Source organism: Shewanella gaetbuli, from assembly GCF_023284065.1.
In the GTDB taxonomy this organism is placed as follows: Bacteria; Pseudomonadota; Gammaproteobacteria; order Enterobacterales; family Shewanellaceae; genus Shewanella; species Shewanella gaetbuli.
Map to the genome: position 1 here is coordinate 346030 of NZ_JAKIKP010000001.1, position 57671 is coordinate 403700.

Genomic DNA, 57671 nt, shown 5'->3' on the forward strand with positions numbered 1-57671 from the left:
AAGTACAAATTAAGGTTGCGGTAATAATTGAAATAAACCCAATCGATTTAGCCACTTTTTTAGCTATTGAATGGCTAGCTAATTTAGCCATGGCATCAGCTGGGTTGGTTTTTCCATGACGGCCAACCATCAATTCGGCAAGTAGCATTGGATAGCCAAGTAGCACAATAAGCACAGCATACATCAATAAAAATGCACCGCCGCCGTGGCTTGCCGCTTGAGTAGGAAACCCCCAAATATTACCTACACCAACAGCTGAGCCTGCTGCTGCCATAATAAAGCCGATTCTTGAACTAAATTGCCCATTTAATTGTGTTGCCATGAACTGCCGTTTTCCTGAATGAATAAATGTTTTAGGCGGCGGATTGTAGTGTTCAATATAAAATTCGCAACGAGATTTTATTGTCTTTATATGGTTATTTTGGGGTTATCTCTAGCGTTAAATGAGTTGTTTTTGATGTTAACTTTTAGGTGTCGATGTATTTATGGTGATTTGTTGTTTTGGGGCTGGGGTTTGTTGTATTAAACGCAATTTTATGGCGTTAAGTCGATTTTCAAAAAGGTGATCTTTGTCACGAAAGGGCGTTCTAAAGTCGTGTGCAGTTGTATTAAGTTTGTAATTATCATGGGTAGGCGATGTAACGATAGATCAAAGCTGCAACGACAAAACCGCCAAGTTAGAGGGCGGGGACTTAACCTGTCGATTACTCGGGTAAAGGAATGATTGATTTTTGCTTCACATGTTTAAGGACAAAACTAGAGTGGACTCCTCTGATATGCGGGTTAGAGGTGAGCTTTTCTAATAAAAATGTTTTGTAGTGAGCCATATCTTTTACCAACACTTTTAGTTGGTAGTCAGCGTCGCTACCGGTCAGTAGGCAACATTCTTGCACTTCATCATAAGCGGTTACGGTTGTTTCAAACTGTTCCAGTACTTCTTGGTTATGTTTTTCTAAACGTACTTGGATAAAAGCCGTTAAAGCTAAATCAAAATGAGTAGCACTTAATAAAGTGGCGTAACCGGCAATATAACCGGCATCTTCTAAAGCTTTAACTCTTCTAGAACACGGAGAAGCCGATAAGCCAACTTTAGTGGCTAATTCTTGGTTAGACAGCTTGCCTGACGTTTGCAGCAATTTAAGTATTTTTAAGTCAGTTTGATCTAGTTGCATTGGAGGCATGAGTTTTAATGTTCGCAAGAGTGGATAGTGACTAGTCTAACGAATTTGCTAGCATTGCTCTAGGTTGTAGAAACAAATATGCCGCTTATTATAAGCGGCATATTATGATTATCTGTCAGTGTGTTTTATCTGCTGCATGCGCAGTATTACTGACGGAGCCAATTAGTGACGGAACATTGCAGAGATAGACTCTTCATTGCTTACGCGACGAATGGCTTCAGCTAGTACAGCTGACATAGTAAGTTGTGATACTTTACCCACTTTAAGCATTTCAGGGCTTAAAGGTACGGTATCAGTCACAATCACTTCATCAATCACTGAGTTAGCAATATTTTGTGCAGCATTGCCAGAGAATACTGGGTGAGTCGCGTAAGCGAATACGCGATTTGCACCATGTTCTTTTAGGGCTTCTGCAGCTTTACATAGTGTGCCACCGGTATCGATCATGTCATCTACGATAATACAGTCACGACCTTGAACATCACCAATAATATGCATAACTTGAGCTACGTTCGCTTGTGGGCGACGTTTGTCAATAATCGCTAGGTCAGAGTCGTCTAATAGCTTAGCGACAGCACGAGCACGTACAACGCCACCAATGTCTGGTGAAACAACAACAGGGTTGTCTAACTTCTTAGCTAACATATCTTCAAGTAGCACAGGGCTACCAAATACGTTATCTACTGGCACATCAAAGAAACCTTGAATTTGCTCAGCGTGTAAGTCACAAGTTAATACGCGGTCAACACCTACACTTGATAAAAAGTCAGCAACAACTTTTGCAGTAATAGGTACACGGGCACTACGTACGCGGCGGTCTTGACGTGCATAACCAAAGTAAGGAATTACTGCGGTGATACGGCCAGCAGAAGCACGACGTAAAGCATCAACCATAACGATTAATTCCATTAAATTATCGTTAGTTGGTGCACAAGTAGATTGGATGATAAACACATCCGCACCACGTACGTTTTCGTTAATTTGAACACTGATTTCACCGTCGCTGAAACGGCCTACAACTGCGTCGCCAAGTTTGCAAAATAAACGTTCGGCAATCTTATTGGCTAGATTTGGGGTAGCGTTACCAGCAAAGAGCTTGATGTCGGGCACTTTATGAACCTCAGGTGTTTGCTTAAAGTTAGTGGCTAAACCCATCAATGCGGCTGCAATTTAAATGGGTTTAGAATAATTTAGTCGAGCTTATCTAGTCGATCCAATAATGGAGACTTATTTAGCCCTTTTGCGACAAAACCTTTCATGTTAGCTGGTAATAAAGCTAAAACATCAAGTGCTTGTTGCGAATGCTCGAACTCGCCAAACACGCATGCGCCTGTTCCGGTCATTCTCGACGGCGCATATTCTACCAGCCAGCTTAAGGCATTGGCAACTTGAGGGTGTTGTTTGATCACTAAGTTTTGACAATCATTTGTCCAACTATTGGACAGTAAAGTGTCCATACTCAGTTTGGGAGTGTCACGTTTTAACTCAGGATGTTGAAATATACTGCGAGTACAAACATGCACATCAGGGATGATAACTAGGTACCATTTTTCAGGCGGTGATACCGTTTTTAATTGTTCTCCCACACCTTCGGCAAAAGCCGCTAAACCATTAATAAACACTGGCACATCAGCGCCTAGCGTTAATCCAATTTTAGCTAATTCATGTACAGGTAAGTGGGTTTTCCACAATGCATTTAAGGCTACTAAAGTGGTTGCTGCATCTGAAGACCCCCCACCTAAACCGCCTCCCATTGGCAATAATTTGTCTAACCAAATGTCTGCACCACCATAATAATGGGTAGCTTCTTTTAAAGATTTTGCAGCTTTTAGAATTAAGTTATCGCTGTCAGGGACAGCCTCTGACATATTTGAATGAAGTCTAAGCTCTGGCGTTTCAGTGATGTGGAAATCAAGATAATCACAATGGTCAATAAATTGAAATAAGGTTTGCAGTTCATGGTATCCATCGGCGCGCTGCCCGGTAACATGTAAAAATAAATTTAGCTTTGCCGGAGCCGGCCAGCTTTTAGATTTTCGGTTGTTATGTTTCAACGTAATATCCTTGCTAATTGGATTTTGTTGTTAACGCTTGCCAAATATTAGACTGAATACGTATTTGTACGTCTTGTCGTTCTATTTTTAAGAGTCTGGGCACTTCAACACCACTTTGTTGCTGCCAACTGATAAAGCTTACTTGCCAATCGGCTTGAGGATCTGGACTGGTAAAGCTTAATATTTTACCGTCTTTATTATAGCTGATAACGTTATCATTGCTGCTAACTCTACCTGTTAACCAAAGTGGAATGTCGTCAAAGGGAATGGTGATACCACTGACAGAGCTTAACAAGGCTTGCGGGTTAGTATCTTGGTAATTTTTACCATCAACATTTAGCTCGGCTATACCCTGATCATCTTTTAATGTTAATACATTGGTGCCTAAAGGGGTGGTCAAACGTAATTCATTACCTTTAGTATGGTGAAACCAATATAAGTTAGTGCTAAATTTATCCGTTGATGATTTAACCGCTATTTTACCCTGCAATTCCCAGTGGCTGGCATCTGACACACTGGTGACATTAGTGGGTTGATATTCTTGTGTGGGTAAACTAGTACAAGCACTTAGCAACAACAGTAATGTAAAAGCAATTGCACTTTTTATTTGATTGAAACGCGGCAAAGTAAGCTCGTTTATAAATAAATGGTTAGTCTATGATACTGGGCAAAGTGGAAGTTGTAAAAATGCTTTTCGTTAAGCGCTTTAAGATTTTGTTACCATAAAGAAAAAATTAGACATATATTCGGTTTTGTTAACCCTAGTGTATTTTTAATCTGGTTGATTCAGTAGAATAGCCTAATTAATGATACCGAGAAGAACTTAGAACGAGTCACATGAGCCTAGTAGCAATCGGGATAAACCATAAAACCGCCACGGTAGATTTACGTGAAAAAGTGGCTTTTTCACCAGACAAAATACACGATGCGATGAAAAGTCTGGCTAGCAGAACGGCTAGCGGTGAAGCTGTGATCGTGTCTACCTGTAATCGCACTGAGTTATATTGCAACAATGCCAGTGAAGCCGACATTATTGAATGGTTACAAGATTATCATGGCTTGACCCATGAAGAATTGATGCCATGTATTTATGCTTATCAAGATCACACCGCCGTTAAGCACTTAATGCGCGTTTCTTCTGGATTAGACTCTTTAGTGTTGGGCGAGCCGCAAATTTTAGGGCAAGTAAAGCAGGCTTTTGTAAAAGCAAAAGAAGCTGGCACGACGGCTGTAACAATTGACAGGTTATTTCAAAATACCTTTTCAGTGGCGAAAAAAGTTCGTACAGAAACTGAAATAGGTGCCGCAGCGGTATCTGTTGCCTTTGCTGCTGTGAGTATGGCCAAACATATTTTCTCCAGCCTTAAAAGTACCAAAGTCTTGTTAATTGGTGCCGGTGAAACCATTGAATTAGTCGCAAAACATCTTAAAGATAATGAAGTAGATTCAATGATTGTGGCCAACAGAACCATAGAACGCGCACAAACAATGTGTGAAGAGTTCAATGCTACTGCCATCACTTTGCAACAAATACCTGATTTTCTTGCTAGTGCCGATATCGTGATATCATCCACTGCCAGCCCTTTACCTATATTAGGTAAAGGCATGGTGGAAAAAGCATTGAAACAACGTCGTCATCAACCGATGTTATTAGTGGATATTGCGGTTCCAAGAGATATAGAAGCAGAAGTCGGTGAGTTAGACGACGCTTTCCTTTATACTGTGGACGATTTACATAGTATCATTGAACAGAACATGGCTTCCCGTAAGGAAGCTGCCGAGCAAGCAGAATTAATAACTGAAGAGCAAGCGCACCTATTTATGGAGTGGGTTCGTTCTTTAGAGTCTGTTGACAGTATTCGAGAGTATCGCAGCCAGAGTGTGGCAATTAAAGACGAGTTAGTTGAACGAGCCTTGAACAAGTTAGCCCAAGGCGGCGATGGCGAACAAGTATTATTAGAGTTAGCAAATAGATTAACTAACCGTCTAATTCATGCTCCCACTCAGGCTTTAACGGCGGCGAGCCGTCAAGGTGATTTGAATACGTTAGGACAATTAAGAGTCGCGCTCGGATTAGATAAACACTAAGGTTAGCGAGCTAAATGAAAGAATCCGTTATCCGCAAGCTTGAAGGCTTGCTTGAGCGTAATGAAGAAGTATTGGCGTTATTATCTGATGCAGGGGTAATTGCTGATCAAGAGCGTTTTCGTGCTCTGTCAAAAGAATATTCACAACTTGAAGATGTGGTAAAAGGCTTCAAAGATTTTCAACAAGCCCAAGCTGATCTTGAATCAGCCAAAGAAATGCTTGAAGAAGATGACGCTGAAATGCGTGAAATGGCCCAAGAAGAAATTAAAGCCGCTAAACAAGAGCTTGAGCGTTTAGAAGGCGAGCTACAAATTTTACTTCTGCCCAAAGATCCCAACGACGATAGCAATGCGTTTATGGAAATTCGTGCTGGAGCAGGTGGTGACGAAGCGGCTATTTTTGCCGGTGACTTATACCGTATGTACAGCAAATATGTTGAAGCCAATCGCTGGCAAATGGAAGTCATGAACCTTAACGAAGGTGAACATGGCGGCTTTAAAGAAATTATTGTTAAAGTCAGCGGTGAAGGGGTTTACGGCAAGTTAAAATATGAGTCAGGCGGGCACCGTGTTCAACGTGTACCAGAAACTGAATCTCAAGGCCGTGTTCATACCTCTGCTTGTACTGTTGTTGTTATGCACGAAGTGCCTGAAGCGGAAGCGATTTCAATTAACCCTGCTGACTTAAAAGTGGATACTTTTAGAGCTTCAGGTGCGGGTGGACAGCACGTTAACAAAACTGACTCTGCGATTCGTATTACCCATATTCCAACGGGGATTATTGTCGAGTGTCAGGATCAGCGTTCGCAGCATAAAAATCGTGCACAAGCCATGAGCGTACTAGCTGCACGTATTCAAGCGGTTGAAGATGAAAAGCGTCGTAGTGAAGAAGAGTCAACCCGTCGCAGCCTTGTTGCCAGTGGTGATCGTTCTGAACGTATTCGTACTTATAACTACCCACAAGGGCGTGTAAGTGACCACCGTATTAACCTAACACTGTATCGTTTAGGTGAAGTTATGGAAGGCGACTTAGATGCATTGCTTGATCCTATCATGCAAGAACATCAAGCCGATTTACTTGCCGCATTATCTGGCGACTAAGGATTCTTTTTGTCTCAGTCTTCTTACTCAACCATCGCAGAAGCCCAGCAATGGGCTTTTTCGCAATTAGCTTCCACTTCAGAGTCGGCACATGTTGATGCTGAAGCTTTGTTACTTTATTGCCTAAATAAACCCCGTAGTTTTATTTATACTTGGCCTGAACGTGCGTTAACGGTTGAGCAGTTTAAACACTTTCAACAGATGATTAAAAAGCGTCAACAAGGTAAACCTGTGGCGCATATTATTGGTGAGCGTGAGTTTTGGTCGTTGCCGTTTATTGTTAATGAATCAACTCTGATCCCACGTCCTGATACTGAAATTCTGGTTGAAACCGCGCTTAATTTAGCGATGCGATTTAATGCCAGAGTGTTAGATTTAGGCACTGGCACTGGGGCTATTGCGTTATCATTAGCTCATGAAAAGCCCAAGTGGCGTATTACCGCAATTGATAAAGTCGCTGAAGCGGTGGAACTCGCTAAAGCCAATAGAGCAAATCTAAAGTTAGATCATGTAGAAGTACTACAGTCTGATTGGTTTCAAGCCGTAAAAGACCGCGACTTTGACTTAATTGTCTCTAACCCGCCTTATATTGATGAGCAAGATGAGCATTTAAATATGGGCGATGTGAGGTTTGAGCCACAAAGTGCGCTTACTGCTGCAGATGAAGGTTATGCCGATATCTTTCATATTGCAGATAAAGCTCGCGAGCATCTGCTACCTGGCGGCTACTTATTACTGGAACATGGTTATCAGCAAGCGTTAAAAGTACGCCAAAAGTTGGTTGATTTAGGTTATCAAAATGTCGCAACGGTGAGAGATTTCGGCAGCAATGACCGTTGTACTATCGGAACTTGGGTAAGTTAGCGTCTTACCTTTACTACGCGATATTGGAATGCGGTTAGTTTATCAAGTAAACTAGCCGCTATTTTTATTCTTGTCTAAATGAGAAAAACAATAATGGAAACATTTTACAGTTTATACCCAGCGGTTAAGCATTCACATATGTTGCTGGTAGCCCTGAGTGTGTCATTTTTTGTACTCCGTTTTGGATTACATTTACGTCAGTCTCCATTAATGGAGAAGAAGTTTCTTAAAGTTGCCCCTCACGTCATTGATACTTTCCTACTGGTGTCTGGTTTTACACTTTGCTTTATGATCAAACAGTATCCGTTTGTTGACCCTTGGATGACCGAAAAAATCATCTGTGTCATTGCTTATATTGCATTGGGGATCATGGCGCTGAAGTCTAACCGAAATAAACTGTTCAAGTTTTTTGCCTTCATCGGTGCTATCGGTTGGTTAGTGCTAGCGGCAAAGCTGGCTCATTTTAAACAAGTCGTATTAATGGGTTAATTGATTTTTAATGGCAAAACTTCAACTTGATAATGCAGTTTCTATACCTGAAACTGCATTTGAGCTATCTGAACATTTAGGTTTTTCACGTGCTCAGCCCGCATTGTGGGCATGGTATGAAATAGCAGGCTCGGTTCTTAGCCACTACGTGGTGGATCAACATGCTCGCTTAGAAAGACTTCTTAACTGGTTTTATCATGATTTAGGCTTTCAGCCTCGTGAAGATTACTTCAGTGTCGAAGCCGCTGATTTATGTTATTGCGTGCTTAAAAGACAAGGAAATAGCACGACATTGGCGACCTTATTAGTGCTATTAGCTAAACAATTAGATTTACCTCTTGAAGCGGTGTTATTGCCGGGCCAAACGGTGTTGCGAATTAAATTGAATGATCAGATTAGCTATTATGATCCCCTCACGGGCAACGCGTTAACACGTAATCAATTACACAATCTAGTGCGTGGCGAATTAGGTAATGCGGCAAAGTTAAAACCTAGCCATATTAAGCCAGCAAGCATCAAGCGTTTAGTTACTAGAATGCTGCATGAACTAAAAGCGGGTTGTATTGTTAGTCAAAAATACGAGCAGGCGATGGAGTGCTGTAATTTACTGCTTCAGTGGCACCCAGATGATGTGACTTTAAATCGAGAAAGAGCGTTTATTGCGCAGCAGTTAGGCTGTATTAAAGTGGCTATTTCTGATTTACAGCACTTTATCGATAACAGCCCCCACGATCCTGTGATTGAATTAGTTAAGATGCAATTAAAAGAACTGAGTCAACATTCACAAACTTATCATTAGGCGTTAACTGTTTTTTTAAGCTAATTTTTTAGGCTTTTATCGCTTGATATAAGGCAAGGTTGGGGATGTTTAACCGCCATCGGCATGACGCCAATAAATAATAAATGGCTGAGCCATAGCGCTTAGCAAGTGCATTTGTAAGGGAGAATACAGTATGACATCGTCGGCAATGGTTACAAATGATGCCACAGCACTGGGCTTATTAGCTGCTATTTTAGGGTTTGTTTTCTATACCAGTGCTTCGTCGCACCCGTTTTGGACCAAGTTCTATAAATTCATCCCAGCGTTATTGTTATGCTATTTTTTACCCTCGTTATTGAACACTTTTGGGATTGTCGATGGTGAAGCGTCTAACCTTTATTATGTCGCCTCTCGTTATTTATTACCTGCATGCTTAGTGTTACTCATTTTAAGTGTCGATTTAAAAGCCATATTAGGCTTAGGCCCCAAAGCGGTCATCATGTTTCTAACAGGCACATTAGGGATTGTTATTGGTGGGCCGATAGCCTTGTTATTGGTGTCATTTATTGACCCGTCATTGATTGGTAATAATGGCCCAGATGCGGTTTGGCGTGGCATGACCACGTTAGCTGGTAGCTGGATTGGTGGTGGTGCTAACCAAGCAGCAATGAAAGAAATTTATGGAGTGGGCGGGGAAATCTTTTCTGTCATGATAACGGTTGACGTTATCGTGGCCAATATTTGGATGGCCGTATTGTTATTTATGGCCTCAAGAGCAAAAGAAATAGATGCTAAAACAGGGGCTGATACTTCAGCAATTGATGTTTTAAAAGCTAAAGTTGAAAAGTACCATGCGGAGCATGCCAGAATTCCAACTCAAAAAGACTTAATGATGATTGTGGCTGTGGGTTTTACGGTTACCGGAATCGCCCATTTTGCGGCTGACTTTTTAGGGCCATTTTTTGAAACCCATTACCCATGGACGGCTGATTATAGCTTAACCTCTAAGTTTTTCTGGTTAGTGATATTAGTGACCAGTATTGGCTTAGCGTTGTCTTTTAGTCCGGTCAGGCACCTTGAGGCCGCTGGAGCATCAAAAGTGGCAACGGCATTTTTATATATTTTAGTAGCAACCATTGGCTTACATATGGACGTGACTAAAATTTTAGATACACCGATATATTTTCTCGTTGGCATAGTGTGGATGTTAGTTCATTCAGGATTTATGCTATTGGTAGCGAAATTGATTAAAGCGCCATTATTTTATATGGCAGTAGGTAGTCAAGCGAACGTAGGTGGTGCGGCTTCTGCGCCAGTAGTTGCGGCTGCATTTCATCCTGCATTAGCGCCAGTGGGTGTGTTGCTAGCTGTTCTTGGCTATGCTTTAGGCACATACATGGCTTGGCTATGTGGTCAGTTTTTACAAGTTATTGGCGGATAACGCTAAGAAGGTCAAATGAATCAAAAAACCATTGAAATAGCAAACAGCATTCAAGTTGCAAATGATAAACCCTTTGTATTATTTGGTGGCATGAATGTACTTGAGTCTCGCGACTTAGCCATGTCTATCGCTGAGCATTATGTTGAAGTGACTCAAAAGCTGGGTATTCCTTACGTATTCAAAGCGTCTTTTGATAAAGCTAATCGTTCGTCTGTTCACTCATACCGTGGGCCAGGAATGGAACAAGGGCTGAAGATTTTTGAAGAAATTAAAAGCACCTTTAACGTGCCGATTATTACTGATGTTCACGAGACATACCAGTGTAAGCCTGTTGCTGAAGTAGTTGATGTTATCCAGCTACCAGCATTTTTAGCCCGTCAAACAGATTTAGTGGTGGCTATGGCTGAAACTGGCGCCATTATTAACGTTAAAAAACCGCAGTTTTTAGCGCCACATGAAATGCGCCATATTGTTAAAAAGTTTAATGAGGCAGGCAACGATAATATCTTGCTTTGCGAACGCGGCAGCTGCTTCGGTTATAACAATTTAGTGGTTGATATGTTGGGTATGGACGAGATGAAACAATCCGGATATCCGGTTATTTTTGATGCGACCCATGCATTACAACGTCCTGGTGGACGAAGTGATTCTGCCGGTGGTCGTCGCGCCCAAGCTACTGAGTTAGCGCGAAGTGGTATGGCGCTAGGTATCGGCGGGTTATTTATTGAGGCTCATCCTGATCCGGATAATGCAAAATGTGATGGTCCATGTGCGTTGCCGCTACATCAGTTAGAAAACTATCTTACCCAGATGAAAGCCGTAGATGACTTAGTGAAGTCATTTGACTATATCGATACCAGTAAGTAATGCTGAACTGCTATTAATCTTCATTAAGCCCTGATAACTCAGGGCTTTTTTGTCAGTAATTGCTAACTATACCAATCTTGATAAATAATTTCTCACCCTAGCTTGTTAAAATACTCGATAACAGCGTTAGATTTTTTGATTGTAGAATAACTACTTATCGAAAAAATCTGCCTTGTTCTCATGTATTTTTCCTACGCTAATTATGATCACTTACTTATCGTGATTGGTATTATTAAATATTGGATGCTTAAAATAAGGAAGCTGTAGCAAATGTGGATTGCATTTACGGTATTAGCGGCCTTTATGCAGGCTTGGCGAAATGCGTTTCAAAGCCAACTGAGTAAAGACGTTAACGTTGCTGGTGTTACCCTAGCTCGATTTATTTGGGCTGGGCCTATTGCGTTAGTTTATCTTATTGGTCTTTATTGTTGGCAGCCAGTCAGTGCGCCCCAATTTAACGGCAACTTGTTAATGTTTGTGGTTGGCGCATCATTAATGCAAATTCTGGCAACAGGTTTAATGGTTAAGCTTTTTAAAATGAAAAACTTTGCCGTGGGCGCTGGGTTAGCTAAAAGCGAAGCGCTTGTTGCCGCCATATTGGGTATGTTGTTTTTTGGCACACAATTAGACTTAATTGGATGGATTGGGGTCGTGATTGGCGGTGTTGCTATTATGCTGTTAAGCACTGTTCAAGGAATTAAGCAGTTATCCCTAAAAACAGTATTGCTAGGGTTGGCTTGTGGTGGGGCGTTTGCATTAACGTCCTTGTGGGTCAGGGAAGCAAGCTTACAATTAACCTTGCCCTATACGCATAGTGCCGCATGGGTGTTATTTGCCGTGATTAGCTTACAAACATTGATACTCACAACGTACTTATGGTTTTACGATAAGTTGACCTTACAAGCATTATTTCAGCGGCCTAAACTGACGCTATTAATTAGTGTTTGCAGCTGTATTGGTTCTATAGGTTGGTTTACAGCAATGTCTCTGCAGGCAGTGCCTTATGTGAAGACATTGGGGCAAATAGAAGTGTTTTTTATGCTGCTTATTTCGCATTTTTGGTTAAAGCAGCAAGTAAAAATTAACGATATGCTTGGGCTCATTTTGATCGCCATCGCCGCCGTTTTAGTGATGTGGAATTAATGTTCTAGGGCTTGTATTCGCTGTAAACAGGTTAGGTTAGCAGGTGTTTGAATACCGTGATATTGGGCTCGCGCAACCACATAACCACTAATATAAGCAATTTCAGTGGGCCGTTGGTGATTGATATCTTGCAGCATGGAGGAGGTGTTATTGGCAGTAAAGTGAATCACTTCATCGACCATGGTAACCATGTCGACATTGGTTAAATCAATGCCATCAAGTTTGGCTACGGTGATGCACTCTTCAATAATCGTTAATATCTCGGTTTGATAACACGCTTCAGCCAGTTGACCATTTTTGCATTGGTAAAATGCTGTTAGCGGATTAATGGCACAATTAATCACCAGTTTCTGCCATAACGCGGTGGTGATATTTGCGTGCCATGTGGCATTAGGTATTTGCTCAAGTAAAAATGATTTGAAATGTTCAGCTAAGGGTTGGCCACAATAATGGCCTATTAAGGTTTTTCCATTGCCCGTATGAGATACGTTCCAAGGTGCATTTTTTAACGCCCCTTGCGAGGTGGTGGCTAAGCTTAATCCCATATCAGGATAGTGTTGTAATAATTCGGCGACATTACGGTGCGGCCCCATACCGTTATGCAATAACATTATTTGGCAGTTCGGTTTAAGCCTATCGATAACAGGTGTAATCGTTTCAACGACTTGATAGGCTTTGACACACACAATAAGTAAATCTAATTGTGCAATTTCAGCAGCATCTTGGCCTAGTATTTCCACTGAACCATGTTGAGTGTTGTTATCTAAACCCGTAAAGCTCATTGGTTGAATAAACGATTGCGGGCTGCGGGAAATTAAATGAATTTTATGCGCGTTTGATGTCCCTGTATTTAATTGGGCAAACAATAATTGGCCTATAGCCCCTGCACCAATAATACCTATACTCATTTAGTCGGTTCTCATTGAATTAATCATCAGCATATCTTACGCAGCAATGGGAAGATTACCCGCGCTTTTGGGCTAATTTTTGATATTTTGCCATACAAAACTGCACTAAAAAGAACAGTAATATGCCCACTAAATCAGCAATGATATCGCCTAGTGAAGCGCTTCTATAGGGAAGTCTTGATTGAACAAGCTCAATAAAAATGGCATACACTGTCAATTGTCCGAACAAGTAGTACCATCTTGGTTTGAAGGCATAATGAGCCAGAAAGGCTAAGCAGAAAAAGCTGCCCACATGACCCACTTTGTCCATATGTTCAAATGTTTGAGGGTAATTTGGCTTGGAAAACACTAAATAGCTGATGACGACGATGGCTATTAATAACGCCAGTTTAAATGCATTTCGAAAATTAATCACAAGCGTTATATCAATCTTTAGCAGAGTAAAACAGGTTTTAATCATATGAAAATGCAGCTAGAAAGTCATCCTTATTCAATCTGGTTATGCTAAAAAACACTATTTAGGTTAATATATTGGCAATTTTAAAGTACTAATTTTGGTGAATGCTATGCCCTCTATGGATATTGTTTCAGAAGTCGATAAAGTTGAACTACGTAATGCGGTTGATAATGCGCGTCGTGAACTCGATAAGCGTTTTGACTTTCGCGGTAAAAATCCGGCCATCGAGTTAAAAGATTTTTCAGTGACCTTATCTGCTGATGATGATTTTACCTGTAATCAAATGGTTGATTTATTTCGAATGCAATTAAGTAAACGTAATGTTGACCCCGCTTCTATGGAAGTAGACGATAAACCACTGCATACAGGTAAAACATTTTCGTTAAACGTAAAGTTTAAAGAAGGCATTGAAACCTTAATCGCTAAAAAACTGGTTAAGGTGATTAAAGACAGCAAGCTGAAAGTACAAGCCAGTATTCAAGGTGACTCTGTACGAGTAACGGGCAAAAAACGTGACGATTTACAAGCAGTAATGCGTTTAGCTAAAGAGTCAGAGCTTGGTCAACCTTTTCAGTTTAATAACTTCCGCGATTAAAGACTTACCCGCATTAAAAAAGGCGCTTAATGCGCCTTTTTAGTTCAACTTTTAGATTAGCGTTAGCTGTTTTCGGTTTGTTCATCAGAGCGCGTTTGCTGTTTATTGTTAGCTTTATTCAATAGCGTGATTAATATTAATACTGGAAAGCCGATTAAGCTCGCCGCAATGAAAAAGTTAACATAGCCGAATGCATTGACATAAGTTCCAGAAAATCCAGCAATAAATTTAGGGAACAACAACATAATTGACGACAACAACGCGTACTGAGTGGCACTATAACCACTGCTGGTTAAGCTTGATAAATAGGCAATAAATGCAGCAGTAGCAATACCTGCACTAAAGTTGTCGACCGAAATGGCGAAAGTTAAAAATGAAATGTCGTAACCAATATAGGCTTGCCACGCAAACAGCAAGTTGGTGAATGCGACCAAAAAAGCGCCTAAAAATAAAATTTTCATGGTACCGTAGCGCATAATCAATACTCCACCCGCACCCGCACCAATCAGTGTCATGATCAATCCATAGACTTTACTTAAAAAGGCAATTTCTTCTTTACTAAAGCCCATGTCGACATAAAACACATTAGCCATAATACCCATAACAATATCGGATATGCGGTAACAGGATATAAGCAACAATATTAATATTGCGGATTTGCCATAACGTTTAAAGAAGTCTACAAAAGGCAACACGCTGGCGCTGTATAACCAGGCTAATATTTTGGCCACTTTTTTGGGGTAGCGAGAGGCAAACTCTTGTTGTAAAGCTTGTTCTTGTTGGTCGGCGTCACGAGTATCCACTTGCGGTTCTTTAGCACAAAGCGTGGTAATTAATCCTACACACATTAGTAGTGCCATCACAAAATAAGCGGTTTGCCATGATGCTAGGTTATAGTCTTGGCTGTCTGGCGATACCCATGCGGCAATGGTTAATGCTCCCGCAGTGGCGACTATCATTGCTGAGCGGTAACCTACCTGATATGCCGCGGCTAATGCAGCCTGCATTTTTTCGGGGGCGGATTCTATTCGAAAAGCATCAATAACAATATCTTGAGTTGCTGAAGCAAATGCTAATAACAGCGCAAAAAGAGCAAGTCGCTCTAAATCTTCAATTGGGTCACATAAAGACATACCAATAATAGCGGCCACCAGACACAGCTGGGCAAAGATCATCCAGCCCCGTCGTCGGCCAAAAAACGCGGTAAATACAGGTAATGACATTCTATCGACCAGCGGTGACCATACCCACTTAAAAGCATAGGTTAGTGCTATCCAGCTAAAGTAACCAATGGCAGCTCTATCGACTCCGGCTTCTCTTAACCAAAAGCTCAAGGTTGAAAAAACCAACATCAAGGGTAAACCAGCTGAGAAACCTAAAAGCAGGAGAATAAGGACGCGTTTATGGTAATAAACGGCCATTAGATCACGACAACGGCTTAATATATCTGACATGAACAACTTAGATTTTTGATAGTAATGGACTTAGCTTACGGTGTGTTATTCGATGGTACAAGCCATTGGGGGCTAAAAAATAAAATCAATGGCTTGTATAAAGTATTGAGAGGAGTTTACGGCCTGATGCCAACACAGCTTTGAGGAAAACGACCGCCTGTTTTAATGTAATTACAACATTCATCAACTTGATTTCTGAGATGTAAATTGCCTCTAATTGCCCACTCAGGCCATTTATCAAAGCAGTGTAGTAAATGCCAAAAAACTTTTTCAGTATCTGATTGGTTGATATCGAGAGTGGCTGATTTTTCAGTAAGGTGTTGCCACTCTTCAAGCGTATCCCACAGGTACAATTTAATTTCTTGGTATTCTAATTGATTGTCTAAAAATGCTTTACCATAAAAGGCAAGTTGAGGCGCTTTGGTTTCAAAAAAATCATCGGCTGTCATATTACGGTCCTTGATATTAAAACTGAAATGAATGCATGAGGAACACAGCTTTTAAATTCAATTAGAGTATAGACGCTAATTTTGTTGACGCGCTAAAACAAGTGCATAATTAATGTTTGTTAAATTTTTATTAGCGGCTAATGAGAAGGGGGATTTTTATCGGGCGTGATTTGTTGAAAATTGATTGAGCTTGCCGATGCAGTAATTTACACCGGCAATATTGAGGATTATTTGGGGGAGCTTATCTTGGCAGTAAAGTGGCTTTTTTCAATACAATTGGTGTGACAGGAAAATCAGGCCAGTTTAATGTTTGATTATTTTCTGTTGGCACCAGTGACATAGCTTCTAATACATCCATCCCTTCCATCACTTCACCAAATACGGCATAGCCCCAACGACGCTTTGACGGGTCTAATTTTTTGTTATCAGCTACGTTAAAATAAAACTGGCGAGTGGCTGAATGCGGGTCATTGTCTCTGGCCATTGCAATGGTGCCTAGGCCGTTTGATAAACCATTTCCTGATTCGTTAATCACCGGATCCATAGCGGGTAACTCTTCAAGTTTAGGGTTTAAGCCTCCACCTTGAACAACAAATTCACTTATTACTCGATGAAATAGGGTGTTGTCGTAATCCCCCTTAACGACATAAGTTAAAAAATTATCAACCGTGCGCGGGGCGCGAGTTCTATCGAGTTCGACAACAATTTTCCCCATGCTGGTATCAAATTCTACCTTGGGGTATAGCGTATCAGGTTGAATATCAATTTTGGCGTGAGCCGCGACTGACACCAGTAAAATAAGTGCACTGAAGATGCTCATCATTAGACGTAACATAATAAAATCCCTGTGGTTATTTTTCTAAGAATTGGTGAAGTTCATTATCGTTTAAAATTTCTGTGGTGAGCTTATCAATGAGCTTATTGATATCCAACTCAAGGGTTGCAAAGTCAGGGCTTAGTGGGCCTTTTAAGTAACCGTTTCCACTAAATGTTTTAGTAAACTCTTGAGTTGAATTGCTTGCTTTGACTTTAATCACTAAGCGGGTTTTAGCTTCATAATTTAGCGTGTTATCAATAACATCTGTTAGTAAGTACTCAAGCTGGAATTGTACTCGTTTAGGTGCTGCAGGGTCGATAACATAGCCCGCTTTGCCCATGCCTCGTCTAAAGATAGAGTCAAGTTGCACTCGAATAGGTTCGCTAGTACTAACAAGTCTGGGTTGTTTTGGAGCTTGATCAAACTGAACCACATAGTTTTTTGAGCGCGTGTCGACAACCTCAACCCCAATCGGTACGTCCAGCTGAGTGTGTAAGTTTACCGGCCCTAGTGTGGGATTTAAGGCGATGTGTGTTGGCTCAAAGCTTGCGCAAGCCGTGGTTAATAACGCACATAACAGTAAGTATATTGATTTTTTCATGATGACTTATAAAAACAGGTTGTTAACAAAGCATAGATGGCTAAAGGATAACAGAAATTGCGATGCTTAATACAGTCAGCCAAGTAAGATTTGTGTCATTTTAGCTGGTTGACAATTGATATTTATACGGTCAAGTTATCACTCATAATAATATTTAAGGTAAACACGTTTTATGCCGCTTGCTCAGCCGCAAATCGCGCCCGAAAAATTAATTGATTCTGATGGTCAACCACATTATGGCTTATTTGATGGTGTTGTTAATTCATTAAATGTGAAGGCATTTAAGTATTATAACGAGATGGATAAACCCGCATCAATTCTGGCTAAGTATCTTGATTTTAAACAGTTTCAGTTTGTAAGCATTGTCACTCAGCGTTATATATTAGGTTTAGCTATTGCTGATATTCGGTACGCGGCCTCTAGTTTTTGCTACCTTTATGACATTAAAGCCAACAGGATGGTTGAGTCTGCTTGGTTACGTCCTTTGGGCATAGGTTGCCAACTCAGTCATTCTCCGTTTGAAGGTAAGGCAAAGGTTGGCAGTTCTGCACATCATTTTGAATTTGATATTGTTGATGGTTGCTGGCATGTGAACATTCAACTTACTAATATTCAAGCTAAGCTAAAGTTGCTTGCTCCACCGCTCAGTCTGCCTTTAAGTTTGTGTACCCCAACGGGCTACAATGGCTGGACCTACACCCAAAAACATAATGCTTTAGCCGTAACTGGGCAGCTTACTATTCATCAAGAACCACAACCATTACAAAATGCCTTAGCGAGCTATGATTTTTCAGCAGGTTATATGCGTGAGAAAACCGCTTGGCGTTGGGCCTCGCTTAATGCGATGACCCCACAAGGCGCTATTGGATTTAACTTAGCGGCGGGCGTGAATGAAACAGGTAATACAGAAAATGTGTTTTGGGTTAACGGCCAACGCTACTTTTTAGGGGCCGCTAACTTCCATTTTAATCGACATATTAGTGACGGCTTTTGGCAAATATCGACCAACGACGGACGAGTTGATGTTATTTTTAGGTCACTTAATTGTCGTAAGGAAAAACTGAACTTAGGGTTTATTAAAAATAACTTTCGTCAATATATTGGATATTTTAGTGGCGTTGTTATTGGTGATGATGGGGTTAAATATCAAATCAACAATCAACTAGGGTTAACTGAAGACCATTTTGCTAAGTGGTAACCGTGCCGCCGAACACGTAAACGGTTGAGTTTGTATAAGTGGTTTATTGGCTTTCAATTAAAGGATTTAAATGGATTTTAGCTGGTTAATTTCTCACCCAGAAGTACTGTTGCTGGTATTAGCACCGGCATTTTTTATATGTATTGGGGTTGAATGGTTAGTGAGGCACCGCTTACCTGACTCGGCACAATATCGACCTGTTGAAGTAATGTGTAATTTTGCTTTAGCGGCAATGCACCAATTGGCTGATTTATTAACCGGGCTGTTAATTGCAAAGTTTTATTTAATGGTATTTGGTTGGCGTTTATTTGATATTGAAATGTCAGTGTTGATGTTTGTGGTGTTAATGATTGCCCAAGATTTTTGTTATTACTGGTTTCATCGCGCTAGCCATCGAGTACGTTGGATGTGGGCTGCCCATGTGGTGCACCATAGCTCTGAACATATGAACTTTACTACCGCATTCAGACAAAGTTTTATGTATCCATTGGCGGGAATGTGGCTATTTTGGATACCGCTTATTGTGTTAGGTTTTGATCCTCAATGGGTAGTGTTTGTGGTGTTATTGAACTTAGGCTTACAATTTTTTGTCCATACGCAACTTATCCATAAGTTAGGCTGGCTTGAGTGGGTATTTAATACGCCTTCGCACCATCGAGTTCACCATGGCCGAAATCCGCAATATATTGATAAAAACTATGCCGGTGTTTTGATTATTTGGGATAAATTATTTGCGACTTATGAGCCTGAAGTTGAAAAAGTTGACTACGGTATTACCAAGCCTGTGAATACCTTTAACCCTATCAAAGTGACCTTGAGTGAATGGCTAGATATGGTGAAAGAATTGGCTAACCCTAAACTGAGTTGGGCGCAAAAATGGCAGGTGATTTTTGCGCCGCCGCAAACGCAGCCTATAACTGAGGAGTTACTTGATAAGGCAGCCGTTAAGGCTGCTGGGTCTAGTAACACAAACGGTAATGCTGAAAGTTAATTACTGCTTAATAGCCTGTAAAATAACAAACTTTCCATTAGAGGCTACCGTGTGGCAATTTTTGAAAATGCGCTTTAATTTGACGTGATAAGCCAAATGTCTATTACCAACAACATGTAAAACGCCACCGCTAGATAATGCTTTATAAGCATCTAAAAACATTTGCCAAGCGATATGGTCAGTAATCGCTTCGCCTTGATGAAATGGTGGGTTGCACAGCACTAAATCGGGTTTAACATCAGTTAAATGAGTTAAACAGTCATCCCAATGAAATACCGCCTTATTGGTGAGATTGTTGTTGTTAAAATTCATTTCTGCTGAGGCCACAGCCATTTCTGAGTCGTCAACAAAGTGAATTTCAGCCTGCGGATAAAGCTGTGCGGCTCTTAACCCCAATACACCATTACCGCAACCTAAATCTATTATGCTGTGGTACTCGCCTTGAGGCATATTGTCTAGCATGATGCGCGCACCAATATCGAGTTTATTGGCGGCGAAAACATTGGTGTAGTTACTGATTGTTAAACCTAACTCGTCAATGTTCCATGAAACTGGCGCAGGCATTTTGCGGGTATTGCCATCACTGACACAATGGATAACCCGCGTTTTTTTCCAGGTTAAGCTAGCTGAAGCTGGGCCTAAGTTCTGCTGGATAAATTGCAATAAAGCCTGATTAATCGACTTTGCTTTTGCGGCAATAAAGACATTTGTCCCTTGGGGTAATACCTGAGATAACCTTTGTAATTGATAACCAAAATAGCTTAAGTTTTTCGGCAGCTTCATTAAGACTAATTCAATGTTATCAGCTAGAGGGGCGCGGCTATTAACGGTTTGAATCTGTTCGCCACTGAGCTCATTAATGGCTAGATTTTGTTGTGCGCCTAATTGGCTGGTTTTAGCATCGGTTTCTACCACCATAGGCCATTGAGGATCAAGGCGTGTTAATGCACATTGCAATGCACCAAAACTGTCATTAATAACCGCAGTGACAACAGGTTGTTGCTGGCTTTCCTTTAAGTGCTTAATTAAGTGTTCGTCACCGGCATCCCAAGCTTGTAGGTTAGATTCTTGCTTTTTAGGGTAACGATATAAATTAAGCTCAATGTTTTGGCAAGAAAATAGCGTGGGTGTCATGGTGGTACCTGAAATAAATAGCAACAAAGCCGATAATTATCGCAGTTAAGCTTAAAGATTGAAATGCTTTAAGGCTATATCAGTATATTTACTTGAACGTAGATTGGGTAAAAAGGTTAATATGACACAGGTGGTCAATGACCATAATGATACATTTAGCGTAAACCGATAAACATAAAGGATTATTATGAAAGGTGCAGGTGGAACAAGTGGCGGTATAGGGTCATTTTTTATTGGGTTAATCATGATGTGTGGTGGTTTTTATATGCTACTAAAAGCCATAAAAGTCACCAGTTCATTTGGCTTTGGTTATAGCTTGTATCATGTTGGCGGCATGAATTTAACCAGCGGTATGATTATGATCCCGTTTATGTTCGGGGTCGGACTTATTTTTTATAACTCGAAAAACCTATTGGGTTGGTTGTTGACTATAGGATCTTTAGTGGGGTTGATTTTTGGGGTTATAAGCTCGATCAATTTCCGTTTTACCCATATGAGTGCCTTCGATCTTATTGTGATTTTGGTGCTCAGTGTGGGCGGCCTAGGTTTGTTTCTTCGTTCATTAAAAAATATTGAAAAGCGTTATCCCGATGCATAAAACTCTTACACCTGCTACTGCTATTAAACACAAAAACCAGCAAGTTTTACCTTGGATTTTTAGTTTTTTAAAACCGTATAAACTCAAAGTTTTTGCTGCAATTGTATTTTTATTTATAGGTTCATTAGCTTGGCTGTCTCTTGGTCAAGGCGTAAAAATGATGGTTGATGAAGGTTTTATTGCGGATAACTCAGGCAGATTAAACGAGATTATTGCCTTTATTGTGGCCATCACCTTTGTTAGTGCTAGCGCAGTATTTTGTCGTTTTTATTTAATGACTTGGCTAGGTGAGCGGGTGAGTGCTGATATTCGTTTAACGGTTTTTTCTCACTTATTGAATTTATCTCCCGCTTTTTTTGCATCAGAGCGCCCCGGCGAGGTTATTTCTCGGTTCACAGCGGATAGCACTTTATTACAAAGTGTTGTCGGCTCCAGTTTATCAATGGCGTTACGTTCCTGTGTCACGGTTTTAGGTGGCTTGGTGATGATGGGCTTCACCTCGTTTAAATTAACTGGCTTGGTATTACTTGCGGTGCCTTTGGTGCTGGGGCCAGCGGTGTTTTTTGGCAAAAAAGTGCGTGGTTTGTCCCGCCAAAGCCAAGATAGAGTGGGTGATTTAGGCGCTCATATTGACGAAACCTTACATGAAATTCATACGGTTCAAGCATATACCCATGAAGCTAAGGACAGGCAATCGTTTACCGCTTGCGTTGAAGCCGTTATGGATGCAGCCAAAGGAAGAATTTTTTACCGCGCTTTATTGATATCGAGTGTGATGTTATTGAGTATTTGTGCCATTGCTTTTGTAACTTGGGTTGGGGCGCAAGATGTTATGCAGGGCAGTATTTCAGCGGGGGAGCTTTCGGCTTTTATGTTTTATGCGGTGATGGTTGCTGGTGCGGTGGCAACTATTAGCGAAGTATTTAGTGAAATTCAGCGAGCAGCAGGGGCAACAGAGCGTTTAATTGAATTAAGCCAAACCCCTGTAGATATTATTCAAGCCGAGCAGCCCGAAACCCTGACAACACCCACACAAGGACAAATTAATTTACGCGAGTTAGCGTTTGCATACCCCTCAGCATCTGACACCAATGTTATTGAGCATTTGTCTATGGCTATTCAGCCCGGTGAGCGTGTTGCTTTAGTTGGGCCCAGTGGGGCGGGAAAAAGTACCTTATTTGAATTGTTATTGCGTTTTTATCAACCAAAGTCTGGGCAGGTTATGTTGGATGGGGTTGATATTGCCAATTTGTCTTTACAGCAACTGCGACAACAATATGCACTGGTACCACAAGAGTCGGTAATTTTTGCCGCAAGCGTGTTGGAGAATGTTCGCTATGGCAGGATTGATGCCACTGAAGAGCAAGTGAAACAAGCTTGTATTGCCGCGAGAGCTGATGAATTTATAGCTGAGTTTACTGACGGTTACCATACCTACTTAGGTGAAAGAGGTGTGCGGTTATCTGGTGGTCAAAAACAACGTATTGCCATTGCTAGAGCGATATTAGCCGATAGGCCTATTTTATTATTAGATGAGGCAACCAGTGCTTTAGACGCGGTGAGTGAAGTGAAAGTAAAGCAGGCGTTAGAGACATTAATGCGGGGGCGCACGACCTTGATTATTGCTCATAGGTTAGCGACAGTGATTAATGCCGATCGTATTTTTGTTTTGGATAAAGGTCAGTTAATTGCTTCTGGAACCCATCAAGAATTAATGCAATCCAGTTCGTTATATCGCGAATTTGCCAGCTTACAACTCCTGACGGATGAATCTGTATAATAGCGGAATATGAATAATAGCGGATTGCTAATAAAAATGGCTCAACACTTGGTTTAGTGTTGAGCCATTTTATTTAACTGTGTTTAGGCTGAAAGGTTAAATAACCAGAACTCAGGATAAGAAGTTATTTACGCAGTTCTCGACGTAAAATTTTGCCCACTGTACTTTTAGGAAGTTGAGCTGTAAATTCAATGATGCGTGGCACTTTATAGGCTGTTAATTGGCTACGGCAGTGTTGTTCGATAGCTGCTTTGGCCGATTCTGCGTCCTGTTGAGGATCTTTTAATACAATCACCGCTTTTACCGCTTCACCTGAGCGCTCATCTGCTACACCAACTACGGCACACTCTAGCACTAGCTCGTGATTGGCTAGTACATCTTCTACCTCATTGGGGTAAACGTTAAAACCCGAAACAATAATCATATCTTTTTTGCGGTCAACAATGGTGTGATAACCGTCTTCGGTAGCAACAGCAATATCACCCGTTTTAAAGAAGCCATCTTGGGTCATAACTTTGGCCGTTTCTTCTGGCTTATTCCAATAGCCACTCATCACCTGTGGGCCGCTTACGGCTAACTCGCCTACAACACCTGTTGCGACTTCATTGTCATCCATGTCGAGAATTTTTACTTGGGTGTCGAGTACTGGTTTTCCTATGGTACCTAGACGTTGATGTCCTGGGGCGTTTAGGCTCACAACGGGCGAGGTTTCTGATAAACCATAACCTTCAGAAATCATACAGCCAGTGGTTTGTTGCCATATGTTTGCTGCGGCGCTGGTTAATGCCGTACCGCCTGAAATAGTGATGGTCATTTTACTGAAATCTAGCGCTTTAAATTCTGGCTGGTGGCACAAGCCGATAAACAAAGTATTTAGCCCAGCAAAACCGGTAAATGGATAAGATTTCATAGTGTTAATTAACCCTGCAATGTCTCGAGGGTTAGGAATAAGCACTGAGCAGCCACCTGATTCAAAATACAGCACTAAATTCACCATAAACGCATAGATATGATAAATAGGTAAGGGCGCGACAAATATGTCTTTTCCTTCGGTCATAGTGCTGGCTATACGTGACTTTAACTGCCCAGAATTTGCCAGCAAGTTACGGTGAGTTAGCATCGCGCCTTTTGATAGCCCTGTGGTTCCGCCAGTATATTGCAGTGCAATTAAATCTGTTTGTTGCGGTTCTATACGATGAAATGGTTGTTGCTTACCCGATGCGATAGCTTGATTAAAGGTTACTTTGTCAAAGGGAGTGTCAGGTTGCTCTTGTGGTGAGATTAAGTCCAGTGCATGAGTTGAAATGACATATTTAATACTGGTGGCATTAACCACCTCTGTTAGTGTGGGCAGTAAATCTGATAACACTACTAACGCTTTGGCCCCTGAGTCATTAAATTGATGAATCAACTCACGCTGGGTATAAAGTGGGTTAGTGTTTACTATCACAAAACCCGCTCTTATAGCACCATAAGCCGCAATCACAAACTGGGTAATGTTCGGTAATTGAATTGCGATTCTGTCACCGGGTTGTAAATCGGTGCAGTTTTGTAGGTAAGCCGCAAAGTTTTCAGATAAAACCGCAATTTCTGCAAAGCTGGTGTTGTGCCCCAAGCAAGCATAAGCCGTATTATCGGCATACTTTTCACAACTTTTTTCAATTAAATCAACGATTGATGAATAGCAATTTAAGTCTAAGGTTGAGTTAGCGTCATAGGCCATTTAGAACCCCTTTTTTATAAGAATTTAGTGGGTGAAGTGTAGAGTGTTCAAACTCAAACGACTGTTTAGATTAGTGTGAATTCACGCTATAGGTCAATGAAAACTGCTAAAGATTTAGTCAGATTTTTTACCATTAACTGAATGAAAAGTTTGGAGTTAAGTTATTGGCTGGTAAATAGTTGTTTTATCTTTATTTAAATTGATTAATTATTTTTAAAAAATCGAAAAACTTCGTAACCCATTGTTTTATAATGGGGGTTGAGTAATTATTCTAAATTTGGCTCATTAATTGTATTAGGGAAACGTAATAAATAGTGGTGTTTATGTAACTTTTGTTATAAGAATGTAAATGAGTGACATTGTTCATTTAGGGAGAGACCGTTTTTTGTAGGAATAAACACAGAAAACGATCATCAAGCAATACAATAATAATGAAAGAGAACAACACAATGACTAACAAATATAAAAGCAAAGTAGGCTTAAGTTCATTAAGCTTAGCTGTCTCTATTGCGCTATCGGGAACAGCAATGATCCCCCAAGCTTTTGCAGCAGATGAAACGGATGCTGGTGCAGATAAAATTGAAAAAATTGCTGTGGTGGGTTCTCGAGCTGCACCGCGCTCAGTAGGTGAGTCACCAGTACCTATTGATATTATTAGTAGTGATGATTTGAAGAAAAATGGTTCTACTGACATGATTGATATGTTAGTTACCTCTGTGCCTTCTTTTAACTCCCGAGCTCAGCCAATTAGTGATGCTGCAACACTTATTCGTCCAGTAAACCTTCGCGGTTTACCTTCTGACAGTACCCTTATTCTGGTTAACGGCAAAAGAAGACATCGCGCTTCGGTTATTGCTTTCCAAGGTGGTGGCATTAACGATGGTGCTCAAGGCCCCGATATTTCAGTGATTCCCAGTGCAGCATTAAAACAAGTTGAAGTATTACGTGACGGCGCTGCGGCTCAATATGGTTCAGACGCCATTGCAGGTGTGATGAATTTTGTATTAAACGACAGTGCAAGTGGCGGGTCAATTTCAGCGACTCAAGGGCAATATTACGAAGGTGACGGCACTTCAACTACAATCGATGCCAATATTGGTTTGCCACTAACTGATGATGGTTTTATTAATTTAACCGGCCAATATAAAACGGCAGATGCCACAAGTCGAAGCGTACAACGTCCTGATGCAGCGGGTATTGCCGCAGCTGGCAACACTTATATTGAAGACCCTGCACAAGTATGGGGTAATCCAGAAATTAATGATGATTACACCATTTTTGCAAATTTAGGTTACGACATTAACGACAACCACCGTATTTATGCCTTTGGTAATGTGTCTTCTCGTGAGGCCGTAGGTGGGTTTTATTATCGTAACCCTCATAATCGTGGCAACGTTTATTCGTTAGATGAGGGGCAGACATTATTAGTGGGTGATGTTGGTTTAGCAACGAATGGCGTGGCAACTTGTTCATGGGTGGGCAACGTTGCCGCTAATGTACCTAACGTTTTAGATACCGCCGATTACCAAGCAATGGTGGCTGATGATAATTGTTTCTCAATGAACCAAATTCGCCCAGGTGGATATACGCCACAATTTGCCGGTACAGTTGAAGATATGTCGTTCTTTGCCGGTATCAAAGGTCAGTTTGCTGAATGGGATTATGATGCCAGTGCAGGAACAGGGGCGAACAAATCTACCTTTAGCTTACGTAACTCATTAAACCCTTCTTTAGGTTTAGACACCCCAACAGACTTTGATACCGGTGCTTATGAGCAAGTTGAAACCACAGTAAACTTAGACTTCTCACGTTTATTTGATATTGCCAACGGACTTAATTTTGCCACTGGATTTGAATGGCGAGAAGAGTCTTTTGAAATTACTCAAGGTGAAGAATCATCATGGATAGCTGGGCCATATGCCGCGCAAGGTTTTAATATTGGCTCGCACGGTTTTAAAGGTTTTGGCCCTGAATCTGCCGGTAAAAATGACCGTAGTAATATTGGTATTTATGCCGATGTAGAAGCCTATTTAGGTGACCGCTGGTTATTAGGCGGTGCGTTACGCTACGAAGATTTCTCTACCTTTGGTGACACCCTTAACTACAAGCTAACAGCACAATATTCTGCAACTGATGACTTGTCATTCCGTGCATCACACAGTACTGGGTTCCGTGCGCCTACCGTGGGTCAGGAAAACGTGGTTAATACTCAAACATCAATTGTAAATGGCGACCTTATTCAAACCTTTATTGCGCCACCCACAGATCCACTGGCAGCATATTATGGTGGTGAAGTGTTAAAACCTGAAGAGTCAATTAGTTATGCTTTAGGTGCAGTATATGAATATGGTGATTTCTTCTTAACAGTTGATTACTACAATATTGAAGTAACTGGCCGCATTGCTCAATCAAGTCAAATTGAAGTGAAAGCAGAAGATTACGATGACTTACGTGCTGCAGGTGTTGAGTTTCCTGAGTTAATTTCAGCGGTCACTTATTATACCAATGACTTTGATACCACCACCCAAGGGGTTGATATTGTAGGCTCTTACGATACGGAGCTACTAGCAGGCGATACTAACTTCAGCCTTGCTTACGGTTGGACAGATACCAATGTTGATAAGTTTGACGAAGAAACGACTGACTTAGGTAAAGTACGTCGATTAGAAGATGGCATTCCAGCGCACCGAGCGACATTAACTTGGGCGCAAAGCTGGGATGATTTCAACATGAACCTGCGCGCAAATTACTTTGGCGAGTATTATGCCACTCATGCTGATGATACTTCTGACTGGGGTTCTGAAATGGCAAGTTCTGCCGTTACCGTTGACTTAGAGTTAAGTTATACCGTAATGGAAAGTTTAACCTTTGCTATCGGTGCCAATAACTTGTTCGATCAAGAAGCACAAAAACTGAAAGATGGAACCTTAGGAGAGTTAGGTGCGGTTTATTATGAAAGTGGCCCGTTTGATTATAACGGCGGCTATTACTACGGTAAGATTAATTACCGCTTTTAATTAATAACGTGCATTAATAAAAGTGTGATAAAAAATGAGCCAATTTGGCTCATTTTTTTTGTACGAATTTAAAAGCTAATCTGCCACAGCAACCGCGGCTAATGTTTGATATACATGCTCTATGCTAAGTTGTTTTGGCAATACAAGCCCTTGTGGATGTGTGGGGCCGTATATCTTGTTATAAGGCGTACCATGGCCTTGTTCTGACCTTAAATAACCCTCTACCACAGGGTTAGGTTCAGTTAAGTCTCCGCGCATTAAAACAATATTGTCAGCGGCTAAGGTATTCACAACCGGCTCGCGGTGCCAAACATTGGCTTTGTTGGCTTGGCAGGGCAAACACCAGTCGGCCTGGATATCCACCACTACGGTATAACCTTGACTCACTAATGGCTGAATTTTTTCAGGTTCAAGAGGTTGCCATTGTTGGAATAGATAGGCGTCATAATTCTCGCCATTTTTGATAAATGCCACAACACCCGCCATACAAACAGTGAAGAAACCTAAAACAAAAATCACCGATAAAGGAATTTTATGGCCTTTGGCTTTGGCAAACAGTAAGCTTGCGATGGCAATAAAAAACAGAATAAGTACTAGAGTGGGAACAAATGTCATAACAGAGCGCCTGAGTATTTTGAGTCAAGGTTATCATAATTAACCTTAAGTGATTGTTAATATACTACAAGCTTAATTTCACCATACTAATCAGTGATGGTGTTTTTATGGGCTAGCTTATAGGCAAAATAGCACCAGATAAGGAGTTTTATGAGTTTTTCAGTATGGCTTGGATTGTTGGCCATTTGTTGTTTAGGCGCGATGTCACCCGGGCCGAGTTTAGCCATGGTACTACGCCATACACTTGGTGGAAGCCGGTTACATGGCATTGTTTGCGCTTGGGCGCATTCCGTGGGTATTGGGGTTTATGCTTTGGTTACTTTGTTAGGGTTAGCGGTATTATTAAAAACCTCTCCTGTGTTGTTTAACTCTATTGCGGTGATTGGCGCAATTTATTTAATTTGGATAGGTTTTCAGGCACTAACATCAAAACAAGGGATGCAAAAAAAACTACAAGCTGGGGAAAGAACCAGTTTATGGGTTGCTGCTAGAGATGGTTTAGCCATTTCACTATTTAACCCTAAAATCCTTATTTTCTTTTTAGCCTTATTTAGCCAGTTTGTTTTGGCGGCAGAAACACTGTCCGGGCAGGCGATTATAGTATTAACGCCATTAGTGGTAGATGGCTTATGGTATACCTTAATTGCCATTGTGTTGTCTCATTCAACAATACTGCCCAAGCTTAGGGCGCAAGCTGTGTGGATTGATAGGCTATCGGGCATTGTACTTATTGGCCTAGGGGCGAATGTATTATTGTCATTAATTAAGTAGAACTTATATTAACGAGTCATAACCTCAACGATTGTCCATTAAAAATGCCATCAAATATTGATGGCATTTTTGTACGACTGCTGTAATCAAAGCTTGTGAGTTTTATCTATCAAGTTTGATTTAGTCGTTAATTATTGGTCTTTGCTTACAGGAGGATGCTTAATATGATCTTCTAAGTTTTCATTAAGCATTTCTTTGAATTCATTAGTGAACCAAGCTAAAGCATTTTCTTTTTCAGCAGCGAGATCTGATGACTTAATTGCAGCCTCAAATGCATTGTAACGCGATGCAGCATAACGTAAAGCCGTACCTACTTTGCCAATATCGTTTTCTTGCTGGCCAAGTTGATTAGCAAGAGCAATAAATTGATCAGCTAATTGATAAATTGTAGTTGCACTTTGTGCTTCTGTAGTCGCTTCTTGTGGTGAAGTTTGTTCAGACATGTCGCTCACTTTTTATTGATTAGAAAAGTATAGTGTACCGATTTTAATTAAAATTTCAGGTGAAATTAACTATTAGGATCTTTATCTGTGATGACTTGCCCATTACGAGAATCATAATAGATAGAAAGTGTGTTTAATGCGTTATAGAAAAATCGACATTGATCAGGGTTGATATAGGTTACTTGATAGTCAGACACGCTTACATCTGTACTGGTGGATACACTGGGAGCATCTTGTAATATGGTGCGCCAAACTGACATACAGTCATTTGAGTTATTCAGTCTTGGTGAGCTTTCAAATGGAGGGTAGTTTTGTGCAGGGTAGCCCCATAAGTTCATATCTAATTGCCCATCGGCACCGGCATTTTGATATATTGGTAAATTGTCGGCTGGGCCAGAGTGCCCCATTGCTGCCCATTTCACATGCGCAAGGTTTATGCCGGAAGCAAAGGCTCCTCCGGTGCCTTGAACATTAGACACATGGGCATCTTGTTGTATGTTGATAAATTTAGGCAGCGCAATAACCGCTAAAATGGCCAAAATAATAATGGTGACCACTAATTCAATTAAGGTGAAACCTTGTCGAGTATTGATTTTTTTGGGGTTCTCATGGCTTATTTGCACAGCATACAAAGAGTATCAATTTTAGAAGTTATAAGCATAATTAGCAACTTAGTTAAACGATAGAGGTAAGAGTGAATACTTGGCAGACGTTTTTTGAATATGAGCAGCAGCAGGATTACTTTATGCAGTTACAACAGTTTTTATCTCAAGAGCGTCATAGTGGTAAAGCTATTTATCCGCCAGCAGATGAGGTTTACCGAGCTTTTGAGCTAACACCTTATGACGAGGTAAAAGTGGTTATTTTGGGGCAAGACCCCTATCACGGGGAAGGGCAGGCGCATGGCTTAGCTTTTTCAGTGAATGAGGGGGTTAAAATTCCTCCCTCGTTATCGAATATGTATAAAGAGTTACAGCAGGATGTTGCTGGTTTCACTCAACCGACTCATGGCAATTTAGTCGAGTGGGCTAATCAAGGTGTGTTATTGCTAAATACCGTTTTAACAGTAGAAAAATCCCAAGCACACTCTCATGCTAAATCAGGCTGGGAAACCTTTACTGACCATGTTTTGGCATTTTTAAATGATTCATCTCAGCCCGTTGTTTTTATTCTTTGGGGTAATCATGCTATTAAAAAAGGTCGATGGATCAACCAGCCGCATCATACGGTATTAACAGGGCCGCATCCGTCGCCGCTTTCAGCTTATCGCGGCTTTTTTGGATGTGGTCACTTTTCGAAAACTAACCAAGTTTTAATTGAAAACGGGCTAACTCCAATTAATTGGCAGGTAAAGTAACCTTAAATAACCAAAAAAAATGCACATCTATAAAGATGTGCAAATTCAAGTTCAAATTGAATTTTAAGCTTAGTCGATAAAATTCAAAATGCCTAATGCAGCGTCTCGACCTTCAGCAATAGCCGTGACCACAAGGTCAGACCCGCGCACCATATCGCCACCAGCAAACACTTTAGGGTTAGTGGTTTGGAATGGATTTGCATCTGTTTTACTGGCTTTAACTAAGCCCCAATCGTTGGTTTCAATACCAAAGTCTTCAAACCAAGCCGCTGGGCTAGCTTGGAAACCAAATGCCACAATTACTGCATCAGCTTCTAATACTTGCTCACTACCTTCGATGACTTCTGCACGACGACGGCCACTGGCATCAGCTTCACCCATTTGGGTTTCAACAAATTCAATACCAACCACTACACCATTTTCAGCTTTTACGGCAGTCGGTTGACGATTAAAGAGGAAGTTAACCCCTTCTTCACGTGCATTTTGGACTTCACGTACTGACCCCGGCATATTGGCTTCGTCACGACGGTAAGCACAAGTCACGCTTTTAGCGCCTTGTCTTACTGCGGTACGGACACAGTCCATTGCAGTGTCACCACCCCCTAACACAACGACATTTTTATCGGCTAAGTTGATGTAAGGTGTGCTGTCATCGCTAGTGCCCATTACCTTATGAGTGTTACCAATCAGGTAAGGTAAGGCTTGTAACACGCCTTGAGCATCTTCGTTTGGCAGTTTTGCTGGCATAGCCGTGTAAGTGCCCATGCCAAGGAATACGGCATCATATTCATCTAATAAGCTTTGGAAACTGATATCTTTGCCAACAGTGACGTTAAGTCTAAACTCAATTCCCATGCCTTCCATTACTGAACGGCGCGTGGCCATAACAGATTTGTCCAATTTGAACGATGGAATACCATAGGTTAATAAGCCGCCAATTTGTGGGTATTTATCAAATACCACAGCTTGTACACCGTTACGGGCTAAAATATCTGCACAACCTAACCCCGCTGGGCCTGCACCGATAATCGCGACACGCTCTTTACGAGGAGTAACATTACTCATGTCTGGACGCCAGCCTTGAGCAATAGCGGTGTCGGTAATGTATTTTTCGACATTACCAATGGTCACTGCGCCAAAATCATCATTTAGGGTGCATGCGCCTTCACATAGTCTGTCTTGTGGGCATACACGGCCACAAATTTCAGGCAAAGTATTGGTTTCATGAACCAAGTCAGCGGCTTCTAAAATACGGCCTTCTTTAGCCAGTTTTAACCAATTAGGAATGTAGTTATGCAGTGGACACTTCCACTCACAATAAGGGTTACCACAATCTAGGCAGCGGTCAGCTTGCTCATTAACTTGGGGCTGAGTAAACGGCTGGTAAATCTCAATAAACTGAGTCGCACGTTTTTCTGCTGCATGTTTAGTTGGGTCTACACGTCCAACTTCGATAAATTGAAAATCATTACTCATGTCTATTATCCCGCCTTCACAACTAACTCTGGGCTTTTTTGCTCGATTTTAAGTAAATCGGCAACGGCAATATTTTTAGGTTTGACTAATACGAAGCAATCAATCCAGTTGTCAAAATCACTTAAAATCATATTGGCATGTTCACTGCCCGTTTCGGCGACATGATCTTCAATCAAGCCTTTTAAGTGTTGACGTTGAATCGTCGATTCAACTTTAAGTGTGTCGACAAGCTCAGTATTAACACGACGATTGAAGCGACCAAATTGATCAAATACATAGGCGAATCCACCGGTCATACCCGCGCCAAAGTTAACGCCTGTTTTACCCAGAACGACAACAATACCGCCGGTCATGTATTCACAACCGTTATCACCTAGTCCTTCAACTACTGCAATTGCGCCTGAGTTACGTACCGCAAAGCGTTCACCTGCTTGGCCTGCCGCAAATAGCTTGCCACCAGTTGCGCCGTATAAACAAGTGTTGCCCATGATGGCACTGCGCTCTGACTGGAATGGGCTTCCAACCGGAGGGTGAATAACAATTTTTCCGCCAGACATACCTTTACCAACATAATCATTGGCATCGCCACAAAGTTTTAAATTCAAACCTGGGCTGTTCCAAACGCCAAAGCTTTGTCCTGCACTACCGGTAAATCCAATAGTTAATGGCTCTTTGGTGCCTGTAACACCATGTGCTTTGGCGATATAACCTGACAAGCTAGCGCCTACTGAACGGTCGGTGTTGTTAATGGCGTATTGATAAGAATATGGCTCACCTGCATCTACGGCATTTTTACAGTCTGCCACTAAGGTTTGGTTTAACTGACCCACATCTGATGGCGGGTTAGTTTCTTTCCACGTTAGTGCAGAAGTGCTAGGGACTTGCGGCTTGTAAAGAATAGGAGATAAATCTAAACCTTGTTGTTTAGCTGTATGTCCTTCAATGGCTTCAAGCCATTCAATTTTACCCACTAAGTCTTCAAACTTACTGACACCTAATGCAGCCATCCATTCACGCACTTCTTGGGCAACAAACTCAAAATAAGTCATGACACGTTCTGGCAACCCGTGATAATGGTTGTCACGTAAATTTTTATCTTGAGTTGCAACCCCTGTGGCACAGTTATTTAAGTGACAAATACGTAAGTATTTACAACCTAAAGCGATCATTGGCACGGTACCGAAACCAAAGCTTTCTGCACCTAATAATGCTGCTTTGATAACATCAGTACCGGTTTTTAATCCGCCATCAACTTGTAAGCGAATTTTATGGCGTAAGCCGTTTTCTACTAATGCTTGCTGAACTTCAGCTAACCCCAACTCCCAAGGAGAACCGGCATATTTAACTGAGGTAATAGGGCTGGCACCTGTACCACCATCGTAACCAGATATGGTGATCATATCGGCATAAGCTTTCGCCACACCGGTAGCAATAGTCCCCACACCAGGTTCAGACACTAATTTGACTGACACTAATGCCGTTGGGTTGATTTGCTTCAAATCAAAAATTAGCTGGGCTAAATCTTCAATAGAGTAAATATCATGGTGTGGCGGTGGTGAAATCAAGGTGACGCCAGGGCGTGCATAACGTAAACCAGCAATTTCTACACTGACTTTATGGCCGGGTAACTGGCCGCCTTCACCGGGTTTAGCACCTTGGGCAACTTTAATTTGCAGCACGTCAGCATTAACTAGGTAATGGGCTGTTACACCAAAGCGGCCTGAAGCGATTTGTTTAATGGCTGAGTTACGCTCAGAGTTAAAACGGCTTGCATCTTCGCCGCCCTCTCCTGAGTTAGAACGACCACCAAGGCGATTCATAGCAACGGCTAAGGCTTCATGAGCTTCTGGGCTTAATGCGCCGATACTCATTGCTGCACTGTCAAAGCGTCCATATAAGTTACTGGCATCTTCAACACTATCGATATCAATGGCTTTACCTGTACCTTTGATACGAATTAAATCACGTAATGTGGCGACAGGGCGGTCATCGACCAGTTTGGCGAACTGTTTATAAACCGGATAGTCTTTATTGTTGAGTGATGTTTGTAAGGTGCTTACCACATCAGGGTTAAAGCTATGGTATTCGCCCCCTTCAACATACTTCAATAATCCACCTTGTGGTAAAGGAATATGAGCACGGAATGCTGCGGTGTGAAGGAGTTTTTGGTCGTCTTCAATATGAGTGAAGCTGGCACCTTCAATACGGCTTATTACGCCTTTAAAACATAGGTCTATGACATCTTTTGCTAGACCGACGGCTTCAAACTGCTGGCTACAACGATACGAACCGACAGTACTAATGCCCATTTTAGACATGATTTTGCGTAGGCCTTTTTCGATGCCATAGCGGAAGTTGAGCATTAAAGCGGTAACGTCTTCAATGTTTTGTTTTTGCGCCATTGCTGCAATTGACTCATAAGCTAAATATGGATAAATAGCCGTTGCACCAAAGCCGAGTAATACGGCGAAATGGTGAGGGTCGCGAGCTGAAGCGGTTTCAACAATAATGTTGGTATCGCAACGTAAACTTTTATCAACTAAACGTGTTTGTACAGCCCCCACAGCCATAGCTGCTGGAATAACTTGAGCATTTTTATCTACAGCGCGATCTGAAAGAATTAATAGAGTTGTGCCACTTCTGGCTAAACGCTCTGCTTCGTCTACAATGCGGTGAATTGCTTGCTCTAGGGTCTCTTGGACATCGTAGTTTAAGTCAACCGTGTTAGCGCGATAATAGGTGCTATCAAGCCCAAGCAGTTGATTAAAATCACTGAATAAAAGAATCGGTGAATCAAACATCACACGGTATGCATTACCGGTGGTTTCACAGAATAAGTTTTGCTCACGGCCCACACAGGTTGCTAAAGACATAACGTGTTTTTCACGCAATGGGTCGATTGGCGGGTTTGTCACCTGCGCAAACTTTTGACGGAAATAGTCATAAAGTGAACGAGATTTTTTAGACAATACCGCCATTGGCGTATCGTCACCCATTGAGCCAATCGCTTCTTCACCTTTGCTAGCTAATACCCAAATGACTTGTTCTAACTCTTCACGAGTAAAACCAAATTGCTTTTGGTATTGCAGTAAGGTTTTAGCATCAAAGCGGCTTGAGCCTTGTTTTGCAGGGTCTACTTTTTCTGCAGGAATCAATGTTTGACTATTTTTTGCCATCCACTCTTTGTAAGGGTGGCGACGTTTTAAGTCATTGTCGATTTCAAAAGATTGGTACAGTTGGCCATTAAGAGTATCAAGAACTAATAATTCACCCGGACCAACACGTCCTTTTTCAATAACTTCATCGGCTGCATAGTCCCAAATACCAACTTCTGAAGCGAGTGTTAGGATACGATCCTTGGTTATAACGTAACGAGAAGGGCGTAGGCCGTTACGGTCTACCGCACAGGCTGCGTGTCTACCATTTGTCATTACAATGCCTGCAGGGCCGTCCCACGGCTCCATATGCATAGAGTTAAAATCGTAGAAGGCTTTTAATTCATCATCCATTTCAGGGTTTGATTGCCACGCGGGTGGAATAAGCAAACGCATGGCTCGGTATAAATCCATACCACCCGATAATAGCATTTCTAACATGTTATCTAATGACGATGAATCTGAACCTGTTTCATTCACAAATGGTGCAGCTTGTTGTAGGTCTGGCAATAATGGTGAATTAAATTTATAGGCTCGTGCTCTTGCCCACTGGCGATTACCGGTAATGGTATTAATTTCACCGTTGTGTGCCAAATAGCGGAAAGGCTGGGCTAATGGCCACTTTGGTGACGTATTAGTAGAAAAGCGCTGGTGGAATAGGCAAATAGCACTTTTTAAACGAATATCTGCTAGGTCAGAATAAAATGACGGCAGATCCGCAGGCATCATTAAGCCTTTATAGACGATAACTTGCCCTGATAAGCTCGCAACATAACAATCTTTTTCATTGGCGATTTGCTGTTCTAAGCGGCGTCTTGCCATATAAAGACGACGTTCTAAATCTTTTTCACGCCAGCCCACTGGCGCGTTAATGAGCACTTGGTAAATTTGTGGCAAGCTTTTGCGACCAATTTCACCTAATACATCTGGGTTAACGGGCACTTTACGCCAGCCGGCCACACTTAATGTTTCACGTTGTAGTTCTTTTTCTAATATAAATTTTGCTTCATCAGCTTTTTGTGGGTCCTGACTCAGGAACAGCATGCCTACAGCAAACTTACGGCTAAGGTGCCAGTCGTTCTCAGCTGCAATGGCTTCAAAAAATTGGGTCGGCATCTGCATTAATAGACCACAGCCATCACCTGTGCGCCCGTCAGCAGCAATACCACCTCGGTGTTTCATGCGATCTAGTCCATGAATTGCAGTACGCACGATTCTATGGCTTGCATCGCCATCCATTTGTGCAATCAATCCAAATCCGCAATTGTCCCGCTCGAAACTGGGATGATATAAGCTCATACAAAAACCCCCTAAAACCTCTACTTAATACGACTCGGGGTAAATTTGAAGAAATTCCATAGATATGCACCCGAACCTCTCAAATTAAACTGAGTTAGGCAAAAGGTCAAACGTATTTATCGCATGTTTCTGAAATTAAATTACCTTATAAGTGTAATTTTTTATCAGGTTTACGTTAACGTAAACTGGGGATTTATTCGTATAACCTTATGAATAAAAAGAATTTTAGCTTTAAAGCTTTATTTGCATAACCTTTTGTTAACAACAGCTTTGGATTGTTTTTGAAATAAAAATAGTGAATTTTATTCCGAACACAGTAACGAGCGATGAAAAAGGGTTTTATGACTAAATATTCACATTTGTTAATTTAAAATTTAATCATCATGTTTAAAACATGTATCAATTGAACTGACAAATTCAACAACATAAATGATTAATTTAGCTTTCTTTGATTTAAATCTAAGTCTACCGTTTGAAATTAGCCTAAATTATGCGCCGTTTTGATTATGAAGAGATAAATAATGGGCTTAGATGATTTCGTTAATACCTATGGCGCAGACTGCAAAAAACGATACGGAAAAAGAGTAAAAAAACTCACTATAGACGCTAAGTTCACTTGTCCCAATAGAGATGGCACTTTAGGTAAAGGGGGGTGCACCTTCTGTAATGTTGCCTCCTTCAATGATCAACAAGGCAATATTAAGTCTATTGCTGAACAATTAGATAATGCTAAAGCGAATGTGTTTACTAACAAGCGTGTTAGTAATAGTCATTGTCATGAGCAATATATTGCTTACTTTCAAGCCTATACCTCAACATATGAAGAATATGCTCAACTTAAATTAAAGTACGACCAAGCGGTAGAAGATAAACAAATTGTCGCTCTACACATAGGTACTCGTCCAGACTGTGTTCCTGATGAAGTATTAGATTTGTTAGTTAGCTATCAAGAAAGCGGCATTGACGTGTGGCTTGAGTTAGGCTTACAAACCGCCAATGATGACACGTTAAAATTAATCAACCGAGGCCATAACTTTGCCGCATACCATGATGCTGTTACTCGAGCCCGTAAACGAAATATCAAAGTGTGTTGTCATTTAATATTGGGACTACCTAATGAAACTCAGCAGGACTACCTTGATAGTTTGCAGCAAGTTATTACAGCAGGGGTCGATGGAATTAAATTACACCCGTTGCACATTGTTGATGGCAGTACGATGGCTAATCAATGGCGTTATAAAGCATTTCCGTTGTTAACGATTGATGAGTATGCAGATGCAGCTAGTGTGCTGATTCAAAATACACCTAGCGATATTATTTTCCACCGGGTAACCGCTTATGCTAAAAAGCCTTTATTACTTGCACCGGATTGGTGTGCCTATCGGTGGGATGGACTGGTGGCTATTGTTGACAGGTTAGCGAAGCAAGGTGGCCAAGGTAGTGCTTTGGCTGATGACACATTATCTTTAGTTAGTTAGCTATAATAGTATTATTAAAATAACCTTCTACCGTTTAACATTTGTTTTTTATTATATATCTACTACTTAAGTTGCATGTGATGCCATTGTCGTGCAGCTGATTTTTGCACATCAGTGATAGTTCTTTAGCACTATGTTAATGAGATGTATTAAAGATGGGGCAATGCGCTGAAACCTTCCCTGAAAGCTTGCATAGGGGCATGGACGGGGTATTATTGATTTAATTTTATAAGAATCAGTTTAGAATTTTAATTTCAGAGGTACCTTTAATGTCTTCCACACAATTAGATGCTATTTTAGATCTGAATACACTTGAGCAATATATTAATGCCATCGGTGCAGCCACGTTATTAAAAAGCGTTGTGCTTTTTGAGCAGTTAATGCCTGAATATGTCGGTAGCTTGGTAAAAGCAGATGATGCCAATGATAAAGATACTTTATGCTCTGAAGCACACAAATTTAAAGGTGCTGCTGGTTCTGTCGGATTAAAACGTATTCAACAGTTTGCTCAATTACTGCAACATGGTGAAGAAGCTAAGTGGGAAGCTGAGCACAAAGCATGGTTGTCTGAAATTGTTGAGCACGCAGAAAAAGACCTGCAACAACTTAAGTTATTTTTAGAAGCTAAAGCTTAATATCTTAATTGTTAAAACAAAATGCTCCTGAGGGAGCATTTTTTGTATCTAAATTTTGAAACCGTGCTTTACTGCACTTTATTGTGCTTGTTATTTACGTTATTGCAATCTAGTATGTGAATCACAACTTGACTATATAATCGATTGTATGAAAAATCTTCCAAGTTTAAAGAACCTTTATTATTTAATCAATTTACACCAAGAACAGAATTTTAATCGTGCTGCAAAAATTTGCCATGTTAGTCAGTCGACGTTATCTAGTGGTATTCAAAATTTAGAAGAACAGCTAGGTTATCAATTGATTGAGCGGGATCATAAGTCTTTTATGTTTACTGCCATTGGTGAAGAGGTTGTTGAGCGTTCAAGAAATATATTAACTAATGTGGATGACTTGGTTGAATTAGTTAAAAACCAAGGCGAACCAATGACGGGGGACATACGTTTAGGCTGTATTCCGACTATTGCGCCATTTTTATTGAGTAGGGTGGTCAAGTTATGTCAAACAGCATACCCAAAAATGACTCTGTTATTAAAAGAAGATACCACTGAACGATTACTTGATGCGTTAGGAAAAGGTGAGCTCGATCTGTTGATCTTAGCTTTACCGGTTGATACCAGTGGCTTTCATAGTATGAAAGTTGGAATAGATCCATTTAAGATGGTGATGCACGAAGAACTGTCCCATGGTGTATTGCAGCCAATCGATTATCAGACTATGCCAGATGAAAGCATCTTTTTACTGCAAGCCGAGCATTGTATTACAGGTCATGCTATTACAGCATGTCAGCTTGGTGATAGTGCAAAAATCAATCCGTTTGCAGCAACCAGCTTACATACATTAGTGCAAATGGTTAATAGCAAATTGGGGACGACATTTTTGCCTCAAATGGCGATTGATGCGGGTATTTTAAATGATACTAATCTCATCGTTATTGACCCGCCAGGAGAAGCGCCATATCGTGATATTGGCTTGGTTTGGCGGCAGACTACTAGTCGTATTCGGACTTTTAGAACCTTAGGGCTAGCCATTCAAGAGTTATTAGCACAGGTTAAAGATTAGCGGTTTCAGTGACATAGTGATCGGTTTTTGGCTCGAATTAACCTCGCAGTAATCGATCACTTTTTATGTTTATCTTAATGACTTGTTTTAGGGCTAACACCGAATACTTCAATAGGGTGTTGTTTACCCTTTAAGGGGACTAAGCCTAAGTTTTGTAATTGGTACATAGAATCTTGTTGGTCAATGCGATGAACTACGTCACCAGAAAGCAGCATTCTTTGGCCTAAAGGGTTGCATTGATCTTGTAACCTCGCCAGTGTATTTATAACATCACTGAAGAAGCTGATTTCTTGCTTGTGAACCCCAACTACGGCTGCCACGACTTGACCACAATGCGCTGCCGCTTTGAATTTAGGGACAAAACCGTATTGTTCTTCAAAATACTTACGTTGCCACTTTAATTCACGACAAAACTCAAAATAAATATTCAAGCATTTATCTTCTTTAATCCCTTCCTCTAATGGCCAATGAATAAGGACTGCATCACCCATATAACGGTAAATTTCAGCATCATTTTTTACAACCGTATCGGCAAGTAAGCTGAAGCTATCTTGAATGAGTCTGGAAAATCGATAGTCCCCTAACGATTCCGCATGGGAGGTCGATGAGGCCATATCTAAGAATAAAAATAATCGTTGTTCATAGCGAGGTTGATGGTATTTACCTAATCCAATATTTAGTAATACTCTAGGGCCAACCAATAATGCCATTTGTTCAATAAATGCCAGCCCAACTCGAACCACCACTAAGTAAACAATGAGAGCCTGAAAAGAAGGACTATACAACACATGTGCCGTCAACATTTGACGCAATGTGATCATATGGTTTTCTATCGCCCACATGTTTAGAAACTGGGTTACATAGGCAATGGTTGTTGCGCCCAGTAATAAGAATAAGCCTTTGAAAATCACTGAAAATAAATAAGGTAAGCGGCTTATAGCACTAAAGTCTGCGATAAGGTTTGACATCCAATGGAGACAGCCAAAAACAAAGCCCATAAAAATAGCTAATGTTGCTAAGTCAGCTTGACCAACTGCCCACTGAGGAAGTTCGGGAGTTTGTGCATATCTGAAAAACACGAAAGCCGCCATGGCAGCGCACCAAGCTATAATAGCAAACGTAAGTTTTTTAACTTGTTTTTTGGCTTTCACGAAAAAATTTTAAATCCGGTATCAGCGAGATAAATGGAGGCGGCATTTTAACGAAAAAACCTTACTAGTGTTAGTGGTACTTGTGATTTAGATCAAATCAGGACCAGAAAATGCTACTTTTATCTTAATTAACAATTACGATTACACGCTTGTTCCAACGTCGTTACATGATGGTTACACAAATGCTTGCTGAAGAATACCTTGAGTAAAAGCAATTTTTAAATAAAAGCCCCGAGGGTTAGAAAATTGAATCGTCCCGTCTGGTCCAATACTTTGGGTTAATATTTTGCTGCTAGCGGCTTTGGGTCTAAGTTGTAAGACCTCACCGTGTCTTGCGGTGACTTTATCGACTTGGCCTAATGCAATGAGCTCCATAATTTCTTCCCAATCTTGTCGCAATAATCGCATTTCTTCATCAGAGGGAGTCCATAGTAAAGGGGTTCCAATACGGCGCTCACCAATAGGGATAGATCTTTCTCCTTGAACTGGAATCCATAATACTCGTTGAAGTTTATGATAAACAACGCTGTTTTCCCATGTTAGTCCGTGGATGTCTGTAAGAGGAGCAACAGTAACAAACGTGGTTTCTAATGGCTTTCCACTTATATCAATAGGGATAGTTTTTAACTCCACCCCCAAGTGAACAAAATCTTGCTCAGGTTTTGAGCCTGCCAATGCACCTAGCTCATGTTCTATTAATTGGCCTACCCAACCTTTATCCCGCTTCAAATTTGCTGGAACAGATACATTATGTTCTTGAGCTATATCTGCCAGTGTTACTCCAGCCATAGCTTCTGCTCTTTGCATTAATTCAATTAAACTTTGAGGAGATGATTTAGACATACTCTGCCCTTGGTATTTCTAGAGTTGATAGGTTAACAATATGATTGCTTCACTGGAACATAGAAGTGAGGTTATTTTTTTGTGGGTAAAAAGTGACCAAACAAACCTTTGCTAACTTATACTCTGAGTGGGAATGTTGTTAAGTGTATGAAACTTAACGCTTTAAAGGTTTTTTTAACGAAAAAAACCTTCAAGTAATAAAAGTTACTCGCCTTTATTCACGGTATTTCACACATAGTTATCCACAGAATTGTTGAATAACCAACATTAAATTGATATTTAGCGGATTAAAATGCGTGAGTCAATGGGTTTTTTTGAATAATAAATCAATTCTTTTCAAAAAATCACTTGTTATTTGTGAATAAGTTTTATTGCGGCTATAGCAAAGTTAGGATAACTTTTGTGTTGAGTGTTTTTTAACCTTTAGCGGGTTTGTGGATGTGTTTAAACTTGAAGTTATTTATAAGCTTGTGTTTTTAATTGGTTTATTTTGTTGGTGTTAGCTTTGGTTATTCTTTTTCAGGCTTTCTGTTTAGTCTGTTTTATTGACTATCCCTGAGTTTCGAACAGAGATATCCACAGATTTTGTGGATAAAAAGCTGTTGGGTTAATATTTTCTGTTGATAAGGTTGGCGTAATTCATAAATTATCCAAAAGTATAATGTAAATAGGGGTTTGCCGATAAGCCAGCTTTGTGAAACAATCAGTCTAATAGAAAATTTTGTAATTTGGAGTCCATGTGATTGATAGCGACGGCTTTCGCGCAAATGTGGGCATCATTATCTGTAATAAGTTTGGACAAGTAATGTGGGCACGACGTTTTGGTCAGCATTCTTGGCAGTTCCCACAAGGTGGGCTTGATGATGGCGAAACTGCCGAGCAAGCCATGTATCGTGAATTATATGAAGAAGTTGGCTTAAAGCCTGAGCATGTGCAAATATTAACCACTTCTCGCGCTTGGTTACGCTACCGCTTACCCAAACGATTAATTCGACAAGATAGTAAGCCTGTGTGTATTGGACAAAAGCAGAAATGGTTTTTACTGCAATTAAAAGGGCAAGATAACACCATTAATTTAAACTCTTCGGGTCATCCTGAGTTTGATGATTGGCGTTGGGTTAGTTACTGGTATCCGGTAAGGCAAGTTGTTTCGTTTAAGCGAGATGTCTATAGAAAGGTAATGAAAGAATTTGCCCAAACGACACTAGCTTTGCAAAGTAATGAGTTAAACAACCATAGACGAAGAGGCCGTTACCGTAAATAGTCATTTATTTTAAAGGATTAAAGTGTGTTAAATACACTTAGGGATATTACACAAGCAGTGGCTAGAGCCAACTCATTAGATGCGGCTCTTTCATTATTGGTTGTTCAAACCAGACAAGCAATGGCAACTCAGTGCTGCTCTATCTATTTATTAGAAAATCAGCAGCTTGTTCTCAGTGCAACAGAAGGTCTTGAGCCCTCATCAGTTGGTGTTGTTAAAATGCCACTCTCTGAAGGTTTAGTCGGGCTGGCCGCAGAGCGAGAAGAAGCCGTCAATCTGGCTGATGCTCGAATTCACCCACGATTTAAATTTTTCCCTGAAGTTGAAGAAGAAGAGTATCGTGCCTTTCTTGCGGTCCCCATAATTTACCAGAAAATGGTGGTGGGGGTTATCGTTGTTCAACAACCTAATCCTCGGCAATTTAGTGAGGGGGAAGAAGCCTTTTTAATGACATTGGCTGCGCAGTTGGCTGTGGTTATTCGCACACTTAAAAACAAAGCCGCCATTAATGATATTAATTTTCAAAAACAAGTTGTTTTCTCGGGGACGACTGCATCGAATGGTATCGCTATAGCTGAAGGTTTTGTTTTAGGCGGTGTTATCCCATTAGAGCAAGAAGATCTTGCTTGCGAAAGTATTGAACAAGAAACACATCGATTAAAGTTAGCTATTAACCGTTCGAAAGACATGTTGCGAGGAATTTCCCAACGATTTGAACAAGATAACGCTACTGATGTTGCCTCCATTTTTTCGGCTTTTAAATTACTATTAGATGACTCAAGCTTGGGGGGCGAATACATTCGAGAAGTCTCTGCAGGTTGGCGCGCTGAATCTGCGGTTAGCCGAGTTTCTTTACGCTACATAGAACAATTTATGGCAATGGACGACCCTTACTTAAAGGAGCGTGCAAGCGATATTAGAGAGCTAGGTCAGAAAGTATTAAGACAATTAATTGAGCCTGATAGATTACAATTAGAGCCTGAAAAACCGGTTATTTTAGTCGCTAAAGAAGTCGATGCTACTATGTTAGCTGAGTTTCCACGATATAAATTGGCTGGTATTGTCACAAAACTAGGTGGTGTAAATGCCCATGCGGCTATTTTAGCCAGAGCACTAGGTGTACCTGCATTAGTTGGGGTTGAGCAAGTTCTTGATACTGATATTGATACCAAGTTATTAGTATTGAATGCTAACCGTGGCCAGCTATTGATCTCACCTTCTCCAGCAGTGGTAAATGAATATCAACTACTCATTAATGCTGATGTAGAAAAGCAAAAGCGTTTTCAAGCTGAGCTTTCATTACCGACCCAAACTCAAGATGGTAAACGTATTAAGTTGTTTTTAAATGCAGGTTTACTGAGTGGTATTGAATCTATTGCTGAAGGTTCTGATGGTATTGGCTTATACCGAACAGAAATTCCATTTATGCTGCACCAAAGATTTCCCAGTGAAAAAGAACAAATTAATGTTTATCGTAAAGTCTTGAATGCCGCAGCTTCGCGTCCAGTAGTGATGCGAACCTTAGATGTTGGCGGAGATAAGCCTTTACCTTATTTTCCAATCAAAGAAGATAACCCATTTTTAGGTTGGCGAGGCATACGTTTATCCTTAGACCACCCTGAATTATTTTTAGTCCAATTAAGAGCTATGCTACAGGCGGGCGGAGAGGGTGATCAACTACATATACTATTGCCTATGGTGAGTAATTTAGATGAAATTGACCAAACCTTAGCTTACTTATCACAGGCTTATGAAGAGTTAAATGTAGAAAGTGAAACTAACATTACCCGCCCTAAAGTGGGCGTCATGCTAGAAGTTCCTGCTTTACTTTATCAACTTAAAGAAGTGGCTGAACGGGTGGATTTTGTTTCCGTTGGTAGTAATGATTTAACCCAATATCTTTTAGCTGTGGATAGAAATAATCCTAGTGTTAGCTCACTTTTTGATAGTTTTCACCCGAGTGTATTAAGGGCTTTAAAACGAGCCTGTGATGAATGTGATGAATTCAATTTAGATATTAGTATTTGTGGTGAATTAGCAGGTGAACCATATGGGGCACTATTATTGGTCGCAATGGGTTATACAAAATTAAGTATGAACCAAGCGAGCTTAGCGAGAATTAATTATTTATTAAGACGAGTGAGTCATGAATATTTAAGTGAAGTATTAAATGAGTGTCTGGCAGTTTCGAATGCACAACAGGTAAAAGCAATTTTACAAAGGTTTATTGAGCAGCATCAATTAAAAGACATCTTACACTAATCATAATACGCTATATGCTTTTGATTTTACCCCTAATGTCTTGTTAGCTTAGGGGGCTATAAGCCATTAGTTGATTCAAAACCTTGGCGATATTTGGGGAAACCATTGGAAACTTTATTATTAATCTTGGCAATCTGTTTAGCCTTAGGGGCTATTGTTGGCTTTCTTGCTGGATTATTGGGTATTGGCGGAGGGTTAATTATTGTCCCAGCCTTACTGTATATATTACCTTGGGTGGGAATTAGCTCATCTCAACTTACTCATGTCGCGATAGCAACCTCATTAAGCACTATCATTTTAACCTCTTTAGCTTCTGCTAGGGCTCACAATAAACAAGGCAATATCCCTTGGCCGCTATTTAAGCCCATTTTACCAGGAATTATTGTTGGGGCGGTGTCTGCGGGTTTTGTGGCAGAAATGATACCTTCTGAACAATTACAGCAAGTATTTGCTATATTTGTCATGTTAATGGCCATTCAAATGGCTTTTCCTTTTAAACCGAAAGGTGAAGGGGAGTTACCCAGTACAGCGATATTGTTTGTGGTGTCTATATTAATTGCCTTAATAGCAGGAATGATGGGAATAGGTGGTGGTGTATTACTGGTACCATTTTTAAGTTTCTGTGGTTTGCAAATGAAACAAGCTGTGGGGTTTTCGTCTGCGACTGGTTTTTTAATCGCTATAGCTGGTTCGATAGGTTATATCATTGCGGGTATTAATGCTCCCGACTTACCCACGGGCACTTTAGGGTTTATTTATTTACCCGCCTTGTTTGGTATTATTATCAGCTCAATGATTTTTGCACCTATTGGAGTAAAGATGGCCAGTACACTACCTACACCAATACTAAAAAAGGCCTTTGCAGGCCTTTTATTAGTGGTTGGGCTTAAAATGATTCTGAGCTAACTCAAACAGCGAAAGGGTATTGAATTGCATCGTGATGTTGGTACCCTTCAACCTCAAAGTCGTCCAAAGTCACCCATGTTTCAATATCTTTTAACGATTTAATATCAGGGTTAATAATGAGCTTTGGAGAAGGATAGGGCTCGCGTTTAAGTTGAATGTCACGCATAGGTGCTAACTGATCTTCATAAATATGAGCGTTCACAATTTTATGATAAGCCTGACCCGGTTTTTTGCCGGTGATTTGAGCCATCAATGCTAATAAAACGTAAACTTGCACCATATTAAAGTTTAAGCCTAATGGTACATCACAGCTTCGTTGTGTGCTGTTGAGATATAAGGTATCACCCAATAAAGAAAAGTGATGCTCGTACATACAAGGACGCAGACAACCTAGATCAAACGCACCAGGGTGAAGAAACGTTAAAATCTCTCCACGATTGTCGATACCATTTGATAAGTCATTGACGATATTTTGTAAAAGGTCAACATGACCACCGCTAGGTTTTGGAAATGCACGGCCTAATGCGCCATAAATTAACCCAAGATCATCTTTACCTTTTCGATTAGGGTTATTCAACCATGCTTCATTTAAATTTGCATTAGCATCCCAAGTTTTGGTTCCTAATGCTCGAAAGTCTGCCGCACTTTGATAGCCTCGCATATAACCAATAATTTCAGCAATTGCAGATTTCCAGAAGCTTTTACGGGTGGTGACAAGCGGAAATTGGTTGTTGGCAACATCGTAAGTTAAATCAGCATTAATAACGGTAAGACAGCGTTTATTGGTTCTTTCGTTATTTATCCATGTGCCTTCATCAACGATACGTTGACATAAATCCAAATATTGTTTCATGATTTCCTTGCGTCAGATGTGCGTTAGTTTTAATTATACCTAGGCATCAGAAAAGTTTCGAGTCGTGACGGTTAATCAGTCAAATTTACAGTTTTGTATCATCTTTAATAACTTATTTAAAAACAATACAAATGAATAAAACAATAAATATTGCGATAAAATGGCATTTTTTATGAATACTTGTGTATGTTAGATGACTAATTAATCGTTTTTGGTCTGCCTAAATCACCATAAACCCCATGCTTTCTGTGCGTTAAGTCACAAAAATGTGGTTTATTGTGAATAAAAAGGGTGTATTTTTATGCCGACTCGGTTTTACCGATGTATAAGCTCGAAACATTCGATTATGCTTGTTGAATTATTCTGTTATAGACTCAAAGTATCGATTTTTAGGAGTTACAAATGGAAAAAGCACTTAGAAACTTCCTGAGCCAAGAATCTGCTGGCGGGATCATTTTGATGATCTCGGTTGCCTTGGCCATGATTTTAGCTAATTCACCCTTTGCAGGTTTATATGAAGGTTTTTTAAATACTGAAGTTCAAGTTCGTGTTGGCGCTTTAGATATTGATAAACCTTTATTACTGTGGATCAACGATGGCCTAATGGCTTTATTCTTCTTGTTGATCGGCCTTGAGGTTAAACGAGAATTATTAGAGGGCGCACTTTCAACCGCGGCTAAAGCATCGTTGCCTACCTTTGCCGCTATTGGTGGCATGGTATTCCCTGCATTATTTTATTTAATATTCAACTATTCTGACCCACAAACACAAGTGGGGTGGGCGATACCTGCTGCGACCGATATTGCCTTTGCTTTAGGTATTATGGCGTTGTTAGGTAATCGAGTGCCTGTGGCGTTAAAAGTCTTTTTACTTGCGTTAGCCATTATTGATGATCTTGGTGTCATTGTGATTATCGCGCTGTTCTACAGTGCTGACTTATCAATGCTAAGTTTGATTGTTGCTGCTGTTGCTATTGCTGCCATGGTCGCACTTAATCGCAAAGGCGTGTCGTCATTAACACCGTATGGTTTATTAGGTTTGATATTGTGGATTGCGGTACTTAAGTCAGGTGTTCACGCCACTTTAGCCGGTGTAATTATTGCCTTCTGTATACCTCTTCGTGCGAAAGATGGTACTTCGCCGTCAGAGCATTTAGAGCATAGCTTACATCCATGGAGTACCTTCTTAATTTTACCAGTATTTGCTTTCGCAAACGCGGGATTATCGTTAGCTAACATGAGCATATCGTCATTTGCTGAGCCTATTACTATTGGTATTATTTTAGGTCTGCTATTGGGTAAACCTTTAGGTGTGCTATTGTTTAGTTATATTGCAGTTAAACTTAAATGGGCTGAATTACCACCAGGTATTGGTTGGAGACACATTGCACCTGTTTCCGCTATGTGTGGTATTGGTTTCACTATGTCGGTATTTATTGCGTCTTTAGCATTTGATGGCGCACCAGCTGCCTTTGGTGATTATGCTAGGTTGGGTATTTTAACAGGCTCTTTATTTGCTGCATTACTAGGATATTTCTGGTTAGACAAAGTCTTACCAAAAAAAGGAGCAAAATAAATGAAGTCGTTACCCGTCGCTATTTTAATGGTCGCAGTGAGTGCAGTGAGCACTCCTGTATTAGCAAATGCGTTTGATGTTTGCTTAAAAGATTCTTCTAGTAAAAGTTGTGCTGTATATCTTGAAGGTGTTGTTGATGGTGCACTGATGTACCGTAAAGATGTTTCTTTAAAGAGCATTGAAGCCGATGGTTATGAGTCTAGAGCATTAAAGTACCGTGCTGGTAAGCGCTATCAAAAAGCCAATAGTAAATATTGTGCCAGTAATATTCCGGTTAAAGCTGATATTGTTGCAGCATTAACTGAACAGGTAGCAATGGGTAACGTCGACACAAGTGCTGAATTAGAGACAGTTATTAACACGTTAATGGATTGCCGAAAAGTACATTCGAGTAATTAATCACTATTCAGTTGATCAAAACGCCCACTAACTTAGTGGGCGTTTTTGTTTTCTATACAACGGGATTGCTGATCAAACTCAGTACTGGTGCTACCATGTTGTTATATTCAATAAAAACCAACTGTGGTTCAGCTTTTTTGATAAGGCCTATATGCAGCATCTTAACTACAATCACCTCTATTATTTTTGGATGGTTAAACGACGGGGGTCAGTAGCCAAAGCTGCTGAGGCACTCTGTTTAACGCCACAGACCATCACAGGACAGATTCGTTTACTAGAAGAAAGACTTAAAGGCTCTTTATTCAAGCGTGTTGGTCGCAACTTAGAAGCCACTGAACTGGGTGAGTTGGTGTATCGCTATGCCGATAAGATGTTCAGTTTAAGCTATGAAATGCTAGATATTTTAAATTATCAAAAACAAGATTCTGTGTTGTTTGAAGTTGGAGTGGCGGACGCCTTATCAAAAGCGTTAGTGAGTAGAGTACTGTTAACGGTTATTCCAAATGATGGTTCAATACATTTAGCCTGTTATGAATCAACTCATGAAAGCTTAATTACCCGATTGCGTGAACATAAGTTAGATATGATTTTATCTGATTGTGCAGGAGAGTCATTAAAATACACCGACATTTTATCTAAGAAATTAGGCGAGTGTGGAGTGAGCTTTTTTTGTGCTCATCCAATAGATGCGGAGTTTCCGGCATGTTTAGAGCAAGAAAAGCTGCTGATCCCCGGCATTCGTACTTCACTTGGGCAACAATTACATGGTTGGTTTTCTGAGAAAAACCTCAATGTTAGTGTTTTGGGGGAGTTTGATGATGCGGCCATGATGAAAGCATTTGGATATTTTAAACGGGGTATATTTGTTGCACCGTCTATTTATCGTCATGATATACTTTCACAAGGCATGGTTTTACTGGGTGAAACCACCGATATAAAAGAAGAGTATCATGTGATGTTTGCTGAGAGGATGATTCAACATCCCGCTGTTAAAAGCCTACTTGAAACAGACTTTACCGATTTATTTTCAGGATTAGATCAGCAAGTACAAGATTTTGATAATCGCTTAGGTATGGCAGAGTAAAACAATCAATAGGCCATTGTAGCCGCAGGAGTATTGCGTTGGAATTAATGAATATTGCCCGAGTTCGTTGGGCTTGTCGCAGAGGTATGCTAGAGCTAGATGTGTTGTTTCAACCCTTTGTTGAAGCACATTATGAAAACTTAGCCGATGAAGACAAACAAACATTCATACGTTTACTAGAGTGTGAAGACCCAGAGTTGTTCGCTTGGTTTATGGGCCATGAAAAATGTCCAGATCCATTGCTCGCTGCAATGGTGATTAAAGTCCGTGGTCGTGAGACTCCCTAAAGGTCAATTTGCTCATTTCTCATATAGCACTCAAATTCATTATTATTCTTTGAGTGCTTCATTTCATCAATTGTTAGCTTGTTGGGTTATATTTCTGGTTGTTTTAAGCAGTTTTATTGCGTGGCCTGAATTAAGCTCACCATTAATTTTAATCAGTTTCTATATACTTATTTTGCTGTTATCTTTTTGTTGGGCTTGGCTATTATATAGATTAAAATGCTGGCACTGTGAATTTATCATTGATAATAAAGGCCAGGGAAAGCTGTTACCTGATGGCGATTTCGTTCAAGTTAAGCCTGCATATATTTGCCCTTTTGTATGTATTTTATACTTACAACTTGATAACCAGGTGAGACGTGATATATGGGTGTGGGCGGATATGGTTAACGACACTGACTACCGAACATTATGTCGTGTCGTTAACTCATACGATCCACTTAACAACGATTGAATTAAGAGGTCGGTTGAAGAATAGTGGGCTGCGGATCATCAAGTTGCTTTGGATAATCTAAGTTGTAATGCAATCCTCGGCTTTCCTTTCGTTCCATTGCACAACGGATAATAAGCTCGGCGACTTGCACTAAATTACGTAACTCTAACAGATTGTTACTTACTCTAAAGTTTGAATAATACTCTTGAATTTCTTGCTGAAGCATCATGCAGCGGCGTAATGCGCGCTCAAGGCGTTTATCGGTTCGAACAATCCCGACATAATCCCACATAAATAGCCTTAACTCGTGCCAGTTATGTGCAATCACAACTTCTTCATCGGAATTACTGACTTTACTTTCGTCCCATACCGGGACATTGGTCGGCATTTTGATTTTCTGAAGTTGGCTTTCAATATCTTGAGATGCTGCTCTGGCAAATACTAAACATTCTAGTAATGAGTTACTGGCCAGACGATTCGCACCGTGTAATCCGGTATACGCCACTTCACCTACGGCATATAAGCCGTTTAAATCAGTTTGGCCATGCAGATCTGTCATGACTCCACCACAGGTATAATGAGCAGCTGGAACTGCGGGAATAGGGGATTTAGTGATGTCTATTCCCAACGCTAAACAGCGCTTATATATAGTGGGAAAGTGTTTGATGATAAAGTCAGCGGGTTTATGGCTAATGTCTAAATAGACGCAGTCTGAGCCTAAGCGCTTCATTTCATAATCTATTGCGCGAGCGACCACATCACGAGGCGCTAATTCCGCTCGCTCGTCAAACTCAGGCATAAAGCGTGTGCCGTCAGGCCTGCGTAAATATGCCCCTTCACCGCGCAAAGCTTCGGTAAGCAAAAAGTTTTTTGCTTCAGCATGATATAAACAAGTCGGGTGGAATTGATTAAACTCCATGTTTGCTACGCGGCAACCTGCACGCCATGCCATAGCAATACCGTCACCACTGGCAATGTCTGGATTTGAAGTGTATTGATAAACTTTTGAACTTCCACCGGTCGCAAGCGCGACAAACTTAGCCGTGACAGTTTCAACTCGTTCTTGATTTCGATTCCAAACATAAGCCCCTAAAACCCTATTACCTGGACGGCCTAATTTCTTTGAGGTAATAAGATCGATGGCATTATAACGCTCTAATACTTGAATATTTGGGTGGTTAAGTGCGCGTTGTTGAAGTGTTGTTTGAACTGCTTTACCTGTAGCATCTGCAGAATGTAAAATTCTGCGGTGACTATGCCCCCCTTCACGGGTTAAATGATAAGGAGCTTTAGATTGATCTCCAGTAGTTTCTTCTTTATCAAAATCAACACCACAGTTAATTAACCATTGCATTGAAGCTTTTGCATTTTCAGCAGTATAGGTTACTACCGCCTTATCGCATAAGCCTGCACCTGCTATGAGGGTATCGTCCACATGGGACTCAATAGTGTCATCTTCATCAAAAACTGAGGCAATTCCACCTTGAGCATAAAAGGTTGAACCTTCAGCTAATGGGCCTTTAGAAAGTAGGATAACCGAAGATTTTTCTGCAAGATGTAAGGCTAGAGTTAGGCCTGCGGCACCACTTCCTATAACCAAAATATCAGACTGGTATTCAACTGCTAGTGTCATGGGTAGGTATGAATTGAGAAAAGGTTTATTAATGGTAAATCAAAAAGCGCTTTATGGGTATATTTACGAGGTAAATTAGTGGCTGGTTAATCCTCAAATTTTTGATTATTTTTTATTATTGAAGTCTATCGCGTTATTTTGTAACTCATATTCAATTTAATGATGTCGTAATCATTTTATAATCTTCAAAAATAACCATGTTAGACTAGCTAAAAGTACTACCCAATACCTTGTTCATGAATGTTTTAACAGATTATCAAAGCAAAAATGAATTTTTTTTTATATTTTATCGAACTTTTTTCACTAAGCTCAGTCTACCTTATTAAGAACGTGATTCGAGCGACTGAATATCAGTGATATAGATTTAGGAGTAGTCGGCTCGGATGAGTGGACAATATAGTGATCAACAATTAGTTGAACGGGTACAACAAGGCGATAAAAACGCTTTTAACCTGTTGGTAATGAAGTACCAAAACAAAGTGATGAGCTTGATTGGGCGATATATTCGTAATCATGCTGATGTTGCCGACGTGACACAAGAAGCGTTTATTAAAGCTTATCGTGCACTGGCAAACTTTCGTGGTGACAGTGCTTTTTACACATGGTTGTACCGTATAGCGGTTAATACGGCAAAGAATCATCTAACATCTCAAGGGCGTAAAGCCCCTGCAAATGATGTTGATGTTGAAGATGCAGAATATTATGAAGGCAGTGATGCTTTAAAAGAATTTGCTTCGCCAGAGCGATTATTAATGAAAGATCAAATGAGTAAAGTGATCTTTGATACTCTGGAAAAATTGCCTGAAGAATTAAAAATGGCCATATCTTTACGTGAACTCGACGGTATGAGTTACGAAGATATTGCCAACATCATGGATTGTCCCGTAGGAACGGTAAGATCGCGAATTTTTCGTGCTCGTGAAGCAATCGATAAACAGCTACAGCCTTTGTTGGAAAAGTCTTAGCCTTTATTTAAATAGGTGAAAAATGGTTAAATCAAGTCAAGAGTGGGTTTCTGCAGCCGTTGATGGCGAAGTGAATGAGCAAGAGCTTGCTCAACTTTGTGCAGATGCAGACTCTCATGAGCAATGGCAACGTTATCATATGATTGGTGACACCATGCGCGGTGAGTTACCTGAATCCATAGACTTAGATATTACAGCAAATATCGCAGCAGCTCTTGAATTAGAGCCAACCATCATAGCGCCTCAAGCAATAGCGCCTCAAGAAAATGATGAGCAAAAACAGTCTAACCTTGATTCAAAACCCTCTAATGTAGTGTCTTTGTTTAAGCAAGTGGGACAATATGCCATTGCTGCGAGTGTCGCTTTAGTGGCTATTGTTGGGGTGCAAAGCTACAATCAAGAGCCTGATGTAGAATCACCTTTACCTGTTTTCAACACAAGACCGCTGGTCGGGAGTGTTTCTCCAGTTAGCTTACAAACTGGCCCTGTTGTTAAACAACAGCATGACTTTACTGAAGAACAAGTGCTTGAACAGCGTCGAAGAATAAATGCGTACATTCAAGACCACATGTTGCAACAACGTCTAAATTCTGGTGTGCAAACAGAGCATACTTATACTGAAGACGTTAACAGATAGCTTTTATTCATCATACAGCAATGGTTTAATATACCATTGCTGTTTCACTTTCTAGGAGTTAGCTTGCGCCTCTTTTTGCTAGCACTTATTTTGCTTTCCCCGTTTAGTTTTGCCCAAGAAATGTCTGCCAATGATTGGCTTAAAAACATGAGTCAATCTCTCACGGACAAGCAGTTCAAAGCTTCAGTGGTTCAAATTCAAGCAGATCACATTCGCCCTTTAGTATTTCTACAAGGAAAAGTGGATGGGAAATCTGTTTCATATTTAGAATATTTAAATGGGCCACCTAAAAATGCAGTCAAAGTTGATAATAAGGTGACTTTTTTAGAACTAGATCAGCAACCTTATAGTATCAAAGCGAATCGAATTCAAGGGGTATGGCCTGCTTCTTTGTCTGGCAATATTGCCAAACTAGAACAAGGCTATCAATTTGTTTTAGGCGGGAGAAGCCGTATTGCTGGCCGAGCTGGGCAGATGATCCGCTTTATCGCCAAAGATGAGTTTCGCTATGATTCTCAAGTTTGGCTTGATATGGAAACTTTTCTTCCACTTCGATATGACACATTAAATCGAGATAAACAGTTACTTGAACAAACGATGGTTGTTGAGTTGTTAGAGTTAAATGAACCGCCAAAAATTTTAATCGAAGCCAGTAAACATGACTGGCCGGCAGTGATTAACCCAACCGATAGAAAAGAAGCACAAAATTGGCAATTTACGTGGTTGCCACAAGGCTTTGATATGGTTGTAGCTGACAATCATCGGTTAATTGGTATTCACGAGCCTGTCGAATATATTGCTCTAACCGATGGTTTAGCGAATATTTCTATTTATGTTGCTAGAGCTTCTGATAACCCAATGCCTGAAGAGTTAGTCACACGTAATGGCATATCTATGGTCGTTGAGAAGGTGGGTAATGCCGAAATTGTTGCTTTAGGCAAAGTGCCAACGGAAACATTAGAGCGCATTGTTAGAAGCTTAACGTTAAAATAAGCTAATTTGACGAGTGATAACAATGCAAAATGCTAACAAACCTGATTCACAAAAACTGACCAAGCCCTTACTTGAAGAGCTTGCCAAAGTTATTGAATATCAAGCTGGTTGGGCTGTGGTTGAAGTTGAATTAAAGTCAGCTTGTAATCATTGTAGTAGTAATGACAACTGCGGTACATCGACAATAGCCAAAGCTTTTTCAGTTAAAACTCAGCGTTTCTCTGTTGCGTCAGATGAAGTTTTACATCCTGGTGATATGCTAAAAGTTGGCTTACCTGAAAGTGTCATTATTCAAGCTGCTGCATTAGTTTACTTACTCCCTTTGTTGGGGTTATTTTTAGTCGGTGGTTTGGGACTGTTTTTAGCTCAACTCATTGGTATTGATAAAAATCTATCTTCTATGTTATTCGGTGTAGTAGGTGCTTATGCCTTTTGGCGTTTAGGGAAAAACGTCGCTACAAGACTAGAACAAGATGCTCAACCGATTATTATTCAGAACCTCGGTCAACAAGTTGAACTGTCTGTTAAAAAATAAAAACAGATATTTTTAGCGATTCATTTGGGCTGTTTTTACCCTCCTTGATTAATCTGATTGGTATTAGCCCCCTAATCAGGTACAATTTCAGCCAATATTATTCACCTTTTTTAGTAGTAGTCATTGCCGCATAATGAAACACATTAGAAACTTCTCAATTATTGCCCATATCGACCATGGCAAATCCACCTTATCAGATCGTCTAATCCAGGTTTGTGGCGGTTTATCTGACCGCGAAATGGCTGCTCAAGTCCTTGATTCAATGGACATTGAACGCGAACGTGGTATTACCATTAAAGCCCAGAGTGTGACTTTAGATTATAAAGCCAAAGACGGTGAGACCTATCAATTAAACTTCATTGATACTCCCGGTCACGTTGACTTTTCATATGAAGTCTCACGTTCTCTTGCTGCATGTGAAGGCGCGCTGCTTGTAGTTGATGCTGGTCAAGGCGTAGAAGCACAAACCTTAGCAAACTGTTATACCGCATTAGATATGGACCTTGATGTGGTTCCAGTACTGAACAAAATTGACTTACCTCAAGCTGAACCTGAAAGGGTTGCCGCTGAGATTGAAGATATTGTTGGCATTGATGCGATGGAAGCTGTTCGTTGTTCAGCTAAAACGGGTATTGGTGTTGAAGATGTTCTAGAGGAAATTATTGCAAAAATCCCTCCTCCAGAAGGTGATGAAAACGCTCCTTTACAAGCGTTGATTATTGATTCATGGTTTGATGCATATTTAGGTGTTGTCTCTTTAGTTCGAATTAAACACGGTATCTTGAAAAAAGGTGACAAGTTTAAAGTGATGTCGACAGGACAAAACTATAACGCGGATCGTGTAGGTATTTTTACGCCTAAACAGCAAGATGAACCCGAGTTACGTGCGGGTGAAGTTGGTTATGTTATTTCTGGGATTAAAGAAATTCATGGTGCACCAGTGGGTGATACATTGACCCACGCCAAACATGGCGCTGAACAACCATTACCAGGTTTCCAAAAAGTAAAACCTCAGGTATATGCCGGTGTATTCCCAATTTCTACTGATGAGTATGAAAGTTTCCGTGAAGCGCTAAATAAACTTTCTTTAAATGATGCTTCATTGTTCTTTGAGCCAGAAACTTCTGGAGCCCTAGGTTTTGGATTCCGTATTGGTTATCTTGGCTTATTACACATGGAGATTATTCAAGAACGTCTAGAGCGTGAATATAATCTTGACCTTATTACTACAGCGCCAACCGTAGTTTATGAAGTCGAAATGACGAACGGTGATGTGGTTTATGTTGATAACCCATCAGATTTACCGCCGTTAAATAACATCGAAGAAATTCGTGAGCCTATTGTTGAGGCCAATATTCTCGTACCAAAAGAATACTTAGGTAATGTGATTACCTTATGTGTTGATAAGCGTGGTATGCAAACCAATATGGTTTATCATGGCAATCAAGTGGCCGTAACATATCACCTTCCTATGGCTGAAGTGGTTATGGATTTCTTTGACCGCTTGAAGTCAACCAGTCGTGGTTATGCATCATTAGAATATAACTTTATCCGTTTTGACCCAGCAGACATGGTGCGTTTAGATATTTTAATTAACGGTGATAGAGTTGATGCATTAGCGATGATTATTCACCGCTCAAATATTCGTCATCGTGGTCTAGCCCTTGTTGAAAAAATGAAAGAGCTTATTCCAAGACAGATGTTTGATATTGCTATTCAAGCGGCGATAGGTAGTCAAATTGTTGCGCGTTCTACCATCAAAGCATTACGTAAAGACGTTACCGCTAAATGTTATGGTGGAGACGTGTCGCGTAAGAAGAAACTGTTGAATAAGCAGAAAGAAGGTAAGAAACGTA

54 protein-coding genes (2 of these 54 only partly in view) are annotated in these 57671 nt (G+C 40.6%); 32 read left to right on the forward strand and 22 right to left on the reverse strand.

Features of this window, described 5'->3' with window-relative positions; all coding sequences use genetic code 11:
• The 5 genes from L2672_RS01485 to lolB form a co-directional block, all read right to left on the reverse strand.
• Nucleotides 1-322 carry the start of a sodium-dependent transporter gene (locus L2672_RS01485; RefSeq protein ID WP_248994057.1) on the reverse strand. 1034 nt of this gene lie to the left of the window's left edge, so only the first 322 of its 1356 coding nucleotides appear in the window; it begins with the start codon at nucleotides 320-322; the stop codon falls past the left edge of the window.
• A gap of 382 nt (nucleotides 323-704) precedes the next feature.
• Complete coding sequence (locus tag L2672_RS01490) at nucleotides 705-1181, reverse strand: Lrp/AsnC family transcriptional regulator (protein ID WP_248994058.1); 477 nt, start codon at nucleotides 1179-1181, stop codon at nucleotides 705-707.
• Nucleotides 1182-1343: 162 nt separating this feature from the next.
• Nucleotides 1344-2291 carry a ribose-phosphate pyrophosphokinase gene (locus tag L2672_RS01495; RefSeq protein WP_248994295.1) on the reverse strand — a complete coding sequence of 316 codons (948 nt, stop codon included), beginning with the start codon at nucleotides 2289-2291 and terminating at the stop codon, nucleotides 1344-1346.
• An 80-nt stretch (nucleotides 2292-2371) separates the two neighbouring features.
• Nucleotides 2372-3235, reverse strand: coding sequence for a 4-(cytidine 5'-diphospho)-2-C-methyl-D-erythritol kinase (gene ispE / locus L2672_RS01500; RefSeq protein WP_248994059.1), 864 nt, complete (start codon nucleotides 3233-3235; stop codon nucleotides 2372-2374).
• 13 nt (nucleotides 3236-3248) lie between these two features.
• Nucleotides 3249-3860 carry a lipoprotein insertase outer membrane protein LolB gene (gene lolB, locus L2672_RS01505; RefSeq protein WP_248994060.1) on the reverse strand — a complete coding sequence of 204 codons (612 nt, stop codon included), beginning with the start codon at nucleotides 3858-3860 and terminating at the stop codon, nucleotides 3249-3251.
• A 212-nt stretch (nucleotides 3861-4072) separates the two neighbouring features.
• Here lolB and hemA point away from each other — a divergent pair, with 212 nt between their 5' ends.
• The 8 genes from hemA to L2672_RS01545 all read left to right on the forward strand — a co-directional run bounded on the left by hemA (nucleotide 4073) and on the right by L2672_RS01545 (nucleotide 11987).
• Nucleotides 4073-5323: a glutamyl-tRNA reductase gene (gene hemA, locus L2672_RS01510; protein ID WP_248994061.1), complete on the forward strand. Its 1251-nt coding sequence runs from the start codon at nucleotides 4073-4075 to the stop codon at nucleotides 5321-5323.
• A gap of 14 nt (nucleotides 5324-5337) precedes the next feature.
• Nucleotides 5338-6423, forward strand: coding sequence for a peptide chain release factor 1 (prfA, locus tag L2672_RS01515; protein ID WP_248994062.1), 1086 nt, complete (start codon nucleotides 5338-5340; stop codon nucleotides 6421-6423).
• Between the two features lie 9 nt (nucleotides 6424-6432).
• On the forward strand, nucleotides 6433-7287 hold the full coding sequence (gene prmC / locus L2672_RS01520; RefSeq protein WP_248994063.1) for a peptide chain release factor N(5)-glutamine methyltransferase: 855 nt from the start codon (nucleotides 6433-6435) through the stop codon (nucleotides 7285-7287).
• Nucleotides 7288-7380: 93 nt separating this feature from the next.
• Nucleotides 7381-7776: a SirB2 family protein gene (locus L2672_RS01525; RefSeq protein ID WP_248994064.1), complete on the forward strand. Its 396-nt coding sequence runs from the start codon at nucleotides 7381-7383 to the stop codon at nucleotides 7774-7776.
• 10 nt (nucleotides 7777-7786) lie between these two features.
• Nucleotides 7787-8575 (forward strand): transglutaminase family protein, encoded by a 789-nt coding sequence (locus tag L2672_RS01530; RefSeq protein ID WP_248994065.1) that lies wholly within the window; start codon nucleotides 7787-7789, stop codon nucleotides 8573-8575.
• 154 nt (nucleotides 8576-8729) lie between these two features.
• Nucleotides 8730-9977, forward strand: coding sequence for a DUF819 family protein (locus tag L2672_RS01535; protein WP_248994066.1), 1248 nt, complete (start codon nucleotides 8730-8732; stop codon nucleotides 9975-9977).
• Between the two features lie 15 nt (nucleotides 9978-9992).
• Nucleotides 9993-10844 carry a 3-deoxy-8-phosphooctulonate synthase gene (gene kdsA, locus L2672_RS01540; RefSeq protein WP_248994067.1) on the forward strand — a complete coding sequence of 284 codons (852 nt, stop codon included), beginning with the start codon at nucleotides 9993-9995 and terminating at the stop codon, nucleotides 10842-10844.
• 270 nt (nucleotides 10845-11114) lie between these two features.
• Complete coding sequence (locus L2672_RS01545; protein WP_248994068.1) at nucleotides 11115-11987, forward strand: DMT family transporter; 873 nt, start codon at nucleotides 11115-11117, stop codon at nucleotides 11985-11987.
• On the opposite strand, the gene L2672_RS01550 is transcribed toward L2672_RS01545, so the two are convergent.
• Together L2672_RS01550 and L2672_RS01555 are read right to left on the reverse strand one after the other, a co-directional pair.
• Nucleotides 11984-12895 carry a ketopantoate reductase family protein gene (locus tag L2672_RS01550; RefSeq protein ID WP_248994069.1) on the reverse strand — a complete coding sequence of 304 codons (912 nt, stop codon included), beginning with the start codon at nucleotides 12893-12895 and terminating at the stop codon, nucleotides 11984-11986. The genes L2672_RS01545 and L2672_RS01550 overlap by 4 nt on opposite strands.
• A gap of 55 nt (nucleotides 12896-12950) precedes the next feature.
• Nucleotides 12951-13310 carry a VanZ family protein gene (locus tag L2672_RS01555; RefSeq protein WP_248994070.1) on the reverse strand — a complete coding sequence of 120 codons (360 nt, stop codon included), beginning with the start codon at nucleotides 13308-13310 and terminating at the stop codon, nucleotides 12951-12953.
• A gap of 151 nt (nucleotides 13311-13461) precedes the next feature.
• Here L2672_RS01555 and L2672_RS01560 point away from each other — a divergent pair, with 151 nt between their 5' ends.
• Complete coding sequence (locus L2672_RS01560) at nucleotides 13462-13947, forward strand: YajQ family cyclic di-GMP-binding protein (protein ID WP_248994071.1); 486 nt, start codon at nucleotides 13462-13464, stop codon at nucleotides 13945-13947.
• A gap of 62 nt (nucleotides 13948-14009) precedes the next feature.
• Here L2672_RS01560 and L2672_RS01565 read toward each other — a convergent pair whose 3' ends face one another.
• The 4 genes from L2672_RS01565 to L2672_RS01580 form a co-directional block, all read right to left on the reverse strand.
• Complete coding sequence (locus L2672_RS01565; protein WP_248994072.1) at nucleotides 14010-15401, reverse strand: AmpG family muropeptide MFS transporter; 1392 nt, start codon at nucleotides 15399-15401, stop codon at nucleotides 14010-14012.
• Between the two features lie 116 nt (nucleotides 15402-15517).
• Complete coding sequence (locus L2672_RS01570) at nucleotides 15518-15850, reverse strand: hypothetical protein (RefSeq protein ID WP_248994073.1); 333 nt, start codon at nucleotides 15848-15850, stop codon at nucleotides 15518-15520.
• A gap of 241 nt (nucleotides 15851-16091) precedes the next feature.
• Nucleotides 16092-16673, reverse strand: coding sequence for a peptidylprolyl isomerase (locus tag L2672_RS01575; protein WP_248994296.1), 582 nt, complete (start codon nucleotides 16671-16673; stop codon nucleotides 16092-16094).
• A 28-nt stretch (nucleotides 16674-16701) separates the two neighbouring features.
• A complete protein-coding gene (locus tag L2672_RS01580; protein WP_248994074.1) occupies nucleotides 16702-17268 on the reverse strand; it encodes a YajG family lipoprotein in 567 nt (188 codons plus the stop codon).
• Nucleotides 17269-17440: 172 nt separating this feature from the next.
• On the opposite strand from L2672_RS01580, the gene L2672_RS01585 reads away from it, so the two are divergent.
• Both L2672_RS01585 and L2672_RS01590 read left to right on the forward strand, forming a co-directional pair.
• The gene (locus tag L2672_RS01585; RefSeq protein ID WP_248994075.1) at nucleotides 17441-18466 is read left to right on the forward strand and encodes a DUF2804 domain-containing protein; all 1026 of its coding nucleotides are present in this window, start codon (nucleotides 17441-17443) and stop codon (nucleotides 18464-18466) included.
• Between the two features lie 70 nt (nucleotides 18467-18536).
• A complete protein-coding gene (locus L2672_RS01590) occupies nucleotides 18537-19457 on the forward strand; it encodes a sterol desaturase family protein (protein WP_248994076.1) in 921 nt (306 codons plus the stop codon).
• Here L2672_RS01590 and L2672_RS01595 read toward each other — a convergent pair whose 3' ends face one another.
• Nucleotides 19458-20591 carry a methyltransferase gene (locus L2672_RS01595; protein ID WP_248994077.1) on the reverse strand — a complete coding sequence of 378 codons (1134 nt, stop codon included), beginning with the start codon at nucleotides 20589-20591 and terminating at the stop codon, nucleotides 19458-19460.
• A 187-nt stretch (nucleotides 20592-20778) separates the two neighbouring features.
• Here L2672_RS01595 and L2672_RS01600 point away from each other — a divergent pair, with 187 nt between their 5' ends.
• Nucleotides 20779-21189, forward strand: a complete 411-nt coding sequence (locus tag L2672_RS01600) for a hypothetical protein (RefSeq protein ID WP_248994078.1) — start codon at nucleotides 20779-20781, stop codon at nucleotides 21187-21189.
• On the forward strand, nucleotides 21182-22969 hold the full coding sequence (locus L2672_RS01605; protein WP_248994079.1) for an ABC transporter transmembrane domain-containing protein: 1788 nt from the start codon (nucleotides 21182-21184) through the stop codon (nucleotides 22967-22969). Before L2672_RS01600 ends, L2672_RS01605 begins: the two co-directional genes overlap by 8 nt.
• Before the next feature lie 124 nt (nucleotides 22970-23093).
• Here L2672_RS01605 and L2672_RS01610 read toward each other — a convergent pair whose 3' ends face one another.
• Complete coding sequence (locus L2672_RS01610; RefSeq protein ID WP_248994080.1) at nucleotides 23094-24692, reverse strand: AMP-binding protein; 1599 nt, start codon at nucleotides 24690-24692, stop codon at nucleotides 23094-23096.
• Nucleotides 24693-25141: 449 nt separating this feature from the next.
• On the opposite strand from L2672_RS01610, the gene L2672_RS01615 reads away from it, so the two are divergent.
• Nucleotides 25142-27709, forward strand: a complete 2568-nt coding sequence (locus tag L2672_RS01615; protein WP_248994081.1) for a TonB-dependent receptor plug domain-containing protein — start codon at nucleotides 25142-25144, stop codon at nucleotides 27707-27709.
• A gap of 75 nt (nucleotides 27710-27784) precedes the next feature.
• Here L2672_RS01615 and L2672_RS01620 read toward each other — a convergent pair whose 3' ends face one another.
• Entirely contained in the window at nucleotides 27785-28324 is a 540-nt protein-coding gene (locus L2672_RS01620; RefSeq protein WP_248994082.1) for a thioredoxin family protein, read from the reverse strand.
• Between the two features lie 150 nt (nucleotides 28325-28474).
• Here L2672_RS01620 and L2672_RS01625 point away from each other — a divergent pair, with 150 nt between their 5' ends.
• Nucleotides 28475-29095 carry a LysE family translocator gene (locus L2672_RS01625; RefSeq protein ID WP_248994083.1) on the forward strand — a complete coding sequence of 207 codons (621 nt, stop codon included), beginning with the start codon at nucleotides 28475-28477 and terminating at the stop codon, nucleotides 29093-29095.
• 131 nt (nucleotides 29096-29226) lie between these two features.
• Here L2672_RS01625 and L2672_RS01630 read toward each other — a convergent pair whose 3' ends face one another.
• Both L2672_RS01630 and L2672_RS01635 read right to left on the reverse strand, forming a co-directional pair.
• Nucleotides 29227-29538, reverse strand: a complete 312-nt coding sequence (locus tag L2672_RS01630; RefSeq protein WP_248994084.1) for a DUF3144 domain-containing protein — start codon at nucleotides 29536-29538, stop codon at nucleotides 29227-29229.
• 65 nt (nucleotides 29539-29603) lie between these two features.
• Complete coding sequence (locus tag L2672_RS01635) at nucleotides 29604-30161, reverse strand: prepilin-type N-terminal cleavage/methylation domain-containing protein (RefSeq protein WP_248994085.1); 558 nt, start codon at nucleotides 30159-30161, stop codon at nucleotides 29604-29606.
• 71 nt (nucleotides 30162-30232) lie between these two features.
• On the opposite strand from L2672_RS01635, the gene ung reads away from it, so the two are divergent.
• Nucleotides 30233-30895 carry a uracil-DNA glycosylase gene (ung, locus tag L2672_RS01640; RefSeq protein ID WP_338055578.1) on the forward strand — a complete coding sequence of 221 codons (663 nt, stop codon included), beginning with the start codon at nucleotides 30233-30235 and terminating at the stop codon, nucleotides 30893-30895.
• Nucleotides 30896-30964: 69 nt separating this feature from the next.
• On the opposite strand, the gene L2672_RS01645 is transcribed toward ung, so the two are convergent.
• The gene (locus L2672_RS01645) at nucleotides 30965-32371 is read right to left on the reverse strand and encodes an FAD-dependent oxidoreductase (protein WP_248994086.1); all 1407 of its coding nucleotides are present in this window, start codon (nucleotides 32369-32371) and stop codon (nucleotides 30965-30967) included.
• Nucleotides 32372-32376: 5 nt separating this feature from the next.
• The gene (gltB, locus tag L2672_RS01650) at nucleotides 32377-36825 is read right to left on the reverse strand and encodes a glutamate synthase large subunit (protein ID WP_248994087.1); all 4449 of its coding nucleotides are present in this window, start codon (nucleotides 36823-36825) and stop codon (nucleotides 32377-32379) included.
• Nucleotides 36826-37346: 521 nt separating this feature from the next.
• On the opposite strand from gltB, the gene mnmL reads away from it, so the two are divergent.
• From mnmL to oxyR, 3 genes are all read left to right on the forward strand, one after another.
• Complete coding sequence (gene mnmL / locus L2672_RS01655) at nucleotides 37347-38303, forward strand: tRNA modification radical SAM protein MnmL/YtqA (RefSeq protein WP_248994088.1); 957 nt, start codon at nucleotides 37347-37349, stop codon at nucleotides 38301-38303.
• Nucleotides 38304-38572: 269 nt separating this feature from the next.
• Complete coding sequence (locus L2672_RS01660; RefSeq protein WP_248994089.1) at nucleotides 38573-38938, forward strand: Hpt domain-containing protein; 366 nt, start codon at nucleotides 38573-38575, stop codon at nucleotides 38936-38938.
• Between the two features lie 148 nt (nucleotides 38939-39086).
• Nucleotides 39087-39998 carry a hydrogen peroxide-inducible genes transcriptional activator OxyR gene (gene oxyR / locus L2672_RS01665; RefSeq protein ID WP_248994090.1) on the forward strand — a complete coding sequence of 304 codons (912 nt, stop codon included), beginning with the start codon at nucleotides 39087-39089 and terminating at the stop codon, nucleotides 39996-39998.
• Nucleotides 39999-40072: 74 nt separating this feature from the next.
• Here the strand turns inward: oxyR and L2672_RS01670 are convergent, their stop codons facing one another.
• Both L2672_RS01670 and mutH read right to left on the reverse strand, forming a co-directional pair.
• Nucleotides 40073-41089 (reverse strand): adenylate/guanylate cyclase domain-containing protein, encoded by a 1017-nt coding sequence (locus tag L2672_RS01670; protein ID WP_248994091.1) that lies wholly within the window; start codon nucleotides 41087-41089, stop codon nucleotides 40073-40075.
• A gap of 234 nt (nucleotides 41090-41323) precedes the next feature.
• On the reverse strand, nucleotides 41324-41992 hold the full coding sequence (gene mutH, locus L2672_RS01675; RefSeq protein WP_248994092.1) for a DNA mismatch repair endonuclease MutH: 669 nt from the start codon (nucleotides 41990-41992) through the stop codon (nucleotides 41324-41326).
• A gap of 739 nt (nucleotides 41993-42731) precedes the next feature.
• Here mutH and rppH point away from each other — a divergent pair.
• The 3 genes from rppH to L2672_RS01690 all read left to right on the forward strand — a co-directional run bounded on the left by rppH (nucleotide 42732) and on the right by L2672_RS01690 (nucleotide 46424).
• A complete protein-coding gene (gene rppH / locus L2672_RS01680) occupies nucleotides 42732-43256 on the forward strand; it encodes an RNA pyrophosphohydrolase (RefSeq protein ID WP_248994093.1) in 525 nt (174 codons plus the stop codon).
• Nucleotides 43257-43280: 24 nt separating this feature from the next.
• Entirely contained in the window at nucleotides 43281-45518 is a 2238-nt protein-coding gene (ptsP, locus tag L2672_RS01685) for a phosphoenolpyruvate--protein phosphotransferase (protein WP_248994094.1), read from the forward strand.
• A 105-nt stretch (nucleotides 45519-45623) separates the two neighbouring features.
• Nucleotides 45624-46424 carry a sulfite exporter TauE/SafE family protein gene (locus L2672_RS01690; RefSeq protein WP_248994095.1) on the forward strand — a complete coding sequence of 267 codons (801 nt, stop codon included), beginning with the start codon at nucleotides 45624-45626 and terminating at the stop codon, nucleotides 46422-46424.
• Between the two features lies 1 nt (nucleotide 46425).
• Here L2672_RS01690 and L2672_RS01695 read toward each other — a convergent pair whose 3' ends face one another.
• On the reverse strand, nucleotides 46426-47277 hold the full coding sequence (locus L2672_RS01695) for a thymidylate synthase (protein WP_248994096.1): 852 nt from the start codon (nucleotides 47275-47277) through the stop codon (nucleotides 46426-46428).
• Between the two features lie 402 nt (nucleotides 47278-47679).
• On the opposite strand from L2672_RS01695, the gene nhaA reads away from it, so the two are divergent.
• The 5 genes from nhaA (at nucleotide 47680) to L2672_RS17370 (ending at nucleotide 51073) form a co-directional block, all read left to right on the forward strand.
• Nucleotides 47680-48852: a Na+/H+ antiporter NhaA gene (nhaA, locus tag L2672_RS01700; RefSeq protein ID WP_248994097.1), complete on the forward strand. Its 1173-nt coding sequence runs from the start codon at nucleotides 47680-47682 to the stop codon at nucleotides 48850-48852.
• Nucleotides 48853-49251 carry a hypothetical protein gene (locus L2672_RS01705; RefSeq protein WP_248994098.1) on the forward strand — a complete coding sequence of 133 codons (399 nt, stop codon included), beginning with the start codon at nucleotides 48853-48855 and terminating at the stop codon, nucleotides 49249-49251.
• Nucleotides 49252-49402: 151 nt separating this feature from the next.
• Nucleotides 49403-50335, forward strand: a complete 933-nt coding sequence (gene nhaR / locus L2672_RS01710; RefSeq protein ID WP_248994099.1) for a transcriptional activator NhaR — start codon at nucleotides 49403-49405, stop codon at nucleotides 50333-50335.
• A gap of 38 nt (nucleotides 50336-50373) precedes the next feature.
• Nucleotides 50374-50622, forward strand: a complete 249-nt coding sequence (locus tag L2672_RS01715; protein ID WP_248994100.1) for an FAD assembly factor SdhE — start codon at nucleotides 50374-50376, stop codon at nucleotides 50620-50622.
• The gene (locus tag L2672_RS17370; RefSeq protein ID WP_420833114.1) at nucleotides 50609-51073 is read left to right on the forward strand and encodes a protein YgfX; all 465 of its coding nucleotides are present in this window, start codon (nucleotides 50609-50611) and stop codon (nucleotides 51071-51073) included. The genes L2672_RS01715 and L2672_RS17370 overlap by 14 nt, the downstream gene beginning before the upstream one ends.
• A gap of 1 nt (nucleotide 51074) precedes the next feature.
• Here L2672_RS17370 and nadB read toward each other — a convergent pair whose 3' ends face one another.
• Entirely contained in the window at nucleotides 51075-52685 is a 1611-nt protein-coding gene (gene nadB, locus L2672_RS01720) for an L-aspartate oxidase (RefSeq protein ID WP_248994101.1), read from the reverse strand.
• 383 nt (nucleotides 52686-53068) lie between these two features.
• On the opposite strand from nadB, the gene rpoE reads away from it, so the two are divergent.
• The 5 genes from rpoE to lepA all read left to right on the forward strand — a co-directional run.
• Nucleotides 53069-53650, forward strand: a complete 582-nt coding sequence (gene rpoE / locus L2672_RS01725; RefSeq protein ID WP_248994102.1) for an RNA polymerase sigma factor RpoE — start codon at nucleotides 53069-53071, stop codon at nucleotides 53648-53650.
• Between the two features lie 22 nt (nucleotides 53651-53672).
• On the forward strand, nucleotides 53673-54287 hold the full coding sequence (locus L2672_RS01730; RefSeq protein ID WP_248994103.1) for a sigma-E factor negative regulatory protein: 615 nt from the start codon (nucleotides 53673-53675) through the stop codon (nucleotides 54285-54287).
• 63 nt (nucleotides 54288-54350) lie between these two features.
• Complete coding sequence (locus L2672_RS01735; RefSeq protein WP_248994104.1) at nucleotides 54351-55280, forward strand: MucB/RseB C-terminal domain-containing protein; 930 nt, start codon at nucleotides 54351-54353, stop codon at nucleotides 55278-55280.
• 22 nt (nucleotides 55281-55302) lie between these two features.
• A complete protein-coding gene (locus L2672_RS01740) occupies nucleotides 55303-55815 on the forward strand; it encodes a SoxR reducing system RseC family protein (protein ID WP_248994105.1) in 513 nt (170 codons plus the stop codon).
• A 133-nt stretch (nucleotides 55816-55948) separates the two neighbouring features.
• On the forward strand, nucleotides 55949-57671 hold the 5' portion of the coding sequence (gene lepA, locus L2672_RS01745) for a translation elongation factor 4 (RefSeq protein ID WP_248994106.1). 68 nt of this gene lie beyond the right edge of the window; 1723 of the gene's 1791 nt are visible here — the first part of the coding sequence; its start codon is at nucleotides 55949-55951; its stop codon lies off the right edge, out of view.

Excerpts from the sequence above, each read along its gene's own strand:
- nhaA (WP_248994097.1), top strand. The coding sequence starts at position 47,680 with ATGGAAAAAGCACTTAGAAACTTCCTGAGCCAAGAATCTGCTGGCGGG.
- L2672_RS01560 (WP_248994071.1), top strand. The coding sequence starts at position 13,462 with ATGCCCTCTATGGATATTGTTTCAGAAGTCGATAAAGTTGAACTACGT.
- rpoE (WP_248994102.1), top strand. The coding sequence starts at position 53,069 with ATGAGTGGACAATATAGTGATCAACAATTAGTTGAACGGGTACAACAA.
- L2672_RS01730 (WP_248994103.1), top strand. The coding sequence starts at position 53,673 with ATGGTTAAATCAAGTCAAGAGTGGGTTTCTGCAGCCGTTGATGGCGAA.
- L2672_RS01565 (WP_248994072.1), bottom strand. The coding sequence starts at position 15,401 with ATGTCAGATATATTAAGCCGTTGTCGTGATCTAATGGCCGTTTATTAC.
- L2672_RS01535 (WP_248994066.1), top strand. The coding sequence starts at position 8,730 with ATGACATCGTCGGCAATGGTTACAAATGATGCCACAGCACTGGGCTTA.
- L2672_RS01490 (WP_248994058.1), bottom strand. The coding sequence starts at position 1,181 with ATGCCTCCAATGCAACTAGATCAAACTGACTTAAAAATACTTAAATTG.
- L2672_RS01575 (WP_248994296.1), bottom strand. The coding sequence starts at position 16,673 with ATGATGAGCATCTTCAGTGCACTTATTTTACTGGTGTCAGTCGCGGCT.
- L2672_RS01570 (WP_248994073.1), bottom strand. The coding sequence starts at position 15,850 with ATGACAGCCGATGATTTTTTTGAAACCAAAGCGCCTCAACTTGCCTTT.
- mutH (WP_248994092.1), bottom strand. The coding sequence starts at position 41,992 with ATGTCTAAATCATCTCCTCAAAGTTTAATTGAATTAATGCAAAGAGCA.
- L2672_RS01525 (WP_248994064.1), top strand. The coding sequence starts at position 7,381 with ATGGAAACATTTTACAGTTTATACCCAGCGGTTAAGCATTCACATATG.
- L2672_RS01660 (WP_248994089.1), top strand. The coding sequence starts at position 38,573 with ATGTCTTCCACACAATTAGATGCTATTTTAGATCTGAATACACTTGAG.
- L2672_RS01625 (WP_248994083.1), top strand. The coding sequence starts at position 28,475 with ATGAGTTTTTCAGTATGGCTTGGATTGTTGGCCATTTGTTGTTTAGGC.
- L2672_RS01600 (WP_248994078.1), top strand. The coding sequence starts at position 20,779 with ATGAAAGGTGCAGGTGGAACAAGTGGCGGTATAGGGTCATTTTTTATT.
- L2672_RS01615 (WP_248994081.1), top strand. The coding sequence starts at position 25,142 with ATGACTAACAAATATAAAAGCAAAGTAGGCTTAAGTTCATTAAGCTTA.
- kdsA (WP_248994067.1), top strand. The coding sequence starts at position 9,993 with ATGAATCAAAAAACCATTGAAATAGCAAACAGCATTCAAGTTGCAAAT.
- L2672_RS01695 (WP_248994096.1), bottom strand. The coding sequence starts at position 47,277 with ATGAAACAATATTTGGATTTATGTCAACGTATCGTTGATGAAGGCACA.
- L2672_RS01630 (WP_248994084.1), bottom strand. The coding sequence starts at position 29,538 with ATGTCTGAACAAACTTCACCACAAGAAGCGACTACAGAAGCACAAAGT.
- L2672_RS01590 (WP_248994076.1), top strand. The coding sequence starts at position 18,537 with ATGGATTTTAGCTGGTTAATTTCTCACCCAGAAGTACTGTTGCTGGTA.
- L2672_RS01645 (WP_248994086.1), bottom strand. The coding sequence starts at position 32,371 with ATGAGTAATGATTTTCAATTTATCGAAGTTGGACGTGTAGACCCAACT.
- L2672_RS01670 (WP_248994091.1), bottom strand. The coding sequence starts at position 41,089 with ATGGCGGCTTTCGTGTTTTTCAGATATGCACAAACTCCCGAACTTCCT.
- L2672_RS01580 (WP_248994074.1), bottom strand. The coding sequence starts at position 17,268 with ATGAAAAAATCAATATACTTACTGTTATGTGCGTTATTAACCACGGCT.
- L2672_RS01585 (WP_248994075.1), top strand. The coding sequence starts at position 17,441 with ATGCCGCTTGCTCAGCCGCAAATCGCGCCCGAAAAATTAATTGATTCT.
- gltB (WP_248994087.1), bottom strand. The coding sequence starts at position 36,825 with ATGAGCTTATATCATCCCAGTTTCGAGCGGGACAATTGCGGATTTGGA.
- L2672_RS01530 (WP_248994065.1), top strand. The coding sequence starts at position 7,787 with ATGGCAAAACTTCAACTTGATAATGCAGTTTCTATACCTGAAACTGCA.
- L2672_RS01620 (WP_248994082.1), bottom strand. The coding sequence starts at position 28,324 with ATGACATTTGTTCCCACTCTAGTACTTATTCTGTTTTTTATTGCCATC.
- L2672_RS01550 (WP_248994069.1), bottom strand. The coding sequence starts at position 12,895 with ATGAGTATAGGTATTATTGGTGCAGGGGCTATAGGCCAATTATTGTTT.
- L2672_RS01545 (WP_248994068.1), top strand. The coding sequence starts at position 11,115 with ATGTGGATTGCATTTACGGTATTAGCGGCCTTTATGCAGGCTTGGCGA.
- oxyR (WP_248994090.1), top strand. The coding sequence starts at position 39,087 with ATGAAAAATCTTCCAAGTTTAAAGAACCTTTATTATTTAATCAATTTA.
- prfA (WP_248994062.1), top strand. The coding sequence starts at position 5,338 with ATGAAAGAATCCGTTATCCGCAAGCTTGAAGGCTTGCTTGAGCGTAAT.
- L2672_RS01605 (WP_248994079.1), top strand. The coding sequence starts at position 21,182 with ATGCATAAAACTCTTACACCTGCTACTGCTATTAAACACAAAAACCAG.
- nadB (WP_248994101.1), bottom strand. The coding sequence starts at position 52,685 with ATGACACTAGCAGTTGAATACCAGTCTGATATTTTGGTTATAGGAAGT.
- L2672_RS01705 (WP_248994098.1), top strand. The coding sequence starts at position 48,853 with ATGAAGTCGTTACCCGTCGCTATTTTAATGGTCGCAGTGAGTGCAGTG.
- mnmL (WP_248994088.1), top strand. The coding sequence starts at position 37,347 with ATGGGCTTAGATGATTTCGTTAATACCTATGGCGCAGACTGCAAAAAA.
- nhaR (WP_248994099.1), top strand. The coding sequence starts at position 49,403 with ATGCAGCATCTTAACTACAATCACCTCTATTATTTTTGGATGGTTAAA.
- L2672_RS01595 (WP_248994077.1), bottom strand. The coding sequence starts at position 20,591 with ATGACACCCACGCTATTTTCTTGCCAAAACATTGAGCTTAATTTATAT.
- hemA (WP_248994061.1), top strand. The coding sequence starts at position 4,073 with ATGAGCCTAGTAGCAATCGGGATAAACCATAAAACCGCCACGGTAGAT.
- L2672_RS01610 (WP_248994080.1), bottom strand. The coding sequence starts at position 24,692 with ATGGCCTATGACGCTAACTCAACCTTAGACTTAAATTGCTATTCATCA.
- L2672_RS01740 (WP_248994105.1), top strand. The coding sequence starts at position 55,303 with ATGCAAAATGCTAACAAACCTGATTCACAAAAACTGACCAAGCCCTTA.